General features: G+C 67.5%; 39 protein-coding genes, 1 pseudogene and 1 riboswitch. Of the genes and pseudogenes, 31 read left to right on the plus strand and 9 right to left on the minus strand.

Translation table 11 applies throughout. The features are described 5' to 3' along the window. Positions 1-801, minus strand: coding sequence for a 3-deoxy-manno-octulosonate cytidylyltransferase (locus QAR72_RS10500; RefSeq protein ID WP_304617326.1), 801 nt, complete (start codon positions 799-801; stop codon positions 1-3). Then, entirely contained in the window at positions 801-1,598 is a 798-nt protein-coding gene (gene cysQ / locus QAR72_RS10505) for a 3'(2'),5'-bisphosphate nucleotidase CysQ (RefSeq protein WP_304617327.1), read from the minus strand. Before cysQ ends, QAR72_RS10500 begins: the two co-directional genes overlap by 1 nt. 171 nt (positions 1,599-1,769) lie before the next feature. Between cysQ and QAR72_RS10510 the strand changes: the two genes are divergently transcribed. The 8 genes and pseudogenes from QAR72_RS10510 (at position 1,770) to QAR72_RS10545 (ending at position 11,047) form a co-directional block, all read left to right on the plus strand. Next, positions 1,770-2,591 (plus strand): ABC transporter permease, encoded by an 822-nt coding sequence (locus QAR72_RS10510; protein WP_304617328.1) that lies wholly within the window; start codon positions 1,770-1,772, stop codon positions 2,589-2,591. Positions 2,592-2,746: 155 nt separating this feature from the next. Beyond that, positions 2,747-4,663: a molecular chaperone DnaK gene (gene dnaK / locus QAR72_RS10515; RefSeq protein ID WP_304617329.1), complete on the plus strand. Its 1,917-nt coding sequence runs from the start codon at positions 2,747-2,749 to the stop codon at positions 4,661-4,663. An 82-nt stretch (positions 4,664-4,745) separates the two neighbouring features. Further along, a complete protein-coding gene (gene dnaJ / locus QAR72_RS10520) occupies positions 4,746-5,909 on the plus strand; it encodes a molecular chaperone DnaJ (RefSeq protein WP_304617330.1) in 1,164 nt (387 codons plus the stop codon). A gap of 35 nt (positions 5,910-5,944) precedes the next feature. Further along, on the plus strand, positions 5,945-6,712 hold the full coding sequence (gene radC, locus QAR72_RS10525) for a RadC family protein (protein ID WP_304617331.1): 768 nt from the start codon (positions 5,945-5,947) through the stop codon (positions 6,710-6,712). Between the two features lie 241 nt (positions 6,713-6,953). Next, positions 6,954-7,517 (plus strand): ubiquinol-cytochrome c reductase iron-sulfur subunit, encoded by a 564-nt coding sequence (gene petA, locus QAR72_RS10530; protein WP_304617332.1) that lies wholly within the window; start codon positions 6,954-6,956, stop codon positions 7,515-7,517. A gap of 10 nt (positions 7,518-7,527) precedes the next feature. Beyond that, positions 7,528-8,850, plus strand: a complete 1,323-nt coding sequence (gene petB / locus QAR72_RS10535; protein WP_304617333.1) for a cytochrome b — start codon at positions 7,528-7,530, stop codon at positions 8,848-8,850. Positions 8,851-9,346: 496 nt separating this feature from the next. Further along, positions 9,347-10,063: pseudogene (locus QAR72_RS15630) on the plus strand (cytochrome c1); the annotation flags it as partial. A 105-nt stretch (positions 10,064-10,168) separates the two neighbouring features. Then, entirely contained in the window at positions 10,169-11,047 is an 879-nt protein-coding gene (locus tag QAR72_RS10545; RefSeq protein WP_304617335.1) for a PfkB family carbohydrate kinase, read from the plus strand. On the opposite strand, the gene aroC is transcribed toward QAR72_RS10545, so the two are convergent. Together aroC and mutS are read right to left on the minus strand one after the other, a co-directional pair. Continuing rightward, positions 11,035-12,135, minus strand: coding sequence for a chorismate synthase (gene aroC, locus QAR72_RS10550; protein ID WP_304617336.1), 1,101 nt, complete (start codon positions 12,133-12,135; stop codon positions 11,035-11,037). The genes QAR72_RS10545 and aroC overlap by 13 nt on opposite strands. Next, entirely contained in the window at positions 12,132-14,756 is a 2,625-nt protein-coding gene (mutS, locus tag QAR72_RS10555; protein WP_304617337.1) for a DNA mismatch repair protein MutS, read from the minus strand. Before mutS ends, aroC begins: the two co-directional genes overlap by 4 nt. A gap of 59 nt (positions 14,757-14,815) precedes the next feature. Next, a riboswitch (TPP riboswitch) is annotated at positions 14,816-14,913 on the plus strand. Positions 14,914-14,944: 31 nt separating this feature from the next. Between mutS and QAR72_RS10560 the strand changes: the two genes are divergently transcribed. From QAR72_RS10560 to QAR72_RS10605, 10 genes are all read left to right on the plus strand, one after another. Beyond that, on the plus strand, positions 14,945-15,925 hold the full coding sequence (locus QAR72_RS10560) for a thiamine ABC transporter substrate-binding protein (protein WP_442953571.1): 981 nt from the start codon (positions 14,945-14,947) through the stop codon (positions 15,923-15,925). After that, on the plus strand, positions 15,904-17,433 hold the full coding sequence (locus QAR72_RS10565; RefSeq protein WP_304617338.1) for an ABC transporter permease subunit: 1,530 nt from the start codon (positions 15,904-15,906) through the stop codon (positions 17,431-17,433). Before QAR72_RS10560 ends, QAR72_RS10565 begins: the two co-directional genes overlap by 22 nt. Beyond that, complete coding sequence (locus QAR72_RS10570) at positions 17,423-18,109, plus strand: thiamine ABC transporter ATP-binding protein (protein ID WP_304617339.1); 687 nt, start codon at positions 17,423-17,425, stop codon at positions 18,107-18,109. The genes QAR72_RS10565 and QAR72_RS10570 overlap by 11 nt, the downstream gene beginning before the upstream one ends. 124 nt (positions 18,110-18,233) lie before the next feature. Beyond that, complete coding sequence (gene fni / locus QAR72_RS10575) at positions 18,234-19,304, plus strand: type 2 isopentenyl-diphosphate Delta-isomerase (protein WP_304617340.1); 1,071 nt, start codon at positions 18,234-18,236, stop codon at positions 19,302-19,304. Positions 19,305-19,319: 15 nt separating this feature from the next. Next, positions 19,320-20,048 (plus strand): fatty acid desaturase, encoded by a 729-nt coding sequence (locus QAR72_RS10580; RefSeq protein ID WP_304617341.1) that lies wholly within the window; start codon positions 19,320-19,322, stop codon positions 20,046-20,048. Next, positions 20,045-20,554 carry a sterol desaturase family protein gene (locus QAR72_RS10585; protein WP_304617342.1) on the plus strand — a complete coding sequence of 170 codons (510 nt, stop codon included), beginning with the start codon at positions 20,045-20,047 and terminating at the stop codon, positions 20,552-20,554. The genes QAR72_RS10580 and QAR72_RS10585 overlap by 4 nt, the downstream gene beginning before the upstream one ends. Positions 20,555-20,558: 4 nt before the next feature. Further along, entirely contained in the window at positions 20,559-21,785 is a 1,227-nt protein-coding gene (locus QAR72_RS10590) for a glycosyltransferase (protein ID WP_304617343.1), read from the plus strand. Positions 21,786-21,794: 9 nt separating this feature from the next. After that, positions 21,795-22,952 carry a lycopene beta-cyclase CrtY gene (gene crtY, locus QAR72_RS10595; RefSeq protein ID WP_304617344.1) on the plus strand — a complete coding sequence of 386 codons (1,158 nt, stop codon included), beginning with the start codon at positions 21,795-21,797 and terminating at the stop codon, positions 22,950-22,952. Next, entirely contained in the window at positions 22,949-24,445 is a 1,497-nt protein-coding gene (locus QAR72_RS10600) for a phytoene desaturase (protein WP_304617345.1), read from the plus strand. The genes crtY and QAR72_RS10600 overlap by 4 nt, the downstream gene beginning before the upstream one ends. Then, positions 24,442-25,359, plus strand: coding sequence for a phytoene/squalene synthase family protein (locus tag QAR72_RS10605; RefSeq protein WP_304617346.1), 918 nt, complete (start codon positions 24,442-24,444; stop codon positions 25,357-25,359). Before QAR72_RS10600 ends, QAR72_RS10605 begins: the two co-directional genes overlap by 4 nt. 9 nt (positions 25,360-25,368) lie before the next feature. On the opposite strand, the gene QAR72_RS10610 is transcribed toward QAR72_RS10605, so the two are convergent. After that, complete coding sequence (locus QAR72_RS10610; RefSeq protein ID WP_304617347.1) at positions 25,369-26,256, minus strand: polyprenyl synthetase family protein; 888 nt, start codon at positions 26,254-26,256, stop codon at positions 25,369-25,371. Positions 26,257-26,518: 262 nt separating this feature from the next. Beyond that, the gene (locus QAR72_RS10615; RefSeq protein WP_304617348.1) at positions 26,519-27,301 is read right to left on the minus strand and encodes a DUF4394 domain-containing protein; all 783 of its coding nucleotides are present in this window, start codon (positions 27,299-27,301) and stop codon (positions 26,519-26,521) included. 175 nt (positions 27,302-27,476) lie between these two features. Here QAR72_RS10615 and QAR72_RS10620 point away from each other — a divergent pair, with 175 nt between their 5' ends. The 12 genes from QAR72_RS10620 (at position 27,477) to QAR72_RS10675 (ending at position 40,562) form a co-directional block, all read left to right on the plus strand. Continuing rightward, positions 27,477-28,040: a sigma-70 family RNA polymerase sigma factor gene (locus QAR72_RS10620; RefSeq protein ID WP_304617349.1), complete on the plus strand. Its 564-nt coding sequence runs from the start codon at positions 27,477-27,479 to the stop codon at positions 28,038-28,040. After that, the gene (locus QAR72_RS10625; RefSeq protein ID WP_304617350.1) at positions 28,037-28,777 is read left to right on the plus strand and encodes an anti-sigma factor; all 741 of its coding nucleotides are present in this window, start codon (positions 28,037-28,039) and stop codon (positions 28,775-28,777) included. Before QAR72_RS10620 ends, QAR72_RS10625 begins: the two co-directional genes overlap by 4 nt. A 131-nt stretch (positions 28,778-28,908) precedes the next feature. Beyond that, positions 28,909-29,694, plus strand: coding sequence for a hypothetical protein (locus QAR72_RS10630; protein ID WP_304617351.1), 786 nt, complete (start codon positions 28,909-28,911; stop codon positions 29,692-29,694). Between the two features lie 220 nt (positions 29,695-29,914). Further along, entirely contained in the window at positions 29,915-31,036 is a 1,122-nt protein-coding gene (gene gmd / locus QAR72_RS10635; RefSeq protein ID WP_304617352.1) for a GDP-mannose 4,6-dehydratase, read from the plus strand. 8 nt (positions 31,037-31,044) lie between these two features. Continuing rightward, the gene (fcl, locus tag QAR72_RS10640) at positions 31,045-32,007 is read left to right on the plus strand and encodes a GDP-L-fucose synthase (protein ID WP_304617353.1); all 963 of its coding nucleotides are present in this window, start codon (positions 31,045-31,047) and stop codon (positions 32,005-32,007) included. Continuing rightward, positions 32,007-34,217 carry a tetratricopeptide repeat protein gene (locus QAR72_RS10645; protein WP_304617354.1) on the plus strand — a complete coding sequence of 737 codons (2,211 nt, stop codon included), beginning with the start codon at positions 32,007-32,009 and terminating at the stop codon, positions 34,215-34,217. Before fcl ends, QAR72_RS10645 begins: the two co-directional genes overlap by 1 nt. Before the next feature lie 303 nt (positions 34,218-34,520). Then, positions 34,521-35,657, plus strand: coding sequence for a hypothetical protein (locus QAR72_RS10650; protein WP_304617355.1), 1,137 nt, complete (start codon positions 34,521-34,523; stop codon positions 35,655-35,657). Positions 35,658-35,663: 6 nt separating this feature from the next. Continuing rightward, positions 35,664-36,221: a dTDP-4-dehydrorhamnose 3,5-epimerase gene (gene rfbC, locus QAR72_RS10655; protein WP_304617356.1), complete on the plus strand. Its 558-nt coding sequence runs from the start codon at positions 35,664-35,666 to the stop codon at positions 36,219-36,221. Next, a complete protein-coding gene (gene rfbB, locus QAR72_RS10660; protein WP_304617357.1) occupies positions 36,218-37,252 on the plus strand; it encodes a dTDP-glucose 4,6-dehydratase in 1,035 nt (344 codons plus the stop codon). The genes rfbC and rfbB overlap by 4 nt, the downstream gene beginning before the upstream one ends. Beyond that, positions 37,252-38,100 (plus strand): dTDP-4-dehydrorhamnose reductase, encoded by an 849-nt coding sequence (gene rfbD / locus QAR72_RS10665; protein WP_304617358.1) that lies wholly within the window; start codon positions 37,252-37,254, stop codon positions 38,098-38,100. Before rfbB ends, rfbD begins: the two co-directional genes overlap by 1 nt. Next, complete coding sequence (gene rfbA / locus QAR72_RS10670; RefSeq protein ID WP_304617359.1) at positions 38,097-38,969, plus strand: glucose-1-phosphate thymidylyltransferase RfbA; 873 nt, start codon at positions 38,097-38,099, stop codon at positions 38,967-38,969. The genes rfbD and rfbA overlap by 4 nt, the downstream gene beginning before the upstream one ends. A 141-nt stretch (positions 38,970-39,110) precedes the next feature. Beyond that, positions 39,111-40,562, plus strand: coding sequence for a hypothetical protein (locus QAR72_RS10675; RefSeq protein ID WP_304617360.1), 1,452 nt, complete (start codon positions 39,111-39,113; stop codon positions 40,560-40,562). Between the two features lie 18 nt (positions 40,563-40,580). Here the strand turns inward: QAR72_RS10675 and QAR72_RS10680 are convergent, their stop codons facing one another. The 3 genes from QAR72_RS10680 to QAR72_RS10690 all read right to left on the minus strand — a co-directional run bounded on the left by QAR72_RS10680 (position 40,581) and on the right by QAR72_RS10690 (position 43,768). Continuing rightward, the gene (locus QAR72_RS10680; protein WP_304617361.1) at positions 40,581-41,672 is read right to left on the minus strand and encodes a hybrid-cluster NAD(P)-dependent oxidoreductase; all 1,092 of its coding nucleotides are present in this window, start codon (positions 41,670-41,672) and stop codon (positions 40,581-40,583) included. Between the two features lie 4 nt (positions 41,673-41,676). Then, positions 41,677-42,912, minus strand: coding sequence for an aromatic ring-hydroxylating oxygenase subunit alpha (locus tag QAR72_RS10685; RefSeq protein WP_304617362.1), 1,236 nt, complete (start codon positions 42,910-42,912; stop codon positions 41,677-41,679). A gap of 100 nt (positions 42,913-43,012) precedes the next feature. Beyond that, complete coding sequence (locus tag QAR72_RS10690; RefSeq protein ID WP_304617363.1) at positions 43,013-43,768, minus strand: hypothetical protein; 756 nt, start codon at positions 43,766-43,768, stop codon at positions 43,013-43,015. Positions 43,769-43,960: 192 nt separating this feature from the next. Here QAR72_RS10690 and QAR72_RS10695 point away from each other — a divergent pair, with 192 nt between their 5' ends. Further along, entirely contained in the window at positions 43,961-46,111 is a 2,151-nt protein-coding gene (locus QAR72_RS10695) for a malate synthase G (RefSeq protein WP_304617364.1), read from the plus strand. Positions 46,112-46,292: the final 181 nt, after the last annotated feature.

Genomic DNA, 46,292 nt, shown 5'->3' on the forward strand with positions numbered 1-46,292 from the left:
TCAGTTCTGACCCATTTCGGCCATCATCTGCTCGATGCGGGCAACATCCGAAGGGTTGTTAAGTTCCCAGAATTGTCGTCCGCGCGATTCGACTTCGACACAAAGCACGTGGCGGCCCTGTTCCAGAAAGCGCAGCTGCTCCAGCCCCTCCAGCCTTTCCAGCGTGCCTTCAGGCCAGCCGGGATAGGCTGCCAGCGCCTCGGGACGATAGGCATAGACGCCGACATGATGAAAGACGGGGCTCGGCTGGTCGTCGCTGAAGCTGTCGGCGGCGTAGGGAATCACCTCTTTCGAGAAATAGAGCGCCCTGCCCCCCTGCCCGAAGACCGCCGTCGTGCCGCCCACCCGACCCGCATGGCGGTCGGCGATCAGCTCGGCCCGCATCCGGCCGGTGCAGCGCAGGACCGGGGTGGCGATCTCGGCATCCGGGGCTGCGCGAAGGCCCGCGACCAGATCCTCGACGAACCACGCGGGAGTCAGCGGCGCATCGCCCTGAAGGTTCACGACGATCTCGGGGGCGATGCCCATGCGCTCGATCGCCTCGGCGCAGCGTTCGGTGCCGTTGCGGCATCCGGTGCTGGTCATCACCACCTCGGCGCCGAAGCCCTGGGCGTGATCGCGGATGCGGTCGTCGTCGGTCGCCACCACGACCCGGTCCACTCCGCGCACGGCCATCGCGGCCTCGTGGCTGCGGCGGATCAGGCTGCGGGCCTCGCCCCCCGCCCCCCGCAATTCGACCAGAGGCTTGCCGGGATAGCGGCTCGAGGCGTGGCGCGCGGGAATGACGATGACGACCGACATCAGTCCTTCACCAGAAGGACGCCGGGCGCGTAGGCGATGAAGAACGGGTTCTCGAAGCCGGGCTTGCCGTAGGTCAGCGCGGTGTGGTCGTCGAAGCGCACGACCTCGCCGCCCGCGCCGCGCAGCACCGCGTCGCCCGCCGCCGTGTCCCATTCCATCGTGCGGCCCAGCCGGGGATAAAGATCCGCCTCGCCCGTCGCCACCAGGCAGAACTTGAGCGAACTGCCCGCGCTGGTCATGTCGCGCACGCCGTAGCGCGCGATGTATTCATCCGTCGCCGCGTCGCGGTGCGATTTCGAGGCCACCACCATCAGCGCGCGGTTGTCAGGCGTCGCGTTCACGCCGATGGGCTGGGTCTCGCCGGGCTCGGTGCCGAAGGGGCCCGTCTCCTCGACCGAGCGGCCGTCGGCGGTGGTGTAGAACAGCCGACCCTTGGCCGGCGCATAGACGACGCCGCGCACCGGCACGCCGTTCTCGACATAGGCAATGTTGACGGTGAAGTCGCCGCGGCGCTGCACGAATTCCTTGGTGCCGTCCAGCGGGTCCACGATCAGGAAGCTGCTGAGGCTCTGGCCATGCGTCTCGGCCTGTTCCTCGGTCACCAGGGGGACATCGGGAAAGACCGCGCGCAGGCCTTCCGAGATCAGCGCATCGGCCGCCTCGTCGGCAGCGGTCACGGGCGAATCATCCGACTTGGAGCGGGTCTCGAAATCGTCCGAGTTGTAGATTTCCATGATCCGGTCACCGGCCAGCAGGGCCAGACGGCGCATTTCCGAGGTCAGACGATCAAATTGCATCCAGTTTCCTTTCGTGGCGCGGGTCCGGCGGGCGGGCGCGGGCTCCGCACGGATTGTGCGGCCGCTTGCGCACCCTTATGATGGGCCGCAAGCCCTACGGCAAGCATCAGGCGCGGCACATGCCCGCCCGATCCGCGGTTGCGCGGTGGCCGGGCATCGAAGGGACCACGCATGTTCAAGCAGCGCCATAACCGAAACATGCTGGAGGCGACCTTCGCCACCACGGCGCTGATCTATCATCAGACTGTCTACAAGCTGCGAACGCAACATCGCAATGCGCTGGTCGGTCTGCTGCTGACGATGATGCAGAGCCTGATCATGATCGTGGTTCTGATGACGTTGTTCCTTCTGATCGGCATCCGCACATCGCCGATCCGCGGCGACTTCATGCTCTACATCATGTCCGGCATCTTCATGTTCATGACCCATGTGCAGACCGTGGGGCAGGTTTCAAACAGCCACTCCATCTCGTCGGCGCTGGTCAAGCACGAGCCCTTGAACGCAGCCATCCTGATTTCGGCCGCAGCCTTGTCGGTGCTATACCGCCAGACAATCGTCTGCCTGACGGTGCTGACCACATACCATCTGGCCTTTGCCCCGATCTCTCTTTACGACCCGGTCGGAGCGGCAGCCCTGTTCCTGCTGGCGTGGTTCTCCGGCATCTCCGTCGGGATCATCTTCCTGGGCATAAAGCCGTGGGCGCCGGCAGTGGCAACCACGTTGACCATCTTCTATCAGCGGGTCAACATGTTCGCTTCGGGCAAGATGTTTGTCGCCAACACAATCCCCGGCTTCATCCTGCCCTGGTTCATCTGGAACCCGCTGTTTCACCTGATCGACCAGCAGCGGGGCTTCATCTTCATCAACTACTCGCCGCACCGCACCGTGCTGCTCTATCCGCTGTGGTTCTCGATCGGGGCGCTGATGATCGGCCTGCTGATCAACTTCACCACACGCAAGTACGAATCCGCCAGCTGGGGCGCGATGCAGTAGCAAGGAAGCCCGCCGCTGCTTGCGGGCCTGAAATCCATCCCTATATACAGCCGCGAAGCCGTCCCGGCAGGACCCGGGCCAAGTCAAGGGATCGGGCCTCGGGGGCCGCAACGGACCCGAAGCCTGAATATCGCCGCAAGAAAGGTTAAGAAACTATGTCCAAAGTCATCGGCATCGACCTCGGCACCACGAACAGCTGCGTTGCGATCATGGATGGCAGCCAGCCCAAGGTCATCGAAAATAGCGAAGGCGCCCGCACCACGCCCTCGATCGTGGGCTTCACGGATGGCGAGCGTCTGGTCGGCCAGCCCGCCAAGCGCCAGGCCGTCACCAACCCCACGAACACCGTCTTTGCCGTCAAGCGCCTGATCGGCCGCCGCATCGGCGACGAAGCCGTCGAGAAGGACAAGAAGCTCGTCCCCTATGCCATCGTCGATGGCGGCAATGGCGACGCCTGGGTCGAGGTGAAGGGCGAGAAGTTCTCGCCGGCGCAGGTCAGCGCGATGATCCTGCAGAAGATGAAGGAAACCGCCGAAAGCTATCTGGGCGAGCCCGTCACCCAGGCGGTCATCACTGTTCCGGCCTATTTCAACGACGCGCAGCGTCAGGCCACCAAGGATGCCGGCAAGATCGCCGGTCTCGAAGTCCTGCGCATCATCAACGAGCCGACCGCGGCGGCCCTGGCCTATGGCCTGGACAAAAAGGACAGCAAGACCATCGCGGTCTATGACCTTGGCGGCGGCACCTTCGACATCACGATCCTGGAGATCGACGACGGCCTGTTCGAGGTGAAGTCCACCAACGGCGACACCTTCCTCGGCGGCGAGGATTTCGACATGCGGATCGTCAGCTACCTGGCCGACGAGTTCAAGAAAGAGCATGGCGTCGACTTGACCGGCGACAAGATGGCCCTGCAGCGCCTGAAGGAGGCCGCGGAAAAGGCCAAGATCGAGCTGTCCTCGTCCAGTCAGACCGAGATCAACCAGCCCTTCATCAGCATGGACAAGAACAGCGGCACGCCGCTGCACTTGGTCGTGAAGCTGACCCGCGCCAAGCTGGAAAGCCTTGTGGCCGACCTGATCAAGCGCACGATGAAGCCCGTGCAAGAGGCGCTGAAGGATGCCGGCTGCTCGAAATCCGACATCGACGAGGTCGTTCTGGTCGGCGGCATGACCCGTATGCCCAAGGTCGTGGCCGAAGTGACCGAGTTCTTCGGCAAGGAGCCGCACAAGGGCGTGAACCCCGACGAGGTCGTGGCGCTCGGTGCGGCTATCCAGGCCGGCGTGCTGCAGGGTGACGTCAAGGACGTCGTGCTGCTGGACGTGACGCCCCTGTCCCTGGGCATCGAGACGCTTGGCGGCGTCTTCACCCGCCTGATCGACCGCAACACCACGATCCCGACCAAGAAGTCGCAGATCTTCTCGACCGCCGAAGACAACCAGAACGCGGTGACGATCCGCGTCTTCCAGGGCGAGCGCGAGATGGCCGCGGACAACAAGATGCTGGGCCAGTTCAATCTGGAAAACATCCCGCCCGCGCCGCGCGGCATGCCCCAGATCGAGGTGACCTTCGACATCGACGCCAACGGCATCGTCTCGGTCAGCGCCAAGGACAAGGGCACCGGCAAGGAGCAGAAGATCACCATCCAGGCCTCGGGCGGTCTCAGCGACGAGGATATCGAGCGGATGGTGAAGGATGCCGAACAGAACGCCGAGGCCGACAAGTCCCGCCGCGAACTGGTCGAGGCCAAGAACCAGGCCGAAAGCCTGATCCACTCGACCCGCAAGTCGCTGGAAGAGCATGGCGACAAGGTCGACAGCTCGACCGTCGAGGCGATCGAACTGGCGGTCGGCGCGCTGGAGGAATCGGTCAAGTCCGAGGATGCCGGCAAGATCCGCTCGGGCATCCAGAACGTGATGGACGCCTCGATGCGTCTGGGCGAGGCGATCTACAAGGCGCAGGCCGGGGCCGAGGGCGGCTCGGACGATGACGGCGACAACCCGCGCAGCGTGGACGACGACATCGTGGATGCCGATTTCGAGGATCTGGGCGAAGACAAGAAGCGCGGCTGATCCGGGCCGCGAACCCGAGAAGGGCCGGCCCGCGCATCAGCGGGCCGGCTTGTTCGTTGGGGATTGCTGAACAGGACGACAGATGAGCAAGCGTTGCTACTACGAGGTGCTCGGGATCAGCCGCGGCGCCTCGGCGGACGAGATCAAGAAGGCCTATCGCAGCAAGGCGAAGGAACTGCATCCCGACCGCAACAAGGACGACGCCACAGCCGAGGCCCGGTTCAAGGAAGTGAACGAGGCCTATGACTGCCTCAAGGACGACCAGAAGAAGGCCGCCTATGACCGCTTTGGCCATGCCGCCTTCGAGGGTGGCGGCGGTGGGTTCGGCGGCGCGCGGGGCGGGCATCCGGGCGATTTCGGCGCGGCTTTCGCGGATGTGTTCGAGGATCTCTTCGGCGACATGATGGGCCGTCGCGGTGGCGGCGCCGGACGGTCGCGCGCCCAACGCGGGCAGGATCTGCGCTACAATCTGCGCGTCTCGCTGGAAGAGGCCTATCGCGGCACGCAGAAGACCATCAGCGTTCCGGGCTCTGTCGCCTGCGAGGAATGTCAGGGCACCGGCGCCGAGGGGGCGTCCCAGCCTGCCGCCTGCCCCACCTGTGCCGGCATGGGCAAGGTCCGGGCGCAGCAGGGTTTCTTCACCGTGGAACGCACCTGCCCGACCTGCGGCGGCGCGGGGCAGATCGTCAAGAACCCCTGCAAGGCCTGCCACGGCGCGGGCCGGGTGGAACGCGAACGCACGCTGTCGGTGAACATCCCTGCCGGCGTCGAGACCGGCACCCGCATCCGCCTGGCCGGCGAGGGCGAGGCCGGTCTGCGCGGCGGGCATCCGGGCGATCTCTATATCTTTGTCGAGGTGGCCGAACACGAGATCTTCCTGCGAGAAGGCAAGATGCTGGCCTGTCAGGTTCCGGTCAGCATGGCGACCGCCGCCCTGGGCGGCGAGGTCGAGGTGCCGACGATCGACGGCGGCCGTGCGCGCGTCAAGGTGCCGGCCGGCAGCCAGTCGGGCCGCCAGATGCGCCTGCGCGGCAAGGGCATGCCGCCCCTGCGCCACGGTCCCGGCGCGGGCGGCGATTTCGGCGACATGTTGATCGAACTGACGGTCGAGACCCCGGTGAACCTGTCGGCGCGCCAGAAGGACTTGCTGCGCGAGTTCGAGGCCGCCAGTTCCGGCGACAACAGCCCGCAATCCGAGGGGTTCTTCGACAAGGTGAAGCACTTCTGGGAAGGCATGACGCGTTAGCCTTTTCTTAACCGCCATGCGCGCAGGATGGCGGCATGGACCAGAATCGCGCCTTCGGTGAAATGCCCCTGCCCCTGTTCGCGCCGGCCCCCGACGATGTGGGGCAGGCGCCGCCCGGAGGCGGGCGCTCGCCCTCGTATCTGGCCGATCACAGGGCGCGGCTGCGCGAACGCTTCATGGCGGGCGGCGCGGCCGCCCTGCCGGATTACGAGATGCTGGAACTGGTCCTGTTCCGCGCCATCCCGCGGCAGGATGTAAAGCCCCTTGCCCGCCGCCTGATCGAGATCTTCGGCGATTTCAACCGCGTCGTCACCGCCCCTGCAGCCCGGCTGCAGCAGGTCGATGGCGTGGGTCCGGCGGTCGTCACCGAGCTCAAGATCGTCGAGGCCGCCGCGCAGCGCATGGCGCGGGCTCGGGTGATGCACCGCCCGGTCCTGTCCGGCTGGCAGGCGCTGCTGGATTATTGCCACACCGCCATGGCGCACGGCGAGATCGAGGAGTTTCGCGTCCTGTTCCTGGACCGCAAGAACATCCTGATCGCCGACGAGGCGCAGGCGCGCGGCACCGTCGACCACGTCCCGGTCTATCCGCGAGAGGTGATCAGACGCGCGCTTGAACTGAATGCCTCGGCGCTGATCCTCGTCCACAACCATCCGTCCGGCGATCCCACGCCCTCGGATGCCGACATCTCGATGACGGCCCGGATCGCGCAGGCCGCCGACAGCATGGGAATCACCGTCCACGACCATCTGATCATCGGCAAGTCGCGCGAACTGAGCTTCCGCTCCGAAGGGCTGCTCTGAGTCGGGGCGAACCCGTCAGCCCGCCCCGTCCGACAAGATCTCTGCGACAGCAGGTCGCAGTTTGGGCGCAAACGGTGGCCGACGAGCCTGCCGATGCGGCGATTTGCGACGCTGCCCACGGGCTTATCATCTGGACTGACACGGATTTGAACGCTAGAACCGCCTGCGCGAAGGCTGCGTTCGGACGCGGCCCGGAATGTCGTATCGGCCAAGATTTGAGGCCCGAATTGGAGTATGACCCGTGTCCCACGCAGATGACCACGTAGGCACCCGGAGGGATTTCCTCTACTATGCCACGGCGGGCGCAGGCACGGTGGCCGCCGGTGCCGCCGCCTGGACGCTTGTGAATCAGATGAACCCGTCGGCCGATGTGCAGGCGCTTGCCTCGATCCAGGTCGATGTCAGCGGCGTCGCTCCGGGTTCGCAGATCACCGTGCTGTTCCTGGGCAAGCCCGTGTTCATCCGCCGCCGCACCCCCGCCGAGATCGAGGCGGGCCGCGCGGTTCAGCTGAACGAGCTGATGGACCAGAACGCGCAGAACCCCAATCTTGGCGACAACGAGCCCGCGACCGACGAGAACCGCACCCTCGATCCCGAGGGCGAGTGGCTGGTCCAGATCGGCGTCTGCACCCATCTGGGCTGCGTGCCGATCGGTGACGGCGCTGGCGATTTCGGCGGCTGGTTCTGCCCGTGCCACGGCAGCCACTACGACACGGCCGGCCGCATCCGTCGCGGCCCCGCGCCGCAAAACATGCATATTCCCGTGGCGTCGTTCCTGAACGACACCACCATCCAGCTGGGCTGAGGGGGGACCGATGGCCGGAATTCCGCACGATCATTACGAACCCAAGTCGGGGTTCGAACGCTGGCTGCACCGCCGCCTTCCGGTGGCGGGGCTGCTTTACGACACCCTCATGATCCCCACGCCCAAGAACCTGAACTGGATGTGGATCTGGGGCATCGTCCTCGTCTTCTGCCTTGTGCTTCAGATCGTTACCGGCATCGTGCTGGTGATGCACTACACGCCGCATGTCGATCTGGCCTTCGCCAGCGTCGAACACATCATGCGTAACGTGAATGGCGGCTACATGCTGCGCTATCTGCACGCGAACGGCGCCTCGCTGTTCTTCGTGGCGGTCTATCTGCACATCTTCCGCGGCCTCTATTACGGCAGCTACAAGGCCCCGCGTGAGGTGACCTGGATCATCGGCATGCTGATCTACCTGCTGATGATGGCCACGGCCTTCATGGGCTATGTTCTGCCCTGGGGTCAGATGTCCTTCTGGGGCGCGACCGTGATCACCGGCCTCTTCGGCGCCATTCCCGGCGTGGGCGAGACGATCCAGACCTGGCTTCTGGGCGGACCGGCGGTCGACAACGCGACGCTCAACCGCTTCTTCTCGCTGCATTATCTGCTGCCCTTCGTGATCCTGGGCCTGGTGATCGTGCATATCTGGGCCTTCCACACGACCGGCAACAACAACCCCACCGGGGTCGAGGTGCGCCGTTCCAGCAAGGAGGAGGCCGAGCGCGACACCCTGCCCTTCTGGCCCTATTTCGTGATCAAGGACCTGTTCGCGCTGGCCCTGATCCTGGTCGTGTTCTTCGCCATCGTCGGCTTCATGCCGAACTATCTGGGCCATGCCGACAACTACATCCCGGCCAACCCGATGGTGACGCCCGCCCATATCGTGCCGGAATGGTACTTCCTGCCCTTCTACGCCATCCTGCGCGCCTTTGACGGCGATGTCTGGCTGGTGCAGCTGGTCCAGTTCGTCACCTTCGGCATCGTGGACGCCAAGTTCTTCGGCGTGCTGGCGATGTTCGGCGCGATCCTGGTCCTGGCGCTTGCGCCTTGGCTGGACACGTCGCGCGTCCGTTCGGGCCGCTATCGCCCGATGTTCAAGTGGTGGTTCTGGCTGCTGGCCGCGGACTTCATGCTGCTGATGTGGGTCGGCGCCATGCCGGCCGAGGGGATTTATCCCTACATCGCGCTGGTTGGTTCGGCCTACTGGTTCGCCTATTTCCTCGTGATCCTGCCGCTTCTGGGTGTGATCGAGAAACCCGATCCCGTCCCGGCCACGATCGAGGAAGACTTCAACGCGCATTACGGCGCCAAGGCGACACCGGCCGAGTAAGGAGAGCCAAGGAATGACCCTGAGAACCAAGACGCTCACGGCGGCTCTGGCGCTGACGATCTCTGCCGGTGGGCTGGCCTGGGCGCAGGACAGCACGACCGTGCCGATGACGGCGCCGGCCGACGCCCCCGCAGCGGGCGCCGAAGGCACCGGCTTCGTCGCCACCCCCGAGGCAGCCGAGGAGGCCCCCGCGACCGAGGCACAGCCCGAGGCCGAGGCGACCGAAGCCCCCGCCGAGGAGGCCCCGGCCGAAGCAGAAGCCCCCGCTGACGAGGCGGCGGCCGAGGAAGCCGCGCCCGCCGACGAGGCAGCGGCCGGAGCCGAGGCCGATGCGGTCGGATTGTCGGCGGGTGAGGAATCCGTCGTCCCGGTCGAGACCACCGAGGCGATTCCCGCCGTCGAGGACCACGCCCGTCTGGAAGCCGGTGTCGAGGAAGCCGTCGATCCCGGCGCCGACGAGGATGCCGTCGATCCCTATGGCGGCGGCACCTATTACGGCCATACCGAGGACGTCGCCTTCAGCTTCGAAGGTCCGTTCGGCCGCTTCGACCAGTTCCAGCTGCAGCGCGGCCTTCAGGTCTATACCGAGGTCTGCGCCGCCTGCCACGGCATGCAATACGTTCCGATCCGCACCCTGTCGGACCAGAACGGCCCCGGCCTGCCCGAGAACCAGGTCCGTGCCTATGCGGCCGAGCTGCTGCCGATCTTCGACCCGGCCCTGGGCGAAGAGCGTCCGCGCGTGCCCACCGACCACTTCCCCACCATCGAGGGCGCGGGCATGGGTCCCGACCTGTCGGTGATGGCCAAGGCGCGTGCGGGCTTCCACGGCCCCTATGGCACCGGCATCAACCAGCTGGTGCGCGGCATCGGCGGCCCGGAATACATCTATTCGCTGCTGGCCGGCTATACCGGACAGGAAAAGGAAGAGGCCGGCACGCTCTATTACGGCAACACGGCATTCCCGGGTGGCTGGATCAGCATGGCCCCGCCGCTGTCGGATGACCGCGTGACCTACGAGGACGGCACCCCGGCCACGGTCGAGCAGATGTCCATGGATGTCGCGGCCTTCCTGATGTGGACGGCCGAGCCCAAGATGATGGATCGCAAGCAGGTCGGCCTTGTGTCGGTGCTGTTCCTGATCCTTCTGACGGTGCTGCTGTATCTGACCAACAAGCGTCTGTGGGCGCCGCACAAGAACAAGCTGAAGCACTGATCTCAGCGCAACGGCCAAGGACGCGCCCCTTCCGGGGCGCGTTTTTCGTTTCTGGACAAGCACGGTGCGGGCGCGTCACTCTGGCGCCGGTCGAAAGGGGGGATCATGGCGATCTGGAATCTGGGGTCGATCAACATCGACCATGTCTACCGCCTGCCGCATCTGCCGCAGCCCGGCGAGACGCTGGCGGCACGCGGCTACGGGCTGGGCCTGGGCGGCAAGGGGGCGAACCAGTCGGTGGCCGCCGCGCGGGCTGGGTCGGTGACGCATCATCTGGGCGCGATGGGGGTCGCGGATGACTGGGTTCTGGCCCGGCTGGACGCGGCGGGGATCCGCACCGGCGCGATCCAGCGCCTGCCCGAGCAGGCGACGGGCCATGCCATCATCCTGCTGGATGCCCAGGCCGAGAACGCCATCGTCATCCATCCCGGCGCGAACCGCGCCATCGACGAGGCCCGCCTGACCGGCGATCTGGCCGGGATCGCGTCGGGCGACCTGCTGCTTTTGCAGAACGAGACCAGCGCCCAGCCCGAGGCCGCCGCCGAGGCCCGCGCGCGGGGTGCGCGCGTCGTCTATTCAGCCGCGCCCTTCGACCTTCAGGCGGTGCGTGCGGTCCTGCCGCATGTCTCGATCCTTGCGATGAACGAGGGCGAGGCCGCGCAGCTGGGCGCCGCCATGCCCGAAGGGCCGGGCGTCGAGGCGATGCTGATCACCAAGGGCGCGAAGGGCGCCGAATACCGCGACCTGCGCACCGGCGCGGTGCATCACCAGCCGGCCTTCCGCGTCGATCCGGTCGACACGACCGGTGCGGGCGACACCTTCGCGGGCTATTTCGCCGCCGGGCTAGATCAGGGGCTGGATGTGCCGCAGGCGCTGCGTCTGGCCTCGGCGGCTGCGGCGCTGAAGGTCACGCGGGCAGGGGCAGGCGACGCCATCCCCACCCGCGCCGAGGTCGAGGCATTTCTGGCCGATCAGCCGATCTGACCGCGCAGGCCCCCAGTCTGCGCCCGGTCCATCAGCAGATGGTCCAGGATCACGCAGGCCGCCATCGCCTCGGCCACGGGAACGGCGCGGATGCCGACGCAGGGGTCGTGGCGGCCCTTGGTGATCACGTCGATCTCTTCGCCGCGCGCATTGATCGAGCGGCGCGGCGTGGTGATCGAACTGGTCGGCTTGATGGCGAAACGCACCACGATATCCTGACCGGTGGAAATCCCGCCCAGAATGCCGCCCGCATGGTTCGACAGGAATTCCGGCCCGTCCGGCCCCATGCGGATCTCGTCGGCATTTTCCACCCCGGTCAGCGCGGCCGAGGCCATGCCCTCGCCGATCTCGACCGCCTTGACCGCGTTGATCGACATCATCGCGGCGGCCAGATCGGTGTCCAGTTTCGCATAGACCGGCGCGCCAAGGCCGGGCGGGCAGCCCTGAACGCAGACCTCGATCGCCGCGCCGACGCTGTTCTGGTCCTTGCGGATGCCATCGAGGTAATCCGACCAAGCCTGAACCGCGCCCGCATCGGGCAGAAAGAACGGATTGTCGTTCACCGCGCCCAGGTCCAGGCGCGCGCGGTCCAGATGCATGGCCCCCATCTGCACCATGTAGCCGGTGATCTTCAGATCGGGCACAAGCCGCGCCAGCACCGCCTGCGCGACCGCACCCGCCGCGACCCGCGCCGCCGTCTCGCGCGCCGAAGACCGACCGCCGCCGCGATAATCGCGCACGCCGTATTTCAGGTGATAGGTGATGTCGGCATGGCCGGGGCGGAAGCTGGTCGCGATGTCGCCGTAATCCTTGGACCGCTGATCGGTGTTCTCGATCATCAGCTGGATCGAGGTGCCGGTCGTCACCCCCTCGAAGACGCCCGACAGGATGCGCACCTGATCGGGCTCGCGCCGTTGGGTCGTGTGCTTCGACGTGCCGGGGCGGCGGCGGTCCAGAAAGCGCTGGATGTATGCCTCGTCCAGCGGCACGCCCGGCGGCACGCCGTCCACCGTCGCGCCAAGCGCGGGGCCGTGGCTTTCGCCCCAGGTCGTGAACCGGAACTCGCGGCCGAAAGTGTTGTAGCTCATGGGCGCGTCTCCTCGGACAGGGCTTTCAGTTCGTAGATCAGATCCAGCGCCTCGCGGGGGCTGAGCGTATCGGGATGCACCGCCTTCAGGCGGTCGTCCAGCGGCCGGGTCCTGGGCGCGGGCGGGGGCGCGGCGCGGAACAGCGGCAGATCGTCGATCAGCGCGACGGGCCGGGTCGATCCCTGCCGTTCGCCCGATTCCAGCGCATCCAGCACCGACCGCGCACGTTCGACGACCGAGGCCGGCAGGCCCGCCAGCTTGGCCACCTGCACCCCGTAGCTGCGATCCGCCGCGCCCTTGCGCACCTCGTGCAGAAAGATCACCTCGCCCTGCCATTCGCGCACGGCGACGGTGGCATTTTCGACCCCGTCCAGCTTGGCCGAAAGCGCCGTCATCTCGTGGTAATGCGTGGCGAAGAGGGCGCGGCAGCGATTGGCCTCGTGCAGATGCTCCATCACCGCCCAGGCGATGGACAGCCCGTCCCAGGTCGAGGTGCCGCGTCCGATCTCGTCCAGGATCACCAGCGCGCGGTCATCGGCCTGATTGAGGATCGCGGCGGTCTCGACCATCTCGACCATGAAGGTCGAGCGACCGCGCGCCAGATCGTCAGCGGCGCCGACCCGGCTGAAAAGCTGGCTGACCAGCCCGACATGCGCCGCCCGCGCGGGAACGAAGGCGCCCGCCTGCGCCAGCACCGCGATCAGCGCGTTCTGCCGCAGAAAGGTCGATTTGCCCGCCATGTTCGGGCCGGTCAGCAGCCAGATCGCAGGCGTCGTGCCGCCGGTCAGCGCACAATCATTGGCAACGAAGCTTTCCGCCTTGCGCTTCAGCGCACGCTCGACTACCGGATGGCGGCCGCCCTCGATTACGAAGGCGCGGCTGTCATCGACGCGCGGCCTGACCCAGCCCTCGCCCGAGGCCAGATCGGCGAAGGCGCAGCCCAGATCGATCTCGGCCAAAGCGCGGGCGGCCTGTCCGATCTGCGCGGCGCGGCCCAGCACGGCGGCGCGCAGACGGTCGAAGATGCCGCGCTCGATCTCCAGCGCGCGGTCGCGGGCGTTCAGGATGCGGGTCTCCAGTTCCGACAGATCGACCGTGGTGAAGCGGATCTGGTTCGCGGTCGTCTGGCGGTGGATGAAGGTCTGGTTCAGCGGCGGGGCCATCATGCGTTCGGCATGGGTCGTCGTCGTCTCGATGAAATAGCCCAGCACGTTGTTGTGCTTGATCTTCAGGCTGGGCACGCCGGCCAGCGCCGCGTAGTCGGCCTGCATCCCGGCGATGACGCCGCGCCCCTCGTCGCGCAGGCGCCGGGTCTGGTCCAGATCGTCGTCATAGCCCTCGGCCACGAAGCCGCCGTCGCGCGCCAGAAGCGGCGGCTCGGCCACCAGCGCATCGTCCAGCAACGCGACCAGTTCGTCATGCCCGACCAGATCGCACGCCGCTTCGGCCAGCAGGGGCGGCGCATCGCCGGGCAGGCGCGCCGCGATGGCCGCGCCCTGCGACAGCCCGTTGCGGATCGCGGCCAGATCGCGCGGCCCGCCGCGTTCCAGCGCCAGCCGCGACAGCGCGCGGTCCATGTCGGGCACGCGGGCCAGCGCCGCCCGCAGATCCGCCAGCAACCGCGCATCCACGGCCAGAGCCTCGACCGCATCATGCCGGGCCGCGATCAGGGCCAGATCGCGCGACGGGGCGCTGATCCGGCGTTCCAGCAGGCGCGCGCCCGCCGCCGTCACCGTGCGGTCGATCGCCGCCAGCAGCGAGCCCTCGCGCCCGCCCGACAGGGCCTGCGTCAGTTCCAGATTGCGCCGTGTCGCCGCGTCGATCTGCATCGCGCCGCCCGCCCGTTCCCGAACCGGAGGCCGCAGCAGCGGCAGCTTGCCCTTCTGCGTCAGCTCCAGATAATCGACGATGGCGCCCATCGCGGACAGTTCCGCGCGCGTGAAGCTGCCGAAACCGTCCAGCGTCTCGACCCCGTAAAGTGCACAAAGCCTCCGCGCGCCCGCACCGCTGTCGAAGGCGCCGGCATGCAGGTCGGTCATGGCCGCGCCTGCCTCGGCCACCAGATCCTCGAGTGCGGGATCGCAGCACAGAACCTCGCGCGGGGCCAGACGGGCCAGTTCGGGCGCAAGGCGGGGCAGGGGGCAATCCATCACGGAAAACGCCCCGGTCGAGATGTCCACCCAGGCCAGAGCGCCCTCGTCGCGGATGACCACGAAGGCCGCCAGGTAATTGTGCCGCCGCGCCTCCAGCAGCGATTCCTCGGTCAGGGTGCCGGGCGTGACCAGCCGCACCACGTCGCGGGCGACGACCGATTTCGAGCCGCGTTTCTTGGCCTCGGCCGGGTCCTCCATCTGTTCGGCGATGGCGACGCGGAACCCCTTGCGGATCAGCGTCAGCAGGTAGCTCTCGGCGGCATGAACCGGCACGCCGCACATCGGGATCGGCTCGCCCAGATGGGTGCCGCGCTTGGTCAGCGCGATGTCCAGCGCGGCCGCCGCCGCCACCGCGTCGTCGAAGAACATCTCGTAGAAATCGCCCATGCGATAGAACAGCAGCGCGCCGGGATTGGCCTCGCGGATCGCAAGATACTGCGCCATCATGGGCGTGGGCTGATCGGTCATGTCCTTCACCATGGCCTGCGTTCTAGCGCCTTGCGCGCGGGCGCGAAACCTCTACATTCAGCGCCACCTCGGGGTGCCTTCATGGCTGAGACGCGATTGCGGACCCGTTGAACCTGATCCGGCTAAAACCGGCGGAGGGAAGGTCACGCGCCCCTTTCATCCGAAATTCCATCTGAAAGGAGGCGCCGATGCGAACCGCCCTTGCCCTGTTGCTGATGGCCACGCCCGTGGCTGCACAAGCCCAATCCGAAAACCGCGTCCTGACCGTCTATGCCGAGGATTACATCGCCAGCGAATGGGGCCCCGGCCCCGCGATCAAATCCGGCTTCGAGGCCTTCTGCGATTGCGAACTGCGCTTTGTCACCGGCGACATCCTGCCGCGACTGCTGATGGAGGGCGCGGGAACCCAGGCCGATATCGTCTTCGGCCTGAACACCGACGTTCTGGCCCGCGCGCGCGCATCCGGCCTGTTCGCGCCGCATGGGCAGGACACGTCCGACATGTCGCTGCCGATCGAATGGGACGACCCGATCTTCCTGCCCTACAACTGGGGCGAGACGGCCTTTGTCTATGACGAGACGCGGCTGGAAAACCCGCCCGCCAGCTTTGCCGAACTGCTGGAGGCCGAGGATATCCGCATCGTCATCCAGGATCCGCGCAGCTCGATTTCCGGGCTGGCGCTGCTGTTCTGGGTCAAGCAGGTCTATGGCGACGAGGCGCCCGAGGCCTGGGCGCAGCTGGCGCCCAAGGTGTTGACCGTAACGCGCGGCTGGTCGGAAAGCTACGGCATGTTCACCAGCGGCGAGGCCGACATGGTGCTGTCCTACACGACCTCGCCCGCCTATCACATCGCGGCCGAGGATGACCTGACCAAGAAGGCCGCGATCTTTCCGGAAGGCCATTACTTCATGACCGAGGTCGCGGGCCAGCTGGCTGGCACCGACCAGCCGGAGCTGGCGCAGGCCTTCATGGACTGGATCATGACGCCCGAATTCCAGGCCGAGATCCCCTTGGCCAACTGGTCCCTGCCTGCCGCGCTGCCCCAAGATCAATGGCCCGAGGTCATGCGCGATCTGCCGCGCCCCGACGTGACGCTGTTCTATTCCGAGGACGAGGCCGAGGCGCTGCGCCAGCCCGCGCTGGACGAATGGCTGCGCGCCTTCAACTAGGCCATCTGGTCGCGGCGGCTCTGGCTGCCGCGATCCTCGGCACGCTGGCGGCGGTTGCATGGTTCGCGGGCGGGCTGGGGGCGCTCAGCGAATGGGATTGGCGCGCGGTGCGCTTCACGCTGTGGCAGGCGGCGCTGTCGGCCAGCCTGTCGGCGGCGCTGGCGATCCCGGTCGCCCGCGCGCTGGCGCGGCGACGCTTTCGCGGACGGGGGCTGCTGGTCACGCTGCTGGGCGCGCCCTTCATCCTGCCGGTCATCGTGGCGATCATGGGGCTGATCGCCGTCTTCGGCCGCAACGGCGTCGTGAACGAGGCGATGCGCGCGATGGGCCTGCCCGAGATCGGCATCTATGGCTGGCAGGGTGTCATCCTGGCGCATGTCTTCTTCAACCTGCCCTTGTCGGTGCGGCTGATCCTGCAGGGCTGGCAGGCGATCCCGGCGGAACGGTTCAGGCTGGCCGCCAGTCTGGATTTCGCGCCCCGCGACGTGGCGCGCCATCTGGAGCGCCCGATGCTGCGCGCGACCTTGCCGGGGGTCTGGCTTTCGGTGTTCCTGGTCTGCCTCACCTCGTTCACCGTCGCCCTTGCGCTTGGCGGAGGGCCGCGCGCCACCACGGTCGAGCTGGCGATCTATCAGGCCTTCCGCTTCGATTTCGACCTTGGCCGGGCGGCGACGCTTGGGCTGGTGCAGATCGCGCTCTGCGTGGCCGCCCTGCTGGCGGCGCGGGCCATCGCGCTGCCTGCGGGCTTTGGCGCGGGGATGGACAGCGCCATGCCGATCCCCGCGCCGCGCGGCTGGCCGCTGGTCGTGGACGCGCTTGTGATCACGTTTGCGGCGGGCTTCCTGCTCTGGCCGATGGTGTCCGTGATCACGACCGGCCTGCCGCGCATCCCGGCCTTGCCGCCCGAGGTCTGGGACGCGGCATGGCGGTCGGTCATCATGGCGGTCATCTCGGCGCTCTTGTCGGTCGGTGCCTGCCTTGCGCTGGCGCTGACCATCGCCCAAGGCCGCGCCCGGTGGGTCGAGGTGGCGGGGATGCTGCCGCTGATCGCCTCGCCCCTGGTGCTGGGGACGGGGCTGTTCATCCTGTTGCGCGGCGCGGTCAGTCCGCAGCAGATGGCGCTGCCCGTGACGGTGGCGGTGAATGCCGCGATGGCGCTGCCGTTCGGGCTGCGCGCGCTGATCCCGGCGGCGCAGGCGCTGCGGGCCGATTATGAGCGGCTGGCAATGTCGCTCGATCTGCGCGGATGGGCGCGGCTGCGCCACCTGACCCTGCCGCGCCTGCGCCGCCCGCTTGGCTTTGCGGCGGGGCTTGCGGCTGCCCTGTCGATGGGCGATCTGGGTGTGATCACATTGTTCGCCAGCGACCAGCCGACCCTGCCGCTGAAGCTTTACCAGCTGATGAACAGCTACCGGATGGCGGATGCGGCGGCGGCCTCGGTCCTGCTGATGGCGCTCAGTTTCGGGCTGTTCTGGCTGTTCGACAGAGGAGGCCGGCTTGAGCCTTGAATTCCGCGACATCCTGATCCGGCAGGGCGATTTCGCGCTGAGGGCCGACCTGACCGTCCCGCCGGGCCGCCATGCGGTGATCGGAGCCTCGGGGTCGGGGAAATCGACGCTCCTGTCGCTGATCGGCGGCTATCTGGCGCCCGAACGCGGCCAGGTCGTCTGGCAGGGGCGGGACATCACCGCGATGGCGCCGGGGAAAAGGCCCGTCTCGACCCTGTTCCAGAGCCACAACCTGTTTCCGCATCTCACTGTGGCGCAGAATGTGGGGATGGGGCTGCGCCCCGACCTGCGGCTGGACCGCGCGCAGAGCATGGCGGTCGAGGCGGTGCTGGACCGGGTCGGTCTGGCCGGAACCGGCGCAAGGCGGCCGGGCGATCTGTCGGGCGGTCAGCAAAGCCGCGTCGCGCTGGCCCGCGTCCTGCTGCGTGCGCGCCCGCTGCTGCTGCTGGACGAACCCTTCGCCGCGCTTGGCCCGGCGCTCAAGGCCGACATGCTGGCCCTGCTGGCCGAGGTGGCGGGCGATGCGACGGTGCTGATGGTCACGCATGACCCTGCCGATGCCCGCACCTTCGCACCCACGACCCTGCTGATCGAGGACGGCCTCGTCCATCCCCCGCGCCCGACCGGGCCGCTGCTGGACAACCCGCCGCCGGGCCTGCGCGCCTATCTGGGCTGACGCTTGCGGCCCGGACGCGCCGCCTTATGCTGGCCTCTGGCGCTGCCACCGGGCGGCGCTTGGCCGCATTGCATCGGACGCGGCGATGGCCGTCTTGGCAGGGGCTTGGCAGAGGGGCCGCAGAATGACCGACATCACCAGCCGCAAGTCGCAGCATATCCAGATCGTGGCCGAGGGCAGGGGCCTGCAACACAGCCGCGCCACAGGCTTTGACGCGGTGCATTTCCAGCATGACGCCCTGCCCGATCTGGATTTCGACGAGATCCGCACCGGGACGCGGCTGCTGGGCCGGACGCTTGGCGCGCCGCTGATGGTGTCGGCCATGACGGGCGGCCCGGTCGAGGCCGGCCGCATCAACGCCCATATCGCCGAGGGCTGCCAGCATCTGCGGATCGCGTTGTCGGTCGGCTCGCAGCGGATCGCGGTCGAGGATGGCGCGGCGGGCGGTCTGGGCCGCGACCTGCGCGACCGGGCGCCCGACATCCCGATCCTGGGCAATATCGGCGCCGTGCAGTTGAATTACGGCTTTGGCCCCGATCAGGCCCTGCGCGCGGTCGAGATGATCGGCGCCGACGCGCTGATCCTGCATCTGAACCCGCTGCAAGAGGCCATCCAGCCCGGCGGCGACCGCAATTTCGCGGGTCTTCTGCCCCGGGTCGAGGCCTTGGCCCGCGCGCTGCCCGTGCCGCTTGGCGTCAAGGAGGTCGGCGCGGGTCTTTCCGCCCCCGTCGCGCGGCGGCTGATCGAGGCGGGCGCCTCGATCATCGACGTGGCGGGGCTGGGCGGCACAAGCTGGGCGCGGGTCGAGGCCGAGCGCGGCCCCGATGCTCTGCGCCGCATCGCCGCGCCGTTCCACGATTGGGGCATTCCGACGGCGGATGCGCTGCGGCAGGTGGCGCCCGTGATGGCGCCGGGGGGCGTTCTGGTCGCCTCGGGCGGGGTGCGGCACGGGCTGGACGTGGCGCGCGCGATCCGTCTGGGCGCCGATCTGGCGGGGCAGGCAGCCCATGCCCTGGCCGCCGCCCGCACCAGCGCCGAGGCGTTGGTCGCTCATTTCGACGAGGTGATCGCCCAGTTGCGGATCGCCATGTTCTGCACCGGGTCGCGCGATCTGGCGGCGCTGCGCCATGCGACATTGCTGCGACAGGATGAATGCTGGCAAAGCCCGGGGCAGGGGTCTAGTGTTGGCGCGTAAGGCAGGACCGGACATATGACCACCGCTCATCCCACGCATCGCACCGACGCCCGCACCAGCCTGACGCTGGCCGCCATCGTGATCGCCGCATGGGCGGTGCTGCATGTGGCGGCGGTCTGGTATCTGGACGCGGTGGCCCAGCCGCTGCTGGCCATGGCGGCGCTGGCAGGGCTGACCTGGCTGTCGACCGGGCTGTTCATCATCGCCCATGACGCGATGCACGGGGTCGTGGCGCCGGGCCGCCCGCGCCTGAACGCGGCGATCGGGCAGCTTGTCCTGTGGCTGTTCGCGGGCTTTTCCTGGCGCAAGCTGATCGTCAAGCACATGGCCCATCACCGCCATGCCGGCACCGATGACGATCCCGATTTCGGCCATGGCGGTCCGGTCGGCTGGTATCTGAAATTCGTGCGCACCTATTTCGGCGCACGCGAGGCGCTGTTTCTGGGCGGTGCAACGATCCTCTATGCGGTGATCCTGGGCGACCGGTGGGCTTATGTCGCCTTCTGGTCGGTGCCGTCGATCCTGGCCTCGATGCAGCTGTTCTATTTCGGCACCTACCTGCCCCACATGCCGCGCGAGGCCGAGACCTTTCCCGACCGCCACCGCGCCCGGTCCTCGCGGATGAGCGATCCGATCTCGTTTCTCAGCTGCTTCCATTTCGGGGGCTACCACCACGAACACCATCTGTATCCGCATGTGCCGTGGTGGCGCCTGCCCCGGACCCGCAACGGGGGCGCGGAATGAGCTGGCTTGTCCCCCTGGCCATCGTTCTGGCCACGGTCGCCGTGATGGAGCTGGTCGCCTATTCGGTGCATCGCTGGATCATGCACGGCCCACTTGGCTGGGGCTGGCACAAGTCGCACCATGACGAGCATGGCGACCATCAGGGCGGGTTCGAGAAGAACGACCTCTACGGCCTGATCTTCGCCGCGATCGCGGCGGGTCTGTTCATGTTCTCTTCGGGCTGGCTGTGGTGGGTCGCGGTCGGCATGTCGGTCTACGGGGTGATCTATCTGCTGATGCATGACTGCCTTGTGCATCAGCGCTGGCCCTTCCGGGCAATCCCGCGCAGGGGCTATCTGCGCCGCGTCTATCAGGCGCACAAGATGCATCACGCGGTCGAGGGGCGCGACGGCTGCGTCAGCTTCGGCTTTGTCTATGCCCCGCCGCTGGACCGGCTGAAGGATCAGCTGCGCGCGGGCGGCGCGCTGAGGCGCGACGAGGACAAAGTCGCGGCGCGGGACCGCTGAGGGCATGGCCCGCATCGTCTTCTGCCTGCCCGCCATGCGCGGCCATCTGGGCGCCCATGGCCCGCTGGCCCGCGAATTGGCGCGGCGGGGCCATGATTGCGTGCTGCTGGGCAGCCGCAGGCTAGCGCCGCTGGCGCAGGGGCAGGGCCTGCCCGTCAGCGCGATGGAATGGGACGAGCCCGATCTGGGCGGGGCCGGGCTGGCGATGACGCTGTTGCGCACTGCGCATGCGACCCGCGGCGTGATCCGCCTGACACCGCCCGCCTTGAAGGCGCTGCGCCCCGATCTGGTCGTCGCCGATCAGGCCGAGCCGGGCTTTGCCCTGGCCGCCGAGGCGGCGCGTGCCCCCTGGGTCACGCTGGCGGCGGGTCTGCCGCTGGATGGCGACGCCGCGGTGCCGCCGCCCTTCCTGCCTTGGCCGCACGAGGACAGCGACAGCGCAAGGCGGCGCAATCAGGGCGGCTGGCGGGTCTCCGAGGCGCTGATGCTGCTGCAACGGCGCGCCCTTGCGTCGGGCTGCCGCCGTCACGGGCTGGCGCCGCGTCCGGGCACGGGAGGCTGGATCAGCGACCGGCTGGACCTGCGCCAGATCGTGCCCGCACTGGATTTCCCGCGCGACTGGCCCGCGCAATCGGTGGGGCTTGGTCCGCTGCGTGATCCGGAACCCGATGGCGACCTGCCGCGCGAATTGATGCGGCCTGACCGACCGCTGGTCTTTGCCTCGCTCGGGACGCTGTCAGGGCGCAGGCTGCGGATGCTGCACGCGATCTGCGCGGCAGCGGCCGATCTGCCGGTGACGCTGGTTCTGGCCCATGCCGGGATGCTGACCGAAGCCGAGGTGGCGGCCCTGCCCGGCCGCCCTCTGGCCCGCGCGCTGTGGCCGCAGCGGGCGGTGCTGGAGCGCGCCTCGGTCTGCGTCACGCATGGCGGGATGAACACCACGCTGGACAGCGTCGCGGCGGGCGTGCCCATGCTGGCCATGCCGCTGGCCTTTGAACAGCCCGGCATCGCCGCCCGGATCGAGGCACATGGCCTTGGCCTGCGCCTTGACGCGCGCGCCGCGCCGGGCGCGATCCGCGAGGCGCTGTCGCAATTGCTGGACGCGCCGCGCTGGCGCGACAGCCTGTCGCGCGCCCGGCAGGAACTGCGCGCGGCGGGCGGCGTTCGGCGCGGTGCCGACCTGATCGAGGGGGTGCTGGCCGGTGAACGCATCCACGAGGCTGCCGAATGAGGCCCGCGCATGAAGCATGACGTCATCCTTGCCGGGGCGGGCCTGGCATCCAGCCTCATCGCGCTGGCACTGCGCCGCGCGCGGCCCGACCTGTCGGTCGTGCTGCTGGACACGGCGCCCGGCCCCTCGGACGCGCATACCTGGTCATTCCACGACCCGGATATCCCGGCGCGCTGGCACAAGGCGCTGGCCCCGGCCAAGCGCGGCGACTGGCCCGATCAGGAGGTCCGCTTTCCTGCCCATGCGCGCCATCTGCGGGCGGGCTACAATTCCATCGACGGGGCAGGGCTGGCCCGGCTGGTGACGGAAGCGGGCGCCGAAATCATCCGGGACGCGACCGTCACCGATCTGGGCGCGGGTCATGCCCAGCTGCTGGACGGTCGCCGATTCGAGGCTCCCTGCATCATCGACGGCCGCGGCGCGCAGCCGGGCCCGCATCTGGTCACGGGCTACCAGAAATTCGTCGGAATCGAGATCGAATGCGATGCCCCCCATGGCGTGCAGCGACCGGTCATCATGGATGCCACTGTGCCGCAACGCGACGGCTACCGCTTCATCTACCTGCTGCCCTTCAGCCCGACCCGCATCCTGATCGAAGACACGCGCTACAGCGACGGCGCCCAGCTGCAGGATGCCCGGCTGGCCCACGCCTCGCATGATTACGCGGTCGCGCGCGGCTGGACGGGGCGAGAGGTGCGGCGCGAGCGCGGCATCCTGCCCATCGCCCTGGCCCATGACGCGGCGGGCTTCTGGCGCGAACGGGCCGAGGGGCCGGTTCCGGTCGGCCTGCGGGCCGGGTTCTTCCACCCGGTCACCGGCTATTCGCTGCCCGTCGCGGTCGAGGTCGCGGACGTGATCGCCGCCGTGCCGGAGCTGACGACCCCGGCCGTGCGCGGCGCCGTGCGCGATTTCGGGCTGGCCCGCGCGCATCAGGACCGGTTCCTGCGGCTGCTGAACCGGATGCTGTTCCGCGGCTGCCCCGGCCCGCAGCGCTACCGGCTGCTGCAGCGCTTCTACCGCCTGCCCGAGCCGCTGATCGAGCGGTTCTATGCAGGCCGCCTGACCTGGGCCGACAGGCTGCGGATCGTGACCGGCAAGCCGCCCATCCCGATCCGCCGCGCGCTGACATGCCTGCCCGAGAAACCCCTGCTGAAAGGTAACACATGACGAAAGCCATCGTGATCGGCGCGGGCTTCGGCGGCCTTGCGCTGGCGATCCGCCTGCAATCGGCGGGCATCGCCACGACGCTGGTCGAGGCCCGCGATAAGCCGGGCGGGCGGGCCTATGTCTGGAACGATCAGGGCCACATCTTCGATGCAGGCCCCACGGTGATCACCGATCCCGACGCGCTGAAAGAGCTATGGGCGCTCAGCGGTCAGGACATGGCGCGCGACGTGACGCTGGTGCCGGTCACGCCCTTCTACCGGCTGATCTGGCCGGGCGGAAAGGTCTTCGACTATGTCAACGAGGCCGACCAGCTGGAAGAACAGATCGCGCGCTTCAATCCCGACGATCTGGACGGCTATCGCCGCTTCCGCGCCTATTCCGAGGAGGTCTATCAGGAAGGCTATGTGAAGCTGGGCACCGTGCCCTTCCTGAAACTGGGCCAGATGCTGCGCGCCGCCCCGGCCCTGATGCGGCTCGAGGCCTATCGCTCGGTCCATTCCAAGGTCGCGACCTTCATCAAGGACCCCTATCTGCGGCAGGCCTTTTCCTATCACACGCTGCTGGTGGGCGGGAATCCGTTTGCCACCAGCTCCATATATGCGCTGATCCACGCGCTGGAACGGCGCGGCGGCGTCTGGTTCGCCAAGGGCGGCACCAACCGGCTGGTCGCGGGCATGGTCGCCCTGTTCGAGCGTCTGGGCGGGCAGGTCATGCTGAATGCCAGGGTCGCCCGGATCGAGACCGAGGGAAGCCGCGCCACCGGCGTCACGCTGGCCGATGGCCGGCGCCTGGATGCCGACATGGTCGCCAGCAACGGCGACGTGATGCACAATTACCGCGATCTTCTGGGCCATACCGAACGCGGGCAGGGACAGGCGCGGTCGCTGGACCGCAAGCGCTGGTCGATGTCGCTTTTCGTGCTGCATTTCGGCGTCAGCGAGTTGCCCAAGGGGCTGGCGCATCACACGATCCTCTTCGGGCCGCGCTACAAGGAGTTGGTGAACGAGATCTTCAAGGGCCCGAAACTGGCCGATGATTTCTCGCTCTATCTGCATTCGCCATCGGTCACGGACCCGGACATGGCGCCGCCGGGCATGTCCACGCATTACGTCCTGGCCCCGGTGCCGCATCTGGGCCGGGCCGAGATCGACTGGGCCAAGGAAGGCCCGGCCTATGCCGACCGCATCCTGGCCAGCCTGGAGGAACGGCTGATCCCGAACCTGCGCGCGCGGCTGACCACCACCCGCATCTTCACCCCCGCTGATTTCCGGACCGAGCTTTCGGCCCATCACGGCAGCGCCTTCTCGGTCGAGCCGATCCTGACGCAATCGGCATGGTTCCGGCCGCATAACCGCGACAAGGTGATCCGCAACTTCTATCTGGTGGGCGCGGGCACGCATCCGGGTGCGGGGATTCCGGGCGTCGTCGGCAGCGCCAAGGCCACCGCGCAGGTGATGCTGGAGGACGCGATGCCGGGCGCGGGTGCCGCATGAACCAGACCGTCGCGGCCAGCCAGCAGGCCATTGCACAAGGCTCGCAAAGCTTCGCGGCAGCCGCGCGGCTGATGCCTGCGGGCATCCGCGACGATACGGTGATGCTGTATGCGTGGTGCCGCTATGCCGATGACGTGATCGACGGGCAGGAGATGGGCAGCCGCCCCGAACTGGCAGACGATCCCGAGGCACGGCTGGAGGCCCTGCGCAACGACACGCTGGCGGCGCTGCATGACGACCGGCCCATGTCCGCTCCCTTCGAGGCGCTGCGCGCCGTCGCCCGCCGCCACGATTTCCCCGATGCCTGGCCGCTGGACCTGATCCAGGGCTTCGCGATGGATGTCGAGGCGCGGCAATACCGCACGCTGGCCGATACGCTGGACTATTCCTACCACGTCGCGGGGGTGGTCGGCGTGATGATGGCGCGGGTCATGGGCGTGCGCGATCAGGCCGTTCTGGACCGGGCCTGCGATTTGGGTCTGGCCTTTCAGCTGACGAACATCGCGCGCGACGTGATGGACGATGCCCGGATCGGGCGCGTCTACCTGCCCGCCGACTGGCTGGACGAGGCGGGCGCCCGGATCGAGGGCGAGATCCCGTCCGAGATGCTCTATGCCGTCATCCTGCGTCTGCTGGATGCGGCGGAACCCTATTACGCATCGGCGATGGCAGGTCTGCCTGCCCTGTCGCCGCGCTGCGCCTGGTCCATCGCCTCGGCCGCGCGGATCTACCGCGCGATCGGCACGCGCATCCGGCAGGGCGGCCCGCAGGCCTATCGCGCGCGCATCCGCACCTCGGGGGCGGCCAAGGCGGGGCTGGCCTTGCGCGGTGGCTGGGATGTCGCCCGGTCGCGCCTGCCCGGCACGCCTGCGGGCCGCGACGGGCTGTGGACGAGGACCCACGGGCGCGACTAGGCGCCCGTCTCAGGCCGGGCGCTTCAGCCGGTGGGGCAGGACGCGGGCCAGCAAGTCCTGGATTTCCGGATGATGGATGCGGCGCCCGCGCAGCATCCGGTCCAGTTCGGCCCGCCGCGCCTCGTATCCGCGCGACACGTCCTGAAGGTTGGCGACCGCCAGCACGCCGCGCGCGGGTCCGTCCTCGCGCCGGTCGCGGCCGGTATCCTTGCCCGTCGAGGCGCTGTCGCCCAGAAGATCCAGCAGATCGTCATAGGACTGGAACACGCGGCCCAGCTGGCGGCCGAAGGCGATCATCGCCTCCAGCTCGTCCTGCTCGATCCCCTTCAGCGCGGCCAGCATTTCGAGGCCTGCAATGAACAGCACCCCGGTCTTGAGATCCTGTTCGCGCTGCACGCCGTCGGGCGTCTTTTCCGCGCTGAGGTCCAGATCCTGCCCGGCGCAGAGCCCAAGCGGGCCAAGCGCATGGGCCAGGATCGCGACCAGCCGCGCCTGAACGGCGGGATCGGCGCCGCGCGCGCCGGCAAGGACGCGCATCGCCTCGGTGATCAGCGCGATCCCGGCCAGCACGGCGCGGCTTTCGCCATGCGCGACATGGGTGGCGGGCTTGCCCCGTCTGAGGCTGGCATCGTCCATGCAGGGCAGGTCGTCGAAGACCAGCGAGGCCGAATGGACGATTTCCAGCGCCGCCGCCGCATCGACGCTGGCATCGCAGGCCCCGCCCGCAGCCTCGGCCGCCATCAGCAGCAGAACGCCGCGAAAGCGCTTGCCCGACGACAGCGCCGCATCCTCCATCGCGCGGCCAAGCGCGGGCGAGGCCGTGCCGAAACCGGCAGCGATCTCGGCCAGCCGCCCGTCCAGACGCGAACGAAGCAGGTCGGATAGGGTATCGGTCATTGCCAGCCTCGCTTGCCCTTGGTCAGGCCGGTCGCGCGACCGGGGGAAACCATGCCCTGAGATGATATGCGCATTTTTCCCGTGTCATGTCGTTCCACGTCCGCATACACGAACGATCTGACACTTATGTTGCGGGCTGCTGGCGCGGCTGTCCATGGCTATTCTTCGCCGGCCGGTCCCGTCAGCGCCCTGCCGGGCGGCCAGGGGCGGCAGAAAGGGGGGCGCGGATTGCCGCACCCCCCGGTTGATCGCGGCTGTCAGATCACATCGCAGGCATGATCGTCAGATCGCGGATCGGGGCTTCGGCGCCCTCGATCGCGCCTGCCTCGGTCGCGGCGCCGGTCTCCAGATCGACGGTGTAGAGCGTGTTGTTCGTCACCAGCCAGGCGGTGTTCTCCATCGCCTCGGTCGTCTGGATGTCGAAGGCCATCACCTCGCCCGGAGCTTCGATGCCAAGCGCGCCGATCGTGGCAAGGATGCCGTCATTGGGCGAGGTCTGCTGCAGCAGCGCGCCCAGACCCGCATCCAGATCGAACATCGCCGTCGAGTCGGGCGTGCCGAAGCTGTTGGTATAGGCGGCGGCCACGACCTGCGCGGTCTCGGTCTCGTTCGCGTCGCCGGATTCGAAGACAAGCTCGCCATCCACGGTGACTTCGCCGGTATCGACGTTCACGCGGTGGTTGGTGGTGCCGGTCATCAGCCGCAGCCGGTCGGCGGCCGGGTTGAAATCCACCACGACCTGAACGTCGGTCTCGGGCAGGGGCGTGTCCATCGTGGACAGGTCGCTGACCGCGCCGCTGGCCGGGTCGATGGTGACGATGCGGTTGTCGTCGGTCACGCCCACCAGCGTCTGGTCGGCCGGACGCAGGTCGATCCCGTGCAGTCGGTTGACGCCCTCGACCTCGACCATGCCGGTCACTTGCAGGGTCGAGGTGTCGAACATGACCAGCGTGCGGTCGCCGGCAAGGCCCACGGCCGGGGCGGCAGCGGCGGCCGACAGCGACAGGGCCAGGGCGGTGGTCGAACAGGCAGCAATGCGGAACATCATGATTTCCTCTCGTTTCTGATCGCGACAGGCGGCGCGGTTCGCCGTCCTTGTCCGTGAAGACGCTGGCAACCGCCGATCGGATGCAGAAAAAACGCAAAAGTCATCGCAAGCGCGGGATTGCGCCCGCGCCCAGGCCGCGTCAGTCTGCCGCCTGACAGGACAAGAGGCGCGCGTGGACGATCAGGACAGGAACCGCGACCGGGTGCTGGCCGGGGCGCTTGCGGATTGCGCCGCCGGCCGGTCCGGGGGCATCGACCGCCTGCTGGCCGTCGAGGGCGCGCAGATGCGCGGCGTGGCGCGGCGGATGCTGGGGCGTGACGATCTGGCCGACGAGGCGGTGCAGGATGCGATGGTGCTGATCTGGCGCAAGGCCGCGCAACAGGCGGGCGGGGCGGGCTCGGCGCGCGGCTGGATCTATGCGGTTCTGCGCAACCGCTGCCTGACGATCCTGCGCGACGGCGCGCGGCTGGCCAGCCTGCCGCCCGATGATCTGACCCGCCTGCAGGAGGCGCGGCAGGATCTGATCCCCGACGAGGGCTGGCGCCTTCTGGCGGGGCCGGGCCGTTTGGGCGATTGCCTTCAGGCGCTGGACGATCACAGCCGCCGTGCGATCCTGATGGCGCATGTTGCGGGTTTCAGCCATGGCGAGATCTCGGCCCGTCAGGGCGTGCCGCTGGGGACGACGAAGTCGTGGATCAGGCGTGGGCTGGCCTCGCTGAAGGAGTGTCTGTCATGACCGGCGCCGATCGTGCCGAACTGACGGCGCTGGCGGGCGATTACGCGCTCGGCCTCATGTCCGAAACCGAGGCTGCCCTGTTCGAGACCCTGATGCATCGCGATCCCGCGCTGGCGGCCGAGGTGGCGATGTTGAACGACCGCCTGCTGCCTCTGGATCTGTCGGCCCCGCCCGCCGCCCTGCCCGAGGGGTTCGCCGAACGGGTGCGCGCCCGGCTGCGTGCGGCCGAAACCGGGCGCGACCCCGCGCCGGGCGCCTGGGCCGGGACGGAAGCCGCGACGCAAGGCGCGGCCAACCTGTCCTGGGCGCCCTGGCGGCGGCGGGCGGGGCTGGCCGCGGCCCTGGCGCTTGGCGTCGTGCTGGGGCTTCTGGGGGCCGTGCAGCGTTCGGTGCCTCAGCCGCTGGTCGTGGCGGTGCTGCTGGACGATCAGGGTCAGCCCCGCGCCGTGATCGAGGATTACGGCAACGACACCGCGCAGATCCGCTTCGTCTCGGATGTCGAGGTCCCGCCCGGCACCAGCATCGAAGCCTGGACCCTGCCCTCGCAGGAACTGGGCCCGGTCTCGCTGGGGGTGCTCGAGGCCGCGCGCCCCTCGCTTCTGCGCGGCCCCGACCTGCCGCGCCCCGCCGATGCCCAGCTTTACGAGATCACGCTGGAACCGCTTGGCGGTTCGCCGACCGGGCGCCCGACCGGGCCGATCATCGCCAAGGGACTGGCCGCGGCGCAGGGCCTCTAGGCCGGGCGGGAACGTCCTGCGCCCTGCCCCGTTGGTCCTGTGGCGCGCCGATCTGCCGCACGGCGCACAGGCGACAGGGCTGCGGCGCGGGCGCATGATCATGGGTCGGGGCGCAACGAAAGGACGGATGCATGGGCGAGGCCTTGCTGGATCTGGGCGGCGGTTTCTGGAACATCCGGGGCGATTTCCGCGTGGCGGGCGTCGTCAATGTGGGAACCCATGCCTCGCTGGTGCGACTGGCTTCGGGGCGGTTCGTCTTTCTGGACAGCTACGGCCTGAAGGGATCGCTGCGCGACCGCGTCATGGCGCTGACCGAGGGCGGGAGCGCGGTCGAGGCGATCCTGAACCTGCATCCGTTCCACACCCTGCATTGCGAGGCGATGCACCGCGATTTCCCGCATGCCGCGCTTTACGGATCGGCCCGGCACAGGCAGCGCCTGCCCGACCTGCCCTGGGCCGAGGCCGCGGTCGAATCCGCGACGCTGGCGGCGCGCTACGGCGAGGACCTGGCCTTTTCGCTGCCCGCCGGCATCGACTATATCAGCGCCGATGACCGCGTTCATGCGGGCTCTCTGCTGGCCTGGCATCAGGCCAGCGGGACGCTGCATGTGGACGACACGCTGAACCTGATGCCGGTGCCGCGCCTTCTGCGCGGGGTGCTGCCGCCGCCGCGCCTGTTCCTGCATCCGACCCTGCCGCAGGCCCTGGCGCCGGGGCCGGGCGCGGTCCGCGACTTCCGGGCCTGGGTCAAGGGGCTGGCGGCGCAATGCGCCGATCTGCGGCATCTGGTGGTCGCCCATTCCGGGCATCGCAGCTTTGCGCCCGGCGATTTCAGCAAGGCGCTGCTGGCCGCCTTGCGCCGCATCTCGCCCCGGCTGGAGCGTGCCGAGGCCCGACGCAGCACCCCCGCCGCCTGAGTCCCGCCGCCCGAAACCCGCGCGATCTCTGCCCGTCTGCCGGGCGTCTGCCCGTTCTGATGGCGAAGCCGGGCGGGCGGCTCCCTGCCGACGGGGGCGGTTGATGCCAAAGCGGCATATAAGCCTATGGCCTTGCCTTCTGCCCTCGTCTAGAACCGGGTTGCGCTGGCCCGGCATGCCCGGTCTGCGGTTAATGAGTAGAGAACCAAGGGACAAAAGCATGTCGAAACGCGCCTTGATCACCGGGATCACCGGACAGGACGGGTCCTATCTCGCGGAATTCCTGATCGCGAAGGGCTACGAAGTCCACGGAATCAAGCGCCGGTCCTCGTCGCTGAACACGCAGCGGATCGACCACATCTATCAGGACCCCCACGCGGACAACGCGCAGATGTTCCTGCATTACGGCGATCTGGGCGACACGTCCTCGGTCATGCGGATCATGGCGGATGTGAAGCCGGACGAGGTCTATAACCTGGGCGCGCAATCGCATGTGGCGGTCAGCTTCGCGACGCCGGAATACACCGCCAATGTCGACGCGATCGGCACGCTGCGCATCCTCGAGGCCATCCGCTTCCTGGGGCTGGAGGAGAAGACCCGGTTCTACCAGGCCTCGACCTCGGAGCTTTACGGGATGGTGCAGGAAATCCCGCAGCGCGAAACGACGCCCTTCTATCCGCGTTCGCCCTATGCGGTGGCCAAGATGTATGCCTACTGGATCACGGTGAACTACCGCGAGGCCTATGGGATCTATGGCTGCAACGGCATCCTCTTCAACCACGAATCCCCCCGCCGCGGCGAGACCTTCGTGACCCGCAAGATCACCCGCGGCCTGGCCAACATCGCGCAGGGTCTGGAGGATTGCCTGTATATGGGCAATATCGACGCGCTGCGCGACTGGGGCCATGCCAAGGATTACGTCCGCATGCAGTGGATGATGCTGCAGCAGGACAAGGCCGAGGATTTCGTGATCGCCACGGGCGTTCAGTATTCCGTGCGCCAGTTCATCGAATGGTCGGCCGCCCATCTGGGCATCACCCTGCGCTTCGAGGGCAAGGACGAGCAGGAAATCGGCATCGTCGAATCCGTCACCGGCGATGACGCGCCGGGCGTGAAGGCGGGCGACGTGATCGTGCGGATCGACCCGCGCTATTACCGTCCGACCGAGGTCGAGACCCTTCTGGGCGATCCGACCAAGGCCAAGGAAAAGCTGGGCTGGGTCCCCGAGATCACCACGCAGCAGATGTGCGAGGAGATGGTGGCCGAGGATCTGAAGGCCGCCCGCCGTCATGCGCTGCTGCGCAATCACGGCTATGACATGCCGATCTATCACGAAAGCTGAGGCCCGCCATGACCCGGATCTTTGTCGCAGGTCATCGCGGGATGGTCGGCAGCGCGATCCTGCGCCAGCTCGAGGCGCGTCGCGCCTCGGGCGAGGATCTGACGCTGATCACCCGCACCAGCGCCGAACTTGACCTGACCGATCAGGCCGCCGTGCGCGGCTTCATGCAGGCCGAGCGGCCCGATGCGGTGATCCTGGCCGCGGCCAAGGTGGGCGGCATCCATGCCAACAACACCTATCCGGCGGATTTCATCCACAAGAACCTGATGATCCAGTGCAATGTCATCCACGAGGCCCATGCCATCGGGGTGACGCGCCTGCTGCAACTGGGGTCGAGCTGCATCTACCCGCGCGAGGCGCCCCAGCCGATCCGCGAGGACGCGCTGCTGACCGGCATCCTCGAGCCCACGAACGAGCCCTATGCCATCGCCAAGATCGCCGGGATCAAGCTCTGCGAAAGCTATAACCGGCAATTCGGCACGGATTACCGGTCGGTCATGCCCTGCAACCTCTACGGTCCGGGCGACAATTTCGACCCCGAGAACAGCCATGTGATGCCCGCCCTGATCCGGCGCTTCCACGAGGCCGCGCGCGAGGGCCGCGACGAGGTCGTTATGTGGGGCACCGGCACGCCGCGCCGGGAATTCCTGCATGTGGACGACATGGCGCGCGCCTCGCTGTTCGTGTTCGACCTGGACCGCGCCACCTACGAGGCGAATACCCAGCCGATGCTGTCGCATCTGAATGTCGGCTCGGGCAGCGACATCTCGATCGGGGAACTGGCCGCGATGGTGGCGCGGGTGGTGGGCTACAAGGGCCGCATCACCAACGACCTGACCCGGCCCGATGGCACGATGCGCAAGCTGATGTCCTCGGACAAGCTGATGGCGATGGGCTGGCGCCCCGAAATCGCGCTGGAGGAGGGGATCGCCGACGCCTATCGCTGGTTCCTGGAACACCGGGCGGGCTGATGGAGCAACCGACCGGCAAGCTGATCGCATTCCGCGCCGACCGCATGGGGGGCCGGCTGATCGCGCTGCTGAACACGATGCGTTTCGCGCGCAGCTACGGGCTGCCCTTTGTCGTGCATTGGCGCGACAGCGACGGGCTGGGCGACGGGACCGAGCTGTTTTCCGAGGAATTCGTCCGCAACCATTTCATCGACAAGCAGACCTATCAGCAGATGCGCGACGCGGCGACGGCGCATGGCGCGGTCATGTCCAGCAACTCGACCGATGCGTTTCTGGATTTCCTGCGCGGCGACAGGCACATCCTGTTCGACCCGCCCTTTGACGTGCTGCGGATGCCCTTCGAATCCGAAGAGGTCGTCAAGGCCACCTTCCGCGAGGTGGTGGACAGCCTGCCGCTGAACCCGGTCCTGCAAGACCATCTGGACGACCTGCGCGCCCGCCTGCGCGATGGCCGGAGGACCGTGTCCTACCATATCCGCCGCGGCGACCTGACCAGCGACATGCGCGCGATGAACCGCGCCTGGCCCAACAAGTTCGTCCCCGACGAGTTCTTCGAGACGCATATCCGCGCCAATCTGGAAGGCTCGGGCACGCGGACGGTGCTGTTCAGCGACAACAAGGCCGTGCTGGACCGCTACACCCGCATGTTCCCCGGCCTGCTGACCTTCGCCGATATCGCCGATACCAGCGCCCTGACCGAGGTTCAGCGCGACGCGCTGGAGCTTTTCGCCATGTCGCTGTCGGACCTGATCGTGGCGCCGCCCTCGTCGGCCTTTTCCTCGACCGCCAAGACGATCGGCGGCTGCGACTTCCGCGACGTGGAATCCGAGATCTCGGCCACCGAGCGGCTGGCCGCGCTGGACGTGTTGGCCGCGCGGATGAAGGACCAGCCCGAATTCTTCGCCAATGAGGGCGAGATCGGGCAATACATGGTCTATGTCTGCAATCACCTGGTCGAGACGGGCCGCCGGGCCGAGTTCATCGAGATCGCCCGCGCCCATGTCGAGGGCGGGCTGAACATCGCCTTCGTCCATGCGCTGCTGTTCCGCGAGATGTTCAACGAGGGGCAGTATCACGAGATCTGCGCCCTGCGCCCGGTCGTGGATCGCGGCTTCGTGCTGTTCCAGCGCAGCTTCGCGCAGATCGCGCTGTATCACGGGCTGGCACTGCTGATGCTGGACCGGCGCGCCGAGGCGATGCGCCAGATCGCCTCGGCCTTCTGGCACGAACCCATCGAGGGCGAGATCAACACCCTGTCGGGCCTTCTGCGCAGGCAGGGCGATTTCGACGACACCAATTTCTGGATCACCGATCCGGCCGTCGATCCGTTGTTTCCGAACCGCACGGTCGTGGACATCACGCGGCGCTTCTATACCGGCATGATCTCGGCCGGGGTGCTTCAATTCGACGGGATGGTGCCGTCCAGCCGGGTCGCGGTCTGGGAATGGCCGGATTTCACGCGGTCGGACCACCGCAACAAGGAACGGCTGTTCGGGCATTTCCGCACGATCCTCAAGATCCTTTCGCGGCGCAGCTGGGCCCCCGACACGCAGCCGCATTTCGACAGCTTCACCGGCATGATCGCCCTGCGAGAGGGCAATCTGGACCAGGCCGAAGGGCTGATCATGGCGGGCATCGCCGCGCGGCCCGACATGGCGCTGTTCCACAAGCGGCTGGCCGAACTGCGCCACGAACAGGGTCGCCACGACGAGGCGCTGGCCGCGCTGGACCACGCGATCGGCCTGGCGCCGCAAGTGTCGATGTTCCGCGCCCTGAAGGGGCTGTTCCTGTTCCGCAACGGCCAGGTCGAGGCTGCGGCAGACACGCTCTGCCCGCTGATGGACGAGGGGCGGCTGCATTTTCCGTCGATCTTCTTCCTGGCCTCTGACGCCGCGCGCAAGGCGGGGCGCGTCGAGGATGCGATCCGCATGCTGGAGGCCGGGCTGGAGCTGTCGCCGATGCAATGGCGCCGCCAATGCGATCTGGCCGAGATGAAGGCCGAGACGGGCGATGCCGAGGGCGCGATGCGCATTCTGGATTGGGCGCTGCAATGGGCGTCCGACCACCCGCCGCTGGTGCTGCTGCAGACCGACCTGCTGATCGCCTCGGGTCAGGCTGAGCGCGCGCGCAGCGTGCTGGAGGCCGCGATCCTGCGCCATCCCGACAAGCAGCAATATCAGCGACGTCAGCGCAAGCTGGAAAAGGCCTGACGTCGCGGACCGGGTTTCACGCGAGGGAAAGACAAGATGACCTCTGCCGCCGCAGGACAGATTCATTTCGTGGTTCTGTCCGACCGCACCGAACCCTTTGCCAGCAACGCCGCCGCGCTCTGCGCCGCGGCCCTTGCCGCCGGGGCCGATCACGCGATCCACTACGACGCCGACCGGCTGGAGGAGGAGGGGTTCTGGCAGGCCCATCCCCACATCCCGCGCGACGCGCCGCGCCTGGGCTTTGGCGCATGGCGGCCCTTTGTGATGCGGCGGATGCTTGAGGCGGTGGCCCCCGAGGATGTCGTGATCCTGCATGACGCGGGCAGCCATGCCCCCGACAAGATGCCGGCCTTTCCTGCCGGGCTGCGCCATCTGGCCGATCTCTGCGCCGCGACCCCGCAGGGCATGATCCACGGCAGCGCGCTGGCCGCGACCCCTCAGGAGAGCCTGATCAAGCAGGACTGTCTGATCCTCATGGGTGCCGAAGCTGCCGATGCCCGACGCGCCGCCTTTGTCAGTTCAGGTATGTTGGCTTATCGGCAAGGACGTGCGGCCTTTGCATTTCTGGACGATTGGCAGGGAGCATGCGCCGATCCTCGCCTGCTGACGGACGAGCCCGACCGCCATGGCGCGCCCAACCCTGCGATGCGCCGCCACGCGCAGGAAGAAGCAATCGCCTCGATCCTTGTTCACCGACATGCCGTGCCACATTTCGACCTAAAAGCCGGGGCGCCCGATCTGCTGGACGCCATCCGCAAGGGCCGCCGCCAGCTTGTCGACCCCGAGGCGCATGTGGCTTCGATCCTGTGGATACTGGACCAGTCGGGGGGCACAGTCCAAGACGGGCTGCGCCTGCTGCGCCATGTCGGCGGAAGGGAACCAGCGCGCATCGTCCGCAACATCGGATACAAGCCCGTGCTGGAGGCCGAGTTGCGACGTCTTGGAAAGGGGTGGCGCGCGAAGATCGTCACCGCTCATCTGCGCCACGTCGTCACCGAGAATCGTGTCTTGTCAGCGTTGTTGCACGGCCTGAAAGACATGCCGGAACTGCGCGACGATTTCTGGCAGCGCGCGACCACCCATGCGAACCGGATGCTGACCGAGCTTATCATTTCAGGCGGTTCAGCCGATTTGGTCGGAATGCAACGCCTGATTCGGCAGGCGATCACCGACACGCTGGACGAGATGCCTCATCTTTCCGAGGAATTGCTCGGCGCGTGCATCTGGGCTCGGCTTGACCTTTCGGCGCGCGAGGTATTTCGCGTCGCGCGCGGCGCCTATCGCACCGAAGAGGGCAACGAGGCGATGGAGAGTTTTGTCGCCCGCATTCGCGCGCAGGGCTTTCCGCAGGACGATCTCCTGGATGGGGGTGATCTTGAGGAGTTCACCAACCGCATGCGCCGCCTTCTGATGGACTGGCTGCTGCTGGATCACCTGTGAGGCCCCATGCGGATCGTGAAAACCTCTCTGCCCGGCGTTCTGGCCCTGACCCCTGCCCGGCACGGTGACGCGCGCGGCTTCTTTTCGGAAAGCTGGAACCGGCGCAGCTTGCGGCAGGCCGGGCTGGACCTGCCGGATTTCGTGCAGGACAACCATTCGCTGTCCCGCGCCGCCGGCACGCTGCGGGGCCTGCATTATCAGGCGCCCCCCCATGCGCAGGGCAAGCTGGTGCGCTGCGGGCGGGGGCGTATCCTGGATGTGGCGGTCGATGCAAGGCGGGGCAGCGCCCATTACGGGCAATGGCTCGCGCGCGAACTCAGCTTCGAGAACGGCCTGCAATTGTGGATCCCGGCGGGCTTTCTGCACGGCTTCGTCACGTTGGAGCCTGACAGCGAGATCATCTACAAATGCACCGCCCACTACGACGCGGACAGCGACGGGTCCGTCCGGTGGGATTCGCTTGGCATCGACTGGGGCGTCAGTGATCCGGTCCTGTCCGACAAGGACCGCGCCGCGCCCGCCTTTGCCGATTGGCAATCGCCCTTCGTGATGGGGGGCGCATGAAGATCCTTGTCACCGGCGGGGCGGGTTTCATCGGGTCCGCCGTGGTGCGGCTGGCGGTGGCGCGGGGCCATCAGGTCGTCAATCTGGACGCGCTGACCTATGCCGCGAACCTGGCCAATGTCGCCTCGGTCGCCGGGCATCCGGCCTATGCGTTCGAACATGCCGATATCCGCGACCGGCCCGCGCTTGACCGCATTCTGGCGGCGCATCGGCCCGACGCGATCATGCATCTGGCCGCCGAAAGCCATGTGGACCGTTCCATCGACGGGCCTGCCGCCTTCATCGACACCAACGTGACCGGCACCTTTCACCTGCTGGAGGCCGCGCGCGCCTATTGGCAGCAGACGCGGCCCGAAGGGTTCCGCCTGCACCATGTCTCGACGGACGAGGTGTTCGGCTCGCTGCCCGCGACGGGGCGTTTCGACGAGACGACGCCCTATGACCCGCGCAGCCCCTATTCCGCCAGCAAGGCCGCCAGCGACCATCTGGTGCGTGCTTGGGGCGAGACCTACGGGCTGCCGGTCGTCGTCTCGAATTGCTCCAACAATTACGGGCCGTTCCACTTTCCCGAAAAGCTGGTGCCGGTGGTGATCCTGAACGCGCGGGCCGGGCGGCCGATCCCGGTCTATGGCGACGGCGCGCATATCCGCGACTGGCTTTACGTCGAGGATCACGCCGAGGCGCTGCTGGCCGTCCTGACGCGCGGCGAGGTCGGGCGCAGCTACGCCATCGGCGGCGAGGCCGAGGCCCGCAATCTGGATCTGGTGCGCATGATCTGTGCCCATATGGACCGGCTGAACCCCTCAGGCGCACCGCATGACCGGCTGATCACCTTTGTCGAGGATCGCCCCGGCCATGACCGGCGCTATGCGATCGACCCCGCGCGCATCCGGCGCGAACTGGGCTGGAGCCCCTCGGTCACGCTGGATCAGGGGCTGGGCCGGACCGTGGCCTGGTATCTTGAGAACCGCGACTGGTGGGAACCGCTTCTGGCGCGTGACGGTGTCGGCAAGCGTCTGGGCCGCGCCTGATGCAGGGCCTTCTGGTCTTTGGCCGCAGCGGACAGGTCGCGCGCGAGGTGGCGCGCCTTGCGCCACAGGCGCGGTTTCTGGGCCGTGATCAGGCCGATCTGACCAACCCCGAGGCTTGTGCCCGCGCCATTCGCGGCGCAAAGGCGGTGCTGAACGCGGCCGCCTACACGGCGGTGGACCGTGCCGAGAGCGATTCAGAGACCGCCCGTGCCGTGAACGCGCTGGCCCCCGGCGCGATGGCGTGGGCGGCGGCGGCCGAGGGCATTCCCTTCCTGCATCTGTCCTCCGATTACGTCTTTGACGGCAGCGGCGACCAGGCGCGGGCCGAGGATGCGCCGACCGGCCCTCTGGGCGTTTACGGCGCCTCGAAGCTGGCGGGCGAACAGGCCGTGGCGCAGGCGGGCGGGCAATGGGCGGTCATGCGGACCTCTTGGGTCTTCAGCGCGCATGGCACGAATTTCGTCATGACGATGCTGCGGCTTGGGGCTGAACGGTCCGAACTGTCGGTGGTCGATGACCAGATTGGCGGGCCGACCCCTGCCCATGCTATCGCCACGGCCGCGCTGCACATGCTGGACGCGATGCAGGCCGATCCGGGCAAGGGCGGGCTGTATCACTTCGCGGGCGATCCGCAGACCAGCTGGGCGGGCTTTGCCGCGCGCATCATGGCGCGGGCGGGGCTGGCCTGCCGCATCCGGCCCATCGCCAGCGCCGACTACCCGACGCCGGCGCGCCGTCCGCTGAATTCGCGGCTGGACTGCGCGGCCATCGCGCGCGACTTTGGGCTGGCCCGGCCCGATTGGCGTGACGGGCTGGACCGGGTTCTGGCCGAATTGAGGGCGACATGACCGCACGCAAGGGGATCATTCTGGCCGGGGGCAGCGGCACGCGGCTTTATCCGATCACCATGGCCGTCTCGAAGCAGCTGCTGCCGCTTTATGACAAGCCGATGATCTATTATCCGGTCACGGTGCTGATGCTGGCGGGCATCCGCGAGATCGCGATCATCACCACGCCGCAGGACCAGTCGCAATTCCAGCGCCTGCTGGGCGATGGCAGCCAGTGGGGGCTGCATTTCGAATGGATCGTGCAGCCCTCGCCCGACGGGCTGGCGCAGGCCTATCTGCTGGCGGCGGATTTCCTGGACGGCGCGCCCTCGGCCATGGTTCTGGGCGACAACATCTTTTTCGGCCACGGTCTGCCGCCCCTGCTGCATCAGGCCGATGCGCGGCAGAGCGGCGCCACGATCTTCGGCTATCGCGTCCGCGATCCGCAGCGCTACGGCGTCGTGCTGTTCGATGCCGATGACCGCCCCACCGGTCTGGTCGAAAAGCCCGATGCGCCGATCTCGCCCTGGGCGGTGACCGGGCTCTATTTCCTCGACGGCAGCGCGCCCGAACGGGCGGGCCGCGTGACCCCATCGGGGCGTGGCGAGCTTGAGATCACCGCGCTTCTGGACAGCTATCTGGCCGAGGGCGCGCTGACCGTCCAGCGGATGGGTCGCGGCTTTGCCTGGCTGGATACCGGCACGCATGAAAGCCTGCTGGATGCCGGCAACTTCGTCCGCACGCTGGAAAACCGTCAGGGCCTGCAGACCGGCTGCCCCGAGGAGATCGCCTACGAGGCGGGCTGGATCTCGGCCGATCAGCTGCGCGCGCGGGCCGAACTGTTCCGCAAGACGGAATACGGTGCCTATCTTTTGCGTCTGCTTGGCTGAGCGAAACACGAAACCGGCGCGACTGGCCTGACGTATAAAAGCTGAACGGACTGCCAGCTTGCAAACCGCGCGTTTGCTGTGGGATTATCAGAACTTGAATATTTTCCGCCCTGTCCAAGGGGCTGTTTTCTGGGAGTGAACATGCGTCGTGGCAATAGCAGGATCAACAAAGCCCATTTCCTCGTCTATTCCAACGGCGTCGATCCCTTTGCCACCAACGCTCAGGATTACTGCGACGCGGCCCTTGCCGTCGGCTTCGACAGCGCCGAGCACGTGACCGAGGCAGCGCTGCGCCAAACGCCTTTCTGGGAGGAGAACCGCTTCATCCTCGAACAGCCGCGCGGCGCAGGCTACTGGCTGTGGAAGCCGTGGATCATCCTGCAGAAGCTGCGCGAATGCGGGCCCGACGACATCGTGATCTATAACGATGCGGGGCGCTACGAAAAGGGCGCGTTCCGTCAGTTTCCGAGCTTTCCCCATGCAGCCGTCGAATTGTGCGCCATGACGCCCAACCGGTTCATCCACGGCTTCATCGGCGCTTGGCAAGTGCAGGGGGAATATACAAAGCGCGACGCCTTCGTGCTGATGGGCGCCGATACCGACGAGATGCTTCGCGCCGCGCAGGTCTGCGCGGGGCCGCTGCTGTTCATGCCCTCGGAAGCCAGCTTCGCCTTTCTGGAGAAATGGGTCGAGTTCTGCCGCGATCCGCGCGCGCTGACCGACCAGCCGGACGAACTGGCACCGACCCATCCGCAATTCCGCGACCACCGGCACGACCAGTCGATCGGCTCGATCCTCGCGCATCAGACGGGCGCGCACTATTTCGACTTTTCCGATACCGGCGTGGTCAACGCCTCCGAGGATGTGCGTCAACGCAACCGACACGTGCCGCGTCTGCATACCCATATTGGCTATGTCTCGCTGATCGCGGGCCGAGCGCTGCCGGACGACTTCTTCGTCCGCCCGGATGCCGATATCCTTGAGGCAAGGCCCCTACTGCGCAACCTTACGTCGGGCGAGCCGCTGCCGTTGCATGCTGAAAAGACGCCGGATGCCGTTCTGACGCAGCAGATACTCTCGGCTCTGGCCACGCCGGGCGACCGTATCGGCATCGACCATCTGCGCTTCCTGATCGGCGAAAACCGCATCACCAATTCACGGATGCACATCCTGCAGAAGCTGGGCCACGACCTGAACGGCTTCTGGAAGGAGGCGATCGATCATTTCAGCGCCGCCGCCGACGCCGTGCACGCCTCGGGCCAGGCACCCGGATTTGATGATGCTCGCAAGATGGCGGTCCATGCGATCCGCAAGGCCGAGGAATCGGCCCCGCAGTGGCGCAAGGACGTGATGGCGGGCTTTCTGTGGTCGATGCTGGACGACGAGGCGCGGCGCGTCTTCAAGACCGCGCATAAGGGGATCAAGTCCCCTGCTGGGGTCAATGCGATGTATCGTTTCGCCCAGCACCTGGAGCAGACCGACCTGCTGTCGCTGGAGACAGAGCTGGCGGGGGATGACCGCAAGCTGCGCCCTGCCATCTCTCAGCAGATGATGGCCTGGATCATCCAGCCCGCCGCCGCGCAGGCGCGCTGAGGGCCGGGCGGGTCGGGGTCAGACCTCGACCTCGACCCGGCCAAGCGGGTTGGAGCAGCAGGCGAGGATCCAGCCTTCGGCAATGTCCTCGTCGCTGATGCCGCCGTTATGGACCATGTGCACCTCGCCCGCCGTCTTGCGGATCTTGCAGGTGCCGCACAGCCCGAAGGTGCAGCCTGAAGGGATGTTCAGCCCTGCGCGCTTGGCCACGGCCAGAACCGTGTCGGTCTCGGTGCAGGAGGCCGTCACGCCGCTGGCGGAAAAGACCACCTGCGCACGCGATTCGCTATCGGGGGCGACATCCTCGATGACCGGGGCCTCGGCCTCGGTCGCGATCGGGGCGCCGAAGCTCTCCTGGTGATACCGGTCCATGTCGTAGCCAAGCGAGACCAGCATCTCGCGCACGGCCTGCATGAAGGGCTCGGGGCCGCAGCAAAAGACCTCGCGTTCCAGATAGTCGGGCGCCATCAGGCCCAGCATGATCTGCGACAGGCGGCCCTGATAGCCGTGCCAGGTCTTGAAGGGCTCGGGCTGCTCGACCGTGAAGCGTAGTTGCAGCCCCGGCACGCGGGCGGCGAACTGTTCCAGACGCTCGCGGAAGATGATGTCCGAGGGCGTCCGCGCGGCATGGACGAACACGATATCGGTGTCCTGCGCCTGATCCCAGGACCAGGTCGACATCGACATCATCGGCGTGATGCCCGATCCGGCCGAGATAAACAGGTATTTCTTCGCCGGATGGCGGTGAAAGCTGAAGATTCCGGCGGGGCCGAAAGCCTTCAGCCGCATGCCGGGCTTCAGATGATCCAGCATCCAGCGCGTCCCGATCGAGGCGGCCTGCGCCTTGACCGTCACCGAGATGGAGAGCGGTCGCGAGGGGGACGAGCTGATCGTATAGGTGCGCTGCACATTGCCGGCAGGGCCCCTGGCGGGATCGACCGGCAGGTCCAGCGTGATGAACTGGCCCGGCTGATAGTCGAACCATGCCCCGGACGGAGCGCGAAAGATGAAGGTCGCGGTGTCGCGGGTTTCCGGGATGACCATGACGCATTCCAGCGGCTCGTCATCCGACCACGGCTCGGCGGCCCAGTTCAGGCGGGGTTTGGGCATCGGATCACTCGGCCGCGACGCGGGTGGGGGTCAGACGGTCGGCCATCGTCTCGCAATACCAGTCGACGAACTGGACGACGCCTTCCTCTTGCAGGGTCGAATAGGGGCCGGGCTCGTAGGCGGGAGACAGGATGCCGGCCTGATTTTCCTCGACCACCAGTCGATCCTCGTCATTGGTGTGGGTCCAGACATGGGTCAGGTTCTCGAGGTCGTAATCCGTCCCCTCGACCGCGTCGGGATGGACCAGCCACCAGGTCGTGACCTGCGTCTCGGTCGGGCTGACCGGCAGGACGCGGAAGACGATCGAGTGATCGGCCAGAAAGTGGTTCCAGGTGTTGGGGTAATGGAAGAACAGCAGGCTGCCCGCATCATCGAAGGGCATCTTGCCCAGACGGCGCGACACGGCCTTCTTGCCGTCCAGCGTGTAGCTCTCGGCGTGGTTCAGCAGCGGAATCCGCGCCAGACGCCATTGCATCCGCGGATGGTTCACAAAGCGCGAGGGCAGGCCGGCGGCCTCGCAGCGCTCCCAATGGGCCAGGATCTCGGGGCTGGCGGCGTGGGGGCCCTCCATCGCGGTCATCGAGGGATCGTCGGAATAGGTGCGGCACAGCGAGGGGTGGCTGCCGCCGCAATGATAGCATTCGCGGTTATTCTCGATGACCAGCTTCCAGTTGCCCTTTTCGATGATGGTCGAGACCTGCGCGACCTTCGTGTTGGCCAGTTCTGTCGGCGCCAGATAGCGCATCACCTGCGAGGCCAGATCGTTGATCGCGGGCGGCACCTTGGCCAGGCAGATGAAGACCATCCCGCCCAGATCGACGCAATGCACGTTCTTCAGGCCGTATTTCCCGGCATCGAAGCCCTCGCCCATGTCGCGGGCGTAGAGAAGCTTGCCGTCCAGATCGTAGGTCCATTGGTGATAGGGGCAGACCAGCTTGGGATTGGTGCCGCTGGCCTTGGAACACAGGCGCTGGCCGCGATGGCGGCAGACATTGTGGAAGGCCCGGATGCGGCCATCGGCGCCGCGCGTCAGGATCACCGGGTAATCGCCGACCTGCATGGTGATGTAGCTGCCGGTCTTGGGCAGGGCCGAGGCCGGGCCCGCGAACAGCCATTCGCGATACCAGATCTGTTCCAGATCGTCGCGGAAGGCCTGCTCTCCGCAATAGAGGTCGCGCGGCAGCGAATGACCGGGCTGGCGGGTGGCGATCAGCTCGGCGGTGGTGGGGGTGGTGTTCATGGCGCGGCGAATCCTGCGGCAGGCTGAGTTTGCGCCAGACTACCGTCCTGCCGCCGACGGACTGGGCGATTTGCGACATTCAGCCTGCGGAAACAGACATTCACGACATTTGCCTCTGCCGGACCAACCCCTGTTTCACCATATGCCCGTAATGCAGGCCGGAATGGGGGCTGCGACTGCCGATCACGGCGGAGATCTCGGCCATCATCGCGGGCGGTTGCTGGCGGTTCACCGTGTCGAACAGCGAGGTCGGGCGCAGGTCCTCGGTCATCAGGCTCTGCATCCAGTCCTGCTCATGCGGTGACACCCACAGCCAGCGCCCGGCCTCGGCGTGCAGCCGCGCGTGGCGCAGGTCGACGAAGCCCGCCGCGTCCTCGATCTGGTCCAGCCGGGGCAGGTTGCGCCCCAGCTGGCAGGTCGTGCCGGTGCCAAGGATATCAACCTTCATCAGATGGGGTGATCGTTTCCAGAACATGACCGTCTTCCAGCCCATCTGGCCGAGCTTCCCGCGCTCCAGCCAGGCATTGCCCAGATGGCCGATCACGCTGGTCTCGGGGTCCAGACGGTCCATCTGCGCCAGCGTCGCCGCGACGTAATCGGGCGGATAGGCGATGTCGTCATCGACGGTGAAGACCCAGTCATCGGGGCCGGGCTCAAAGGCGAACTTGCCCGCATCCTTCAGATCGCGCGGAGGGATCATCGCCTCGATCTTCGGCTCGTCCGCGATCCAGCCAGGGACCGAATCAAACTGGTTCAGGCACAGAAAAAGCCGGTCCACCTGCGGCAGAAGCGAGCCTATGGCCTGCCGGATGACCCCGCTGCGGGGTGGAAAACTGGCCATATGCGCGCGGATCATCAATCGTCCTCCGGTCTGGTTCCTGCTGAATATCACGACGGCGCAAGGCTGCGACGGCTTTCTGCGCGACCGAGCGCGCCCCGCCGCATTTTCCGGCTTTTTCCATTTGTGGAAAAATATTCCGACCGTCTTGGCAGAGGCCTGCAACTGTCGTAAGCCATGCGGCAAGGCATCACCTGCAAGGAGGAAGACATGGCACGCGTCACCCGTCACGGGCTGGAGGTCGATCAGGATTTCGCCCGCTTCGTCGAAGATCAGGTGCTGCCGGGCACGGGCGTCGAGGCCGATGCCTTCTGGCAGGGCTATGCCGGTCTGCTGGACGGCTTCATGGCCGAGAATCGCGCGCTGCTGGACCGCCGGGCCGAGTTGCAGGCCCGGATCGACGCCTGGCACAAGGCGCGCGGGAACCAGCCTTGGGACGCGGCTGCCTATCGCGCCTTTCTGACCGAGATCGGCTATCTGGTCCCCGAACCCGCGCCCTTTGCGGTCGAGAACGGCGCCGTTGATCCCGAAATCGCCAGCCTTGCCGGTCCGCAGCTTGTCGTGCCGGTCAGCAATGCCCGTTTCGCGCTGAATGCGGCGAATGCGCGGTGGGGCTCGCTCTATGATGCGATGTATGGCTCGGACGTGATGGGGCCGCCGCCTGCGGGCGGCGGGATCGATCCGGCGCGCCGCGATGCGGTCGTGGCCAAGGCGGCCGCCTTCCTGGATCAGGCGCTGCCTCTGGCCTCGGGCAGCCATGCCGAGGTGACGGCCTATGGCGCCGACGAACAGGGTCTGACCGCGACGGTTGCGGGCCAGATCGTGCGTCTGGCCGATCCGGCGGCCTATATCGGCATCCGGCGCGAGGGCGGCGACACGGCCTATGTGCTGCGCCATAACGGGCTGCATGTGGAACTGGTCGTGAACCCGGACCATCCGATCGGCGCGGCCTGCCAAAGCGGCCTGCGCGACGTGGTGATGGAGGCCGCGCTGACCGCGATCCAGGATTGCGAGGACAGCGTCGCGGCCGTCGATGCCGAGGACAAGATCGGCGTCTACGCCAACTGGCTGGGCCTGATGAAGGGCGATCTGGTCGAAAGCTTTGAGAAGGGCGGTAAGACGCTGACCCGCCGACTGGCCGGCGACCGCCAGATCACCCGGCCCGATGGCAGCGCCCTGACCCTGCCGGGCCGCGCCCTGCTGCTGGTCCGCAATGTCGGCCATCTGATGACGACCGACGCGGTTCTGAAGGACGGCGCCGAGACGCCCGAAGGGCTGATGGACGCGATGGTCACCATCGCCTGCGCCATGCACGATCTGAAGCGCGGCGACCGGCCCGGCAACAGCCGCGTGGGCTCGGTCTATGTGGTCAAGCCCAAGATGCACGGCCCCGACGAGGCCGCCTTTGCGGACCGCGTCTTCACCCATGTCGAAAGGGTGCTCGGCCTGCCGGCCAATACGGTGAAGCTGGGCCTGATGGACGAAGAGCGCCGCACCAGCGCCAACCTTGCCGCCTGCATCCATGCGATCCGCAACCGCATCGTCTTCATCAACACGGGCTTTCTGGACCGCACCGGCGACGAGATACACACTTCGATGCAGGGCGGCGCCTTTGTCGGGCGCGCGGGCATGAAGGCCTCGACCTGGCTTCAGGCCTACGAGGATCGCAACGTCCTGATCGGCCTGGCCGCCGGGATGAAGGGCCGCGCCCAGATCGGCAAGGGGATGTGGGCCAAGCCAGACGCCCTGGCCGAGATGCTGGAGGTCAAGATCGGCCATCCGAAATCGGGCGCCTCGACCGCCTGGGTGCCCAGCCCCACGGCCGCGACGTTGCATGCGATGCATTACCACATGGTCGATGTCGCCGCGCGCCAGGCGGAGCTGGCGGGCAAGGCGCTGCCCGATCTGGACCTGCTGCTGACGCCCGCCCTCGCCTCCGAGCCGCTGACGCGCGACGAGATCCTGCGTGAGCTGGACAACAGCGCGCAGGGCATCCTGGGCTATGTGGTGCGCTGGGTCGATCAGGGGATCGGCTGCTCGAAAGTGCCCGATATCGACGACGTGCCGCTGATGGAGGATCGCGCCACCTGTCGGATCAGCGCGCAATATCTGGCCAACTGGCTGGAACACGGCCTGATCACCCGCGACCAGGTCGAGGACGCGCTGCGCCGCATGGCGGTCAAGGTCGATGCCCAGAATGCGGGCGATCCCGCCTATCGCCCGATGGCGCCGGGCTTCGATGGCCCTGCCTTTGCCGCCGCGCGCGACCTGATCCTGACCGGGACCGAACAGCCCTCGGGCTATACCGAACCCGCGCTGCATGCCCGCCGCAAGGAGGCCAAGGCGCTGGCACGGGCCTGATGCGCCTGCGGCGGGGCGCCATCGGCGCCTTGCCGCAGGGTCGGTTTTTTCGGCGTTTTCATCCCTCGGCGCAGCAGCCATAAGGCGATGGGGCCCATCCGCCCCATGCCGCAGGTTGAGGAAAACGCATGTCGAAGAAAACCATCGCCGTTGCCGGGATCGGCTATGTCGGGCTGTCCAA

The organism is Paracoccus sp. (in: a-proteobacteria) (assembly GCF_030604785.1).
GTDB lineage: Bacteria > Pseudomonadota > Alphaproteobacteria > Rhodobacterales > Rhodobacteraceae > Paracoccus.

Excerpts from the sequence above, each read along its gene's own strand:
- QAR72_RS10500 (WP_304617326.1), bottom strand. The coding sequence starts at position 801 with ATGTCGGTCGTCATCGTCATTCCCGCGCGCCACGCCTCGAGCCGCTAT.
- cysQ (WP_304617327.1), bottom strand. The coding sequence starts at position 1,598 with ATGCAATTTGATCGTCTGACCTCGGAAATGCGCCGTCTGGCCCTGCTG.
- QAR72_RS10510 (WP_304617328.1), top strand. The coding sequence starts at position 1,770 with ATGTTCAAGCAGCGCCATAACCGAAACATGCTGGAGGCGACCTTCGCC.
- dnaK (WP_304617329.1), top strand. The coding sequence starts at position 2,747 with ATGTCCAAAGTCATCGGCATCGACCTCGGCACCACGAACAGCTGCGTT.
- dnaJ (WP_304617330.1), top strand. The coding sequence starts at position 4,746 with ATGAGCAAGCGTTGCTACTACGAGGTGCTCGGGATCAGCCGCGGCGCC.
- radC (WP_304617331.1), top strand. The coding sequence starts at position 5,945 with ATGGACCAGAATCGCGCCTTCGGTGAAATGCCCCTGCCCCTGTTCGCG.
- petB (WP_304617333.1), top strand. The coding sequence starts at position 7,528 with ATGGCCGGAATTCCGCACGATCATTACGAACCCAAGTCGGGGTTCGAA.
- QAR72_RS10545 (WP_304617335.1), top strand. The coding sequence starts at position 10,169 with ATGGCGATCTGGAATCTGGGGTCGATCAACATCGACCATGTCTACCGC.
- aroC (WP_304617336.1), bottom strand. The coding sequence starts at position 12,135 with ATGAGCTACAACACTTTCGGCCGCGAGTTCCGGTTCACGACCTGGGGC.
- mutS (WP_304617337.1), bottom strand. The coding sequence starts at position 14,756 with ATGACCGATCAGCCCACGCCCATGATGGCGCAGTATCTTGCGATCCGC.
- QAR72_RS10560 (WP_442953571.1), top strand. The coding sequence starts at position 14,945 with ATGCGAACCGCCCTTGCCCTGTTGCTGATGGCCACGCCCGTGGCTGCA.
- QAR72_RS10565 (WP_304617338.1), top strand. The coding sequence starts at position 15,904 with ATGGCTGCGCGCCTTCAACTAGGCCATCTGGTCGCGGCGGCTCTGGCT.
- fni (WP_304617340.1), top strand. The coding sequence starts at position 18,234 with ATGACCGACATCACCAGCCGCAAGTCGCAGCATATCCAGATCGTGGCC.
- QAR72_RS10580 (WP_304617341.1), top strand. The coding sequence starts at position 19,320 with ATGACCACCGCTCATCCCACGCATCGCACCGACGCCCGCACCAGCCTG.
- QAR72_RS10585 (WP_304617342.1), top strand. The coding sequence starts at position 20,045 with ATGAGCTGGCTTGTCCCCCTGGCCATCGTTCTGGCCACGGTCGCCGTG.
- QAR72_RS10590 (WP_304617343.1), top strand. The coding sequence starts at position 20,559 with ATGGCCCGCATCGTCTTCTGCCTGCCCGCCATGCGCGGCCATCTGGGC.
- crtY (WP_304617344.1), top strand. The coding sequence starts at position 21,795 with ATGAAGCATGACGTCATCCTTGCCGGGGCGGGCCTGGCATCCAGCCTC.
- QAR72_RS10600 (WP_304617345.1), top strand. The coding sequence starts at position 22,949 with ATGACGAAAGCCATCGTGATCGGCGCGGGCTTCGGCGGCCTTGCGCTG.
- QAR72_RS10605 (WP_304617346.1), top strand. The coding sequence starts at position 24,442 with ATGAACCAGACCGTCGCGGCCAGCCAGCAGGCCATTGCACAAGGCTCG.
- QAR72_RS10610 (WP_304617347.1), bottom strand. The coding sequence starts at position 26,256 with ATGACCGATACCCTATCCGACCTGCTTCGTTCGCGTCTGGACGGGCGG.
- QAR72_RS10615 (WP_304617348.1), bottom strand. The coding sequence starts at position 27,301 with ATGTTCCGCATTGCTGCCTGTTCGACCACCGCCCTGGCCCTGTCGCTG.
- QAR72_RS10625 (WP_304617350.1), top strand. The coding sequence starts at position 28,037 with ATGACCGGCGCCGATCGTGCCGAACTGACGGCGCTGGCGGGCGATTAC.
- QAR72_RS10630 (WP_304617351.1), top strand. The coding sequence starts at position 28,909 with ATGGGCGAGGCCTTGCTGGATCTGGGCGGCGGTTTCTGGAACATCCGG.
- gmd (WP_304617352.1), top strand. The coding sequence starts at position 29,915 with ATGTCGAAACGCGCCTTGATCACCGGGATCACCGGACAGGACGGGTCC.
- fcl (WP_304617353.1), top strand. The coding sequence starts at position 31,045 with ATGACCCGGATCTTTGTCGCAGGTCATCGCGGGATGGTCGGCAGCGCG.
- QAR72_RS10645 (WP_304617354.1), top strand. The coding sequence starts at position 32,007 with ATGGAGCAACCGACCGGCAAGCTGATCGCATTCCGCGCCGACCGCATG.
- rfbC (WP_304617356.1), top strand. The coding sequence starts at position 35,664 with ATGCGGATCGTGAAAACCTCTCTGCCCGGCGTTCTGGCCCTGACCCCT.
- rfbB (WP_304617357.1), top strand. The coding sequence starts at position 36,218 with ATGAAGATCCTTGTCACCGGCGGGGCGGGTTTCATCGGGTCCGCCGTG.
- rfbD (WP_304617358.1), top strand. The coding sequence starts at position 37,252 with ATGCAGGGCCTTCTGGTCTTTGGCCGCAGCGGACAGGTCGCGCGCGAG.
- rfbA (WP_304617359.1), top strand. The coding sequence starts at position 38,097 with ATGACCGCACGCAAGGGGATCATTCTGGCCGGGGGCAGCGGCACGCGG.
- QAR72_RS10675 (WP_304617360.1), top strand. The coding sequence starts at position 39,111 with ATGCGTCGTGGCAATAGCAGGATCAACAAAGCCCATTTCCTCGTCTAT.
- QAR72_RS10680 (WP_304617361.1), bottom strand. The coding sequence starts at position 41,672 with ATGCCCAAACCCCGCCTGAACTGGGCCGCCGAGCCGTGGTCGGATGAC.
- QAR72_RS10685 (WP_304617362.1), bottom strand. The coding sequence starts at position 42,912 with ATGAACACCACCCCCACCACCGCCGAGCTGATCGCCACCCGCCAGCCC.
- QAR72_RS10690 (WP_304617363.1), bottom strand. The coding sequence starts at position 43,768 with ATGATCCGCGCGCATATGGCCAGTTTTCCACCCCGCAGCGGGGTCATC.
- QAR72_RS10695 (WP_304617364.1), top strand. The coding sequence starts at position 43,961 with ATGGCACGCGTCACCCGTCACGGGCTGGAGGTCGATCAGGATTTCGCC.